Below are 57,671 nucleotides of genomic sequence, written 5' to 3'. Positions count from 1 at the left end.
CTCGGAAATTTTGCATAAGCCGTTGTCCGATATGACCGTGTCGATCCTGGATCGCGTACGCCACCGGGAGATGATTGCCGCCTTGCGCGAAGCGGGAGTCCGGATCAAGCTCCTCGGACATGGCGATGTCATGGGAGCGATCGAGGCCGCGGTGGAGAGCGAGGTGGATATGTACGTCGGCTCCGGCGGCGCGCCGGAAGGCGTCCTTGCCGCAGCCGCGCTGAAATGCCTCGGCGGAGAAATGCAAGGACGTTTAATGCCTGATACTTCCGAGGATTTTGACCGGTGCAGACGGATGGGTATGGAAGACCCGCATAAGCTGCTTAATATGGAAGATATGGTCGGACGGGGGAATGTGCTGTTCGTCGCGACCGGCGTCACTTCCGGCGACCTGCTGAGCGGCGTCCGATACTTGCCCAACCGCAAAGCCGAGACCCATTCGGTCATCATGCATTCCTCAAACCGGACGGTCAGCTATCTGCGTACGATCCACCATTTGACCGGAACGAGGGATAACATCACCGAGGCGGCCATGTAAATAATGTGTTTTACTTGATTCATGCAAAGGCTATCGCCTATCGGTTTTCGGATGTATAATCATGGAAAGAGCCCTGACAGAAAACGCTCCAGCCTTAGATTGCTCTTATCTTAGGCTGGGGCGTTTTCTCCGTTGTTCCCTTAGGAAGGGAATGAAGGTATTTCATTTACCGTTTCATACTGTCCTCTTTATCGTACGTCGTACGTCACAGATTTATATGTTTAAAGAAGTTTGATGGAAGGAGGATAACAATGAAGAGATACAAGAACTTAAACGGACAACAATTTATAATAGAATCATATGAGGCGTTGTTAAATACTTGGGGGACGGATTACGAGGAAAAGGATATTGAGACCACCTACGGTCAGACACATATCATTACCGCCGGCAATTCGCAAAATCCGCCTTTGCTGCTCTTTCATGGTACCGCCGATAATTCGGCGATGATGTGGGTTTACAACATTAAAGCGTTGTCGGACAAGTTCTATGTCATTGCCGTTGATGCAATAGGCGGTTCGGGAAAAAGCGAGCCTAATTCGGCATATGATAAACATTTTGATCAAGTCAAGTGGATTGATGATATTTTAACCTCTCTGGAAATACATACAGCAAATATATGCGGGGTTTCATATGGTGCATATTTATCTTACTACTATACACTAAAGAGACCAAATCAAGTAAACAAGGCAATATGTCTGGCAGGCAGAATTCCCTCCAGTCAATTTGAAGTGTTATCCAAAATGATGGCGGCTTTTTTGCCTGAAGCCATGTTTCCGTCGGAAAAGAATTGCAGGAAACTTTTAAGAAAGCTGAGCGGCCCAAATTTTTCGAAATTTGAAGATAATGATCTATTGGTAAAGCATTGGTATTATTTATTGAAGTATTTTAATAACAAATCAATGATGCAGCACAAAATCGAAATGAATGGTGATGATGAATTAACGGTCTTGAAAGAAAAGGTGTTATTTTTAATTGGAGAGAACGATAGACTAAGCAATTATCCGAAGGCGATCCAGAGGTTAGAGGATAATAGGCTGAACTATAAAATTATTAAAGAAGCGGGACATGCCATAAACCATGAGCAACCGGATGTGATTCATCATGAGATAGTAAGTTTTCTATCTTAACATTTTTTGAAATCACCCCAAAAACAAGTGTGAAAGAGGAACAAACATGACAGTTATAGGGCTTATCAGACATGGAGTTACAGATTGGAATTATGAATACAGGCTGCAGGGACATGCCGATATACCATTAAACGATGAAGGACGCCGACAAGCCGAACTATTATCTAAGAGAATGAAGAACGAGGACTGGGATCTTATTTATTCAAGCGACTTATCGAGAGCGCTCGAAACGGCCGAAACGATAGGAAGAATCAAGCATATCGAAGTAAAAACCGACCAACGCCTAAGGGAAATGAACTGCGGGCTTATTGAGGGTACAACGGAACAAGATAGAGTCAACAAATGGGGATACGGCTGGTCCAGGCTGGATCTCGGCGTAGAATCAAACGAGGAAATCATGGCGAGAGGAATAGAATGTCTTACGGATATTTCGGAACGGCATCCCAATAAAAAAATATTGATAGTAAGTCACGGTGTATTAATTGGTCTCACCTTAAAGAAACTAGTCCCGTACATCGATACGGAAGAACATCTCCGCAATACATCGGTTACCATTATAAATAAAAATAAAGATCCATTTAGCTGGGATTGTAAGCTATATAACTGTGTAAAGCACTTAAATGTTGAACATGACATGCAGGAATTCATAGTAAAGTGAGGACGATTCGAAGATGTTGCAACTAAAAAATATCATCAATTGCTAAAAAATAAAGGAATTCCCGTTGATGATCTGCACACTTTAGGGGCCGGGGAAGCGAAATATTTTTACTTTAGGGATAATGAAGGAAATTTATTGGAAGCGGCCTGGTCAATCTGGGATCCCCAAGATGCAATTAAGGACGACTTTAGGGATCAGAAGAAATCGGAGTGATAATTGAATGAATTTGGATAGAATTAATGAAATCGCCTTCAAGACGATGGGTAATAGAAAGTCACATTTGTATAGGGAGAAGGGGTTTATTTACTACCATTGTCAGAGGGTGGCCAAATTGGCCATAAACTTAAGAAAAGAATTATTCTCCGAGCAAGGATCTATAGATGACATCATCTATGTCGGGGCTTTGTTTCACGATGTTGCGAAAGGGATAGAGCCCCATAATGAAACAGGAGCACAACTTGTGAAATCATTATTGCGGGATGAATTGCCCCCGGAGAATCTTGAACTAGTGTCCGACATTATTGCGCGTCACAATACTCGGGACCGCAATGAACTTCCATTTTACATTAAAATTGTCCAGGACGCCGATATACTGGATCATTTCGGAACCTTGGAAATATGGTTGAAAATAATGTACAGCGCTCATGCCGAAGAGAACGTCTTTGATGCGATTTCGCTATGGGATAGTGAAGACTATATGAAATATCTTGAAAGTTCAAGAAGCGCATTAAATTATGCAAAATCGCAGGAAATTTTTGATATGAAGATTCAATTTGAGAAACAGTTTCAAGATAGATTTAAGTTGGAATGTAAGGGAGAAATACATTATTGAAAGTAATGGAGGTTGCTATGTCCAAAAATAATTGCTTTTTATGTGAAAAAAATTGCAAGGACGTAAATCATGAAGCCTATTTGCCAGAAGCGAAAATTTTGAGGGATCGGGTTAAAGTCATCATGATCTCCGAAGCAATTCCCAAAAATTTAGAGGACTATTTTTATACACATCAAAATGCCTCATTTTTCAAGACGACTCAGCAGGTTCTAAGGGAAGCCGGTTACCAGATAAATTCTCCCGAGGAGCTTAACGAAATGGGAGTGTACTTAACAACGGCAATTAAATGCAGTAAGAAAGATTATTTAGTATCGGCAAATACTATTAAAAATTGCAGCCTGGTTTTGGAAAGCGAGATCACCCCATTTGATCAGGTTAAATCCATCATGTGCATGGGGGATTTTGCGATCAAATCCGTAAATTACATATATAAGAAAAAGCACGGAGTTAAGGTTATACCTACCGGTTCAACATATAAAATTAGAAATGGCGAGTACATTTATAACGAGATTAGATTTTACCCTTCCTACACCCAGACCGGGGACAGTTTTAATATCGAAAAAAGCAAAAGATCAATGATCGTTGAAGATATTAAGAATGCTTTTGAATATGCAGGAATTCATTTGTGAATTGAAGAATGGAGAGATGAAATGACGTTAAGTAATGATCAATTGCTATACATTCTAAGAGACCATGGAGTTTCTGACGTACTGAATATTAAGAGAACAGAACCCGATGCTCGAAGCCGGGCGACATTAACCAAAATAGATTTATGTACGAAGCACAACGGCGTTCTATCCTTATTGGAAAAATGCACGAAATCCAATGGAATTCCATATGAAAATAGGATTTACAAATACTTCTTTACAAAAGAGGTTTCTATTCCGAAGGTAATGTTCAATGAATATGATGAAGCTAAGGGTGAGGGGATATTGTTGATGGTGGATTTATCTTCCACACACAACAATATTGCAGATTGGAAAGTACCTATCGATTCTGGAAAACTGGCAAATATTATTGAAGTTATTTCACAATTCCATGCAGTCTCCTGGGGATCAGAGGAGTTATTGGTTCCTAAGCATTTGGAGAATGTCGGAGAGTATTTAAAGCATATTGATTACTTGGAGAGGGACTACCTTGAATTTAGGAGGCAACAAACTTATAACCTCGGGGAAGATCATTTCAGAATCTATGAGCAGAGCTTAATTGGTTTGCGTGAAAATGCTCAATATCATCTGGATCGCATATCCAGCTATAGAAACATTACATATATTCACGGCGATCTTAACGTATGCAATTTGTTGTACCCTACAACCGATCATGCAAAACCCGTAATCATCGATCTTGAAGCCGTGAAAGTAGGCTTATGTACCGACGACTTTGTTATGCTTTTTGTGCATGATTTATTTCATGGCGGGGAAGAGACTTTCCGTATTTTTGATCAATATTATCGTTCGCTTTGCGCCAAAATCAAGAACGAATACACCTATATGCAATTTGTAGAGGATGTAAGAATATCGATTATGGAAGGCATCTTTTTCCCGATTAAGCTATTGGTACACTATGGAATTAAGGATGAGGAATTGATATGGAAGTCGATAAATGCTTATAATGCTTTAGTTAAAAATAATATTGCGAGCATTCACAGTAAATTGGGGGGCTTTGATTGAAAAGATTAGTCATTATGACCGTAGGTAAAACGCACAGCGGCAAAACGGCAATTGGAGCAGGAACTGACAAATTCAATCCGAATTGATCAGGATAACCACGCTGAGTTCATCAATACGCATTATAAATCACTACGCCCCTTAGAAGGGCCGAATACACTTAAATATGCGATTACGGAAACAATCGCGGATTATGCTGTTCGAATGACGGAATGTAAATAGCATAGCTTAAACTTGGAGGGGAAAATGCGAAATTATGACATCCGATTTTCCATTATAGGTCTTGTGATATACGTATTGCAGCTGCTTCCCAACATACTGTGGAAATTTGCGCCTCCCGGCAATAATGTGCTCATGAATAATACCTCTCCTTACAAGTTCATGAATATTTTAGAAGGCAAACCGGAATATGAAGACCTTATCTATGATGGACTTTTAATGGACGAGTACATAAAAAAGGCCGAAAAAACACATCCTACAGCGTAAATATTGCCGTTAAAGGAGATGTGGATCATGGATGAACAGCCGAAGAAAACAACCGACACTGAAACAACAAAGCCCGATAAGAAATTGAACAGAAACAACCCGCTCGAAGCCGGGAAGAATGATTCCGAGTTTGCGGAGGAGTTTAATGGCAGCGATATTGATTCCGCGTTCAAAAATCCGGTTACCGGCGAGGAGCGCATGTATTAAATTGGCCGAGTTGGAACGTGCAAGTTTATACGATGATTTTAGCCCTTGGGATCAAGGGCTTTTTGAATGGATGGATATCGGGTGGTTGCGTTATACTCGAGTTATAGATTTGCTCACGAAGGTGAACGCAAGCGAATGAACGCAGAAATTATTAAATTAGCCGAGCAATTTGCCAAGCAACAATTGGAATCCGATACAAGCGGCCATGACTGGTGGCATATTCATCGGGTGCGCCGGCTTGCTTTAGAGTTAGCCAGGCATGAAGATGCCGATCCGTTCATTTGTGAATTGGCGGCTCTTTTACATGATGTGGCCGACGAAAAATTAAACGAATCCAAGGAAGCGGGATTATGGAAGGTTCGCCATTGGTTGGAGGGACAGGGGGTTGAGCTTAAAACCATAGAAGAAGTAATGACAATCATCGCTACAATGTCCTTCAACGGCGGAAAAAATCCTCCAATGGAGACCATTGAAGGAAAAGTGGTTCAGGATGCCGACCGTTTGGATGCATTAGGGGCCATCGGAATTGCCAGAACATTTCTTTACTCAGGATTCAAGGGGCATTTGCTGCATTATCCGGAAGCGGATTTTGAAACTTTTGAAAAGCTTGATTATAGATCAGACAAGAAAACGGCAATCTATCATTTTTACGAGAAATTATTAAAACTTAAAGATTTGCTCAATACGCAACACGCCAAGAAAATAGCGGCAAAGAGACATCAATTTATGCTGGATTTTTTGACTCAATTTTGTGAAGAATGGGAAATGAAAGATTACAAAGATATTTAAGCACCCATCTTATTAGTTACTTTCTGCCATTGCTTTAAATGCCGGGTAGTTGTGGATGGCCACGCCGCTGAACCCGCTATGGTTCGAATAGTAACTCGTTACCGCGTCTAATTGCTGATTCATATAATCCAAGCCTTTGTTATAGTAGGTAATTTCACTCGGGATGGTGTCGCCGTTGGGAGCATTGGTCTCCGCGCCGATGTAAATCTTCTTACCTATATTGGCCGCATAATCGATTTCCGCTTGTGTTGCGCGAATTTGTCTCTCGGCCGTATCACGATATGCCATGATCGTAACGGTGTCCACAATGTCCAATACAAAATAGCTCAGTGGTTTTTTCTCTCCGCCGGTTTCAACAATGACCGGGTTTTCTCCCGTTGCAAGCCAGAACGGAATTGCCGCATTAAACTCCAGATTATCGCCACTCAAGGCGATTTCATTCGCTATTTTCTTCAATACCTGTATATATTGATAACAAACGGAGCCTCTTTTGGTTTTGTATTCAGGGAGTGTGTGCGGTTCAATATCATATTGGATTCCGTCAAATTTGCTGGACGGGTGAGACGTATTAAAAGAAAGCACCTGGCGAACTTCCTCCAATGCTTCGCGATGATGGCCCTCCAGTGCCCAGTTGGCTCTGCCGACCAGCGCAAATACGCGTATCCCGTGTTCATGCGCTCTTCGGATCAGTTCTTCATAAGTTGCGGGTTGATCCGGCAGGGTTTTCCTTGTCCCGATAAACAACAGATTGATATCCTGTTCATTTAAAAACTGCAGTAATTCCGTAATCTTGTCCGAATTGGCTGCCGCTTCATAGAAATCCCAAACCCATAACGCTTTTGTATGCCCATTGGCCGCCGCATGAGCGGGGGCAGGGACCGCGTTCATTAACGTTAAACAAATCGCCAGAAATAAGATGCTTACTTTGCTTTTCACTGGGTTCTCTACTCCAATCCTCAGGATTAAACTATCAAGAACCACATTATCATAAAGATAATGCCTGCCGAATGATCTGTTCGGACTAAAGCGAAGGTTCATTTTTTTGGTTCATAAGATGTAGCTGCTTCTATCCAAATTATGAATTAGTGAGTGCTATCAGTGTTCCATGATATGGGAATTGTTGGAGCTCTTTTTGTATGTATTCATCCCAATAAAACGGATTCATTTCCTGCTATGGAAGAAATAAACTCGACCGAGTCATTATCGTGAAATTTTGATTGACAGATGTACTGTCCTAGCTCATAATCTTACCATACTAAAAAGATAGGGTTTATCGGATAGGAGGGGCAATTATGTTAAAGCACAAAGCATCTTTTAAGAAATCGCTTGGATTGGGTTTGTCTGCAATTCTATTAATGGTATTGGTTGCCGGATGCTCGGGAGGTAATGCTGGTAATCAAAATAAAGAAGCCCAGCAAAACACCAACCAAAGCGCGAATCAAAATGCTGACACGAACGAGCCGGCGGTCGGAGGAACTTTCGTATATGGCCGGCCCGCTTCGGTGAACTCGTTTGATCTGCACAATCAGATTACGGCCAACAATGCTTTTGCGATTGATAAGGTATTTGAATCCCTGATTACATTTGATAGCAACGGGGAAATCATCGATTGGCTTGCCGAATCTCACAGCATCAGCGATGACGGGTTGACTTATACGTTTGTGCTGCGCGACGGCCTGAAATTCTCCAATGGCACCGATGTTACGGCGGAGGATGCCGTATTCTCGATTCAGCGGCATTTGGAGGTCGGCGGCCCGCTGGCGATCGCGGCTAAGGTAAAGGAAGTCAAAGCGCAGGATGACCGCACGCTGGTGATTACGCTCGAAGAGCCGTACACCCCTTTCATTTCCGAACTCTCCAACTTCTCTAACGGGATTATTCCGAACAATTTCGGCGGAGCTTCCGAAGAAGAGTTCTTCAAGAATCCGGTCGGTACCGGACCGTTCGTTGTGGAAAGCTGGGATCCGGCGGGCGACGTGACCTTTGTCAAGAACGAAAACTACTGGCAGGAAGGTAAGCCGTACATTGATAAACTTGTCTATAAGCTGATTCAAGACGACAGTCAGGCCATCAACCAGCTTAAGGCCGGAGAAGTCGATGCAATCGAGTCCCTGGCTCTGCAAAATGCCAATGAAATCAAGCAGGGGCCGGACACCGCCGTATTGACGAACGGGAGCTGGGTAACGGAGCAGCTGTTCTTTAATACGCTGGACGAGCATTTCTCCGATGTACATGTTCGCCGCGCTCTGGCTTTGGCCATCGACCGGGAAGGTTTGACCAACGCGCTTACCTTCGGTTATGCCCAAACCGCGAATTCGCTTTTGCCGACGGCGATTCCTTATAACGCCAACGATACGATCAAGCCGCTGAATTTCGATGTGGCCGCCGCCAAGGAGGAGCTTGCCAAATCGGCCTTCCCTAACGGGTTCACCACCAAGTTGCTTGTGGCGTCCGGCAACAGCACAAGAGCGCAGGAAGCGCAAATCATTCAGGCCGCAGGCAAGGAAATCGGGATCAACATTGAAATCGAATCGATTGAATTGGCTACGTTCCGCGAGCGGTTCTTCGCTTATGATTATTCCATCATGCTGAACAGCGGTCAGGCCGATTCACCTGATGCGAACTCGATCATTGCGTTCCAAACCGACCCGGAAGGCTTCAGCAAATCGTACTGGACGCATTATACGAATGACGAAGTAACCAAACTTCTGCATGAAGGGCAAAAAACGCTGGACGGAGAGGACCGTGCCGCTGTTTACTCCAGCCTGCTGCAAATCCTGGCGGATGAAGCGCCATACATTCCGCTGTATTATCCGGATATTCTGAAAGGTGTTCGTTCTTCCGTGGAAGGCCTCGTTGTGTTGCCTAACGGCAGCCTTCGCTTCGAAGAAGTTCGTATCCATAAATGATGAAATTGCTAAATAAGTCGATAGCAAACAAAACATCGTACAACTGGCTTATAACGGCTATCGTTAGGGCGATAGTCGTCATCCTCTGTGTAATGACAGCCGTCTTTTTCCTCATCCGAATCGTACCGGGAGACCCGGCAAAAATGATTCTGGGCGAGTACAGCACGCCTGAGGCGATCGAGAGTATACATCATACTCTCGGTCTGGACCTCACGCTAGGGGAGCAGTTCGTCCGATTCGTAAAGACCGTGTTTACGCAAGGAGACACCGGGAATTCCATCATTTCCGGGACCTCGACTAGAGCGCTGATTGCCGAACGGGCCCCAGTTACTCTGCTTCTTATTGGGATGGCCTGTGTCATAGCGATTGTGATCGCTCTGTTGCTTGCTACGCTGGCGGCCACGCAGAAGGACAAGCTGCTGGATCACTTGATACGTGTTTTTCCGACTGTAACCTTAGGTATGCCAATCTTCTGGGTTGGCTTACTTTTAATTTTGGCGTTCAGCGTTCGTCTGGGCTGGTTCCCTGTCGGAGGAGTGCGCGAGGGCTGGATCGGCACACTGCATAGCCTGATGCTGCCGGCGATTACCGTCGCCTTTTCGCAGATTCCCACCCTTGTGCGCTCGTTAAGAGTGCAGATGCTTGAAGTGCTGGAATCCGACTTCGTGGTCACCTTGAAGGCTGCGGGAATCCCAAGCCGTATGATTATGTTCAAGCATGTGGTACGTAACGCGGCCCTTCCGACGCTCATGCTGCTCGGTGTAAATATTTCGTATCTGATCGGCGGCACCCTGGTCGTTGAGCAGGTGTTCGGCATCAAGGGGATCGGCAGCCTGCTGTTTACTTCCATCTCCAACCGGGACTTTCCGGTCATTCAAGGAATAGCGCTTTATTGCGCGATAGGCGTAGTGATCATCAGCCTCCTGGTTGAGATTATATCCTGGTGGCTTGATCCCAGAACGAAAGGAAAACCATGAAACCGATAACCATAAACACTCAATTGCATGAGGACAGCAAAAAGAGAGGCCTTAGCCGAATATGGCGGATTCCTACACTTTTGGCGGGCGGTATTATGCTTGCCGTGCTTGTTCTGCTGGCTGTATTTATTCCGTTTATCAGTCCGTATGATCCTTCTGGGCAAAATTTGAGCGCTTTTTTGCAGCCTCCCTCCGCTGAGCATTGGCTGGGGACGGATCAACTGGGACGCGATTTATTCACCAGACTGATTTACGCGGCGCGGACGGATTTGACCATTATGGTTCTGGCCGAAATCATTCCGTTTTGCACCGGTATATTCCTGGGCATGCTGGCGGGGTACTACGGCAAATGGGTCGATACGGTCATTTCGCTGGTCACCGATACGTTTATCGCTTTTCCGTTCTATTTGATCGTAATCATCGTGGCTTTTGCCAGCGGAGCGGGACAGCGCGGCATTTATATTACCTTCATACTGGTGGGCTGGATTGTTTTTGCCCGCGTAACCCGAGGTTTGACCGCCTCGTTTCGCCGGCAGGAATGGGTAGCGTCCGCCCAAACCTTGGGCCTGCCCGGGATCAGAATCATGCTGCGCCATATTCTGCCCAATGTGCTGCCGCAAGCGATCGTCGTCCTGATGACGGATATGGTCGGACTGCTCGTAGCCATCGTCACGCTGGGGTATCTCGGCATCGGCATTGCGCCGCCGACCCCGGACTGGGGAACGATGATTTCCGACGGGCAGCCTTTTATCACCACCGCATGGTGGCTCTCGGCGGTTCCGGGACTCGCGGTAGTGTATACGGGCATTGCGTTGTCTCTTGTGGGCGACGGACTGGCGGACCTATGGAGGAAAAAATGATGACAACAAGTACAAGTCCGATTCTCGAAATAGAATCGCTGTCCCTGGCGGCCAAACCGAACAAAATATTGGTCGACAATGTCGGCTTTTCGTTAGGCAAAGGAGAAACCTTTGGGTTGGTAGGAGAATCCGGCTCCGGAAAATCGCTTACGCTGCGGGCGATTCTGGGACTCTTGCCGCGCGGCATTGAGAAGGTCGGAGGAGTCATTAAGAAAGAGGCGACCGGCGCCATGGTCTTTCAGGACCCGCGAGGGGCGCTTGACCCGCTCTGTCCTGTTGTAAAGCAGCTTACGGAGGTCGTCTACTACCGGCAGCAATTGAGCCGCAAGGCTTCCCGGAAAGCTGCGCTGGAACTGCTCGAAATGCTCGGACTGCCGGCTTCCTTGAAGGATGCCGACCGATACCCGAGCCAGTTGTCGGGCGGACAATGTCAACGCGTCGTCATCGCCATGGCCCTGGCTTGCAAGCCGGGGATTCTCCTTTGTGACGAGCCGACCACGGCGCTCGACGTCACCGTGCAGCGGCAAATTATCGAGACGATTTCGGCCTTGCAGCGGGAGCTTGGCTTTGCGATGGTGTTTGTGACGCATAATCTCGCCATTGCGGCGGCGATGTGCTCCAAGCTTTGCGTGATGAAAGAGGGGAAGATCGTCGAGCAGGGAGATACTTATACCCTTCTGCAAAACCCGCAACATCCATATACTCAAATGCTGATGAACTCGGTGCTGCCCGTGCCTGAGCTTGAAGGGAGCGACTGAAGATGGAATTAGCCCTGCAAGTTAATAATATTACGGTGCAATACGGCGCATTCACCGCACTGGATGGAGTCGATCTGAATTTGCCGAAACATACGACGCTGGGGCTTGTCGGAGAGTCCGGCTCGGGAAAATCCACACTGGCGCGAGTCATTGCCGGTTTGGTTGTACCCCATGAGGGGGAGGTTATACTGGATTCGGAACCCTTGAAGAGGAAGCGAAGCCGACAGCAGTATAAAAAGATCCAGATGATCTTCCAAAACCCGGATGCGATGCTGAATCCCAAGCTGTCGATCAGACAGATTCTTTCCGAGGCGCTGCTGTTCCATCGCATTGTGAACCGCACCCAGGTCGCGGAACGGTGCAAAGAGCTGCTGGCCCGCGTGCACTTGGACGAAAGCGCTTTGGACAAATTCCCTCATGAATTCTCCGGCGGTCAGCGCCAGCGGATCGCGATTGCGCGCGCATTAAGCGTGGAGCCGAGCGTATTGATCGCGGATGAGCCGACGAGCGCTTTGGATGTTTCCGTGCAGCGGAGCGTGCTGGAATTGTTCAACTCACTGAAGGCGGAGCTTCATCTTACGATGCTGTTCATTTCCCATGACCTAGGGGTTATTCATGATATTAGCGATACCGTAGCCGTGATGAAGCAGGGGAAACTTGTGGAGATCAATGCCAAGGATCAATTTTTTGCCCGGCCCGAAACGGCATATAGCCGCGAGCTGTTATCCGCTGTTCCGCGAATGCCGAAACTAAATACAGCAGGAGGTTTGCTTGAGCATGAACCGAGAACATAAAGGATATGTACCGCTTACGGGGTCCGATTTCGATACACTGACCCGTCAGCTTTCCAAGCTGCTTGCCACCCAGCATCCACCGGTGATCATCCCCGGGGAAGCGATCCTGGGCATTGAGGCGATGGCGGCCGGGATATCCGCACCAGGCCGAACGATTTTGAACGTTGTAACAGGCCCTTACGGAAGCTTGTTTGGCAAGTGGCTGGAGCGCGGCGGCGCCACGGTCGTCCAAGTGGAGGTCCCTTTCGATCAGGTCGTTTCCGCGAATGAAATCCAAGCGGCGGTTGAAAAGCATAAGCCATGTGCGCTTTCTTTTGTTCAAGCTGAAGTGGTGACGGGCGGATCCAACCCGGCCGAAGAAATATTAAAGATTGCGCGCGACTTCAATCTCATTACGGTGATGGATTCCGTTTCGGCGGTAGGGGGAGAGGCGCTGTTGGTGGATGATTGGGGAGCCGATTTTGTGGCCGTGGGTGCGCAAAAAGCTTTGGCCGGCCCTAACGGCGTCAGCGCCGTAAGCATCTCGCCGCGCGGCTGGGAATTCCTTGAGTCGAACCCGAATGCGCCTCGCAACTCGATTTTGTCCTTGCTGGATTTGAAGCCGGACGAGTCGGGAAGCGCTCCGGTCCGGGTGCCGCCCAATATTCCCGCCTTGGAGGCGAGAGCTTTGATCGCCGCTCTGTCGCGGGTGGAAGAGGAAGGATTGCCGCAAGTGATCCGCCGGCATGAATTGGCCGCGTCCGCTGCGATTGCGGGCATTAAAGCGCTGGGGCTTGAGCCTTGGCAGAAGGATGGCCGATTCTATTCCACACTGACAACGACAGTCCGGATTTCCGGAACGCCGGGCCTGCGGATTGATCAGCCGATAGGCATCGTCGCACCCGGAGACGGGGAGTTGTTCGGACAATTGCTCAGAATCAATCATTTTGGCGTCAATGCAAGCCGGGAAAGTGTTGAAGAAGCCATCCGCACTCTCGCCAAATTGTTGCATCAAGAACCGGAACAGGCCATAAAGGCGGTTTCGCAGGTTTGGGGGTATGGCCGATGATCAATAAAGCATCTGATGCGCGGACCCTTCATCAAATTCACATCGTGGGTATTGCGGGAAAACGTTTCGACATTTCGATTCGTGATGGCCGCTTCGCCTCGATCGTCGAAGCTGACCCGCTCCGTGCCGAAACGGATCAACCGGGCCGGGATTTATGGATCGGTCCGGGGTTCATTGATTTGCATACCCATTTGGCTTGGACGGATTTTGATCATGCCGATCAATTGAGACGCGACCCTCATGAGATCGAAGTGATGCAGGCGCAGGCTTTTGAAGCGACCCTTCGAACCGGCGTGACGACGGCGAGGGATGCGGGCGGAATTCGGCCCGCTACGGTCCGGCATATCGTACAGCACTACGGGCACCCCTTAAAGGTGCAGACCTGCAGCGATATGCTGGGAGCCGCGGATGCGCGAGGCCTCGAGCATCTCGAAGAGCGGCTGACGGAGATTTTCGGCACGGGCGCGGGCTGGGTCAAAATCATGGCCACAGGCGGCCTTGGAGCACCTACCGAAAAGGTGCTTGAGCCGAATTTTTCCGAAGAAGAGTTCCGATTCATCGTCAGCTTCGCACATGAGAATCACAAAAAGGTGCTGGTTCATACGTGGGGCGGAGTGACCATCGACTGGTCCATCGATACCGGAGTGGAATCGATCGAGCACGGCATGTTTATGACGGAGGATCAGGCCGGCAGACTTGCCGAAGCCGGCGTCGCCTTTGTGCCCACGACATCGATTTATCGCATTGCGGCCGATCCCAAAGGCGTGTTGGCTCTGAATCAGTTGATTTGCGAACGTGCTTCCCGCGCCGCCGAAGCTCATCCTAAAGCCATCGAATATGCCCGGAGGGCGGGCGTCCGCATCGGATTCGGAACGGATTACGCCACGCCCGGACTGCACGGACACAACCTTCAAGAGCTGGACACCTTGGCGGAATACGGTCTGTCATGGGCCGACGCGCTGCGCGCGGCCACGTCGACCGCCGCCGAAATTCTCGGCAGCGGAGGCGAGTTGGGGCAGATTGCGGAAGGTTACCTTGCGGATGCGGTTATTTTTGATGCCGACCCTTATCAAGCTCGTAATGCGGCGCAACTGCAACAAAGCATCGTTTCCGTCATCGCCGGAGCGAAATAAATTCGATATGCCCGGGATTTGAGGCTACCGCCTCTTGAATGCAAGATGTATAATCATGGAAGAACGACCCAGCCTGAGATCATAGCTATCTAAGGCTGGGTCGTTTTTTTGCGAGAACTGTACTTTATTACGGAGGAGTGTACCTCATGAAGACGGGAGCATCGGGATTAGGCGGACTGTTGGTTTTAGTACAAATAGGTATGTAACTATTATTACAGTAATCAAAGATTTGATAATGTATTTCATTCCGACTTTTAGCGATAATTGGGAGTTATTCCATCCTCTTTGGAAGTCCTTGGTTATATTCGAAACGATATACAATATCTCTTTGATCCTTTTTTGTTTTTATATCCTTATTTCGTTTTATAGAAAAAAATCAATAGTTCCGCTCTTAATGATTATTTTCTATTCCGCCAGTCTAGTGGTAACTATAATCGACTATATATTTGTATATTTTGCTTTTCCCGGTCAAGCAGGAAGTTTAATAAGAGATCTAGTTAGACCCGTTATTACATGTTTAATTTGGATTCCATATTTTCTGCAATCGGAACGAGTAAAGAATACGTTTATAAGATAAACGAACATTTATACATATATCAAACGGCTTAAAGACCAAAATGTCTAGGGAGAAAAAAGTGATGACAAAGAAAAGAAATAAAATATTGATGATAGTCATTCCATTCGTTCTAATTATTGCTTTAGCTATTGTTTATTACGTGATGACACCTCAACCGGTGAATGCGATGCTGGTGGGCTTCTCGAATATGTTAAAGTACGACGATCATATTTACATGGAGCAGAGTATTTCCAAGGAGACAAAAGACAGACTATATCAGGATCTTGAGCAATCAAAGACGAGATTACTGGACTATTTTGACGAAATCCAGTCAACACCTACCGTCATCTTTGTTCAATCGAGGGAAGCCTTGGAACGTTATGCACAACATTCAACCGGTCAAACCTACTATATGTACTGGGGAAATTATATTGTAATTGGACCAAGCGGTTTTAATCAGGATGTCATCGCGCATGAGTTAATGCATGCTGAACTAAGGAAAAGGGTCAAGAACAAAGGTCGATTTCCCGTATGGTTTGATGAAGGATTAGCGACGTTAGTCGATCAAAGAATTGTCGGCGGCGAAGAACATGCAAAGAATAGGAATGATCTTGACGTTTTGAAGGATCGAAGTGCCTTTTATGATGCGAAAAAATCCGGAGAAAATTATAAAAGCGCCAATTATGAAGTAAATAGATGGTATACCATTGTCGGGAAAACAGGATTGAACGATCTGATTGATGGTTTAAATGAGCAAGGAGATTTTAAAGACCTTTACGAAAAGATTGAAAACAGTAATAAATAAGCTTTCGAGGAGGTTGTGATGGGCACATGGAAGGCAAAAGATTTGATTTCGATGCAACCATAGGTGAACGTTCCACTTTTCAATATAAAAAAATGGATGAATAAGATCTGGAACTGCTGCGAAAATATGATATTAAAACATGGGACAATAAAGAGTTCGCGATGAATCCATATTGAAGCATGATCATTGGGTTATCAACAAAAACAGGGATAAACTGCTGAAGGGTATTGGAGGGGGAGCATTTGAAATTCCCGAAGAAAATGGGAGGTAGAAGACAATACATACTATTAAGCCGAAGATCATTACTATTGCTGCGGTTTCCGGAGGAGGCAAACCACGACAGCTCCATCGCAGGCTGGCTGTACCTATGGTTCGGGGAGAAAAGAATTATAATCGAAGATGACATATGCTCCTTTAATTTCCGGATGTATAATTCATGGAAGAGGCTTGGAAATATGATGCCAAGGAGGCTAGTCATATTGCTCCGAAATAAAGGGTTTTGGATATCCGTATTAATTAGCTTTATATTGGTTGGTTGTACAAATACCGGCACTACAAAAGTAAATTCGGAAAAGGAAGAGAATTCGGATTTGGCGGTTATTCAAACTGCTGGGATATTAGAAGAAAAGGCTGAACTCGAAGAACAAGTAAAGAGACTTCAAAGAGTACCCAGCGAAACATTTATGATGGACCTTAGAGAGACGATGAATCTATCCTTCAAGATTATGCAAGCGATGGAAAGCCATGATTATGCTTACTTGGAATCCGTTGCGGCGCCAGGAGTAATCATTGATAAGGAAAAAAATCAGGTCGTTTATACTTATGGCGGAGAAGAAGTTAGATGGGATTTTCTTAAAGGAATTCATTTAGGTAACCTGGAATATTGGGGTGCCGGGTATGGTGAAAGCGAAGTAAAGTTCCAAACTATATTTGCTCATTTTTTCAATGATACTCATGGGACAATCTATATTGATTTTGTTAAAAAGGATAATAAGTGGCTATTTAATGGTCTTACCACTAACGCTTAGGGGGAAGCCCAGTCAGGAAATCCACTAGCCTGGGCCTCGCAATTATTAATCCCAAATTAACGGGCGATCAATCCCCATGGTTCTCATATAGTCCAATAATTGGCCGGTATGAACAGACTCGTGGTAACCGATACGCATTAGCATGTCTCCAAGTGTTCTGACATAACCAACGTCGGAGCGGTCTATTTTTATATTTTCAAAGTCGTTAATATTTATGGACTTAATATAGTTCAAGAATTCATCCCGATAAGGCTGGGCAAATTTAAGTTCTTCATCGACGGTTGTGAATTCTTTTGCATCGAAGGGGTTTGGTACATCGCTTAGTCCTTTACTGCCTCTTCTCAAAAGGATTTGGTGATAAAGATACTCAGCCTCCAATAGATGTCTGATCATTTCAGCGCAAGTCATAGCTTCTTCATCCGGCTTCCAATTTAACAAGTGTTGGGGGATCGCTTTCCACACTTTTATACTTCTGCGTCTGATTTCTTCAAAGTTCATGATTATGAGCTCATTTGCATTCATCAAGATTTCCTCCACACTTTATATTTTCAGGTCAATTATACCTCAAAAAAGATTTATAACAGTAATGCAGCGAAAAAATAGAAGTCAGCTATAAACAGTATACATGAGAAACCGTTTGGGTGATGTATGTCAATTTAAAAAAATGAGACTTTCCCGTATAATGTAAGAAAATAGGTAGATACCGCATGGCCCGACCTCAGATTAATACGATCTAAGGCCGGGTCATTTTTAATATTCCCCATGAGGGGTAAATAAAGAAATAACAAGGAGACCAAAGATGGGGAAGATCCTTTGTTTTATATCTGAAGATTTTGCCGATTTTGAAATTACGCTGGCTTTGCACAAAATTAAAAATGTCGGCAAAAAAGAAGTGTTATCCGCAGGGTATGATTGTGGAGTTGTAATCAGCGAATCGGGCCTGCATTACAAACCTGATTTAACCCTCGATGAAGCAATTGGGCTTGATGATATTGAAGGACTTATTATCCCTGGCGGCCCGATTCGAAACCAACGGAAAGCATTAACCGAACTCCTGATCAAGCTTGATCGAGAGGGGAAAATGCTGGCTGCGATCTGCAATGGCCCGCAATATTTGGGAAGAGCCGGCCTCCTGTATACTTGCCGCTATACTACTTCTTGCTCCATGGAACGAATCATTCAATTAGGCGTAGATGATCCGTTTCCGCGAGAAAATCACATCGATAAACGAGTGGTTAGAGATGGTCATATCATTACTGCCAAGGGTCGTGCATTTATCGACTTCTCCTTTGAAATTTTCGATTATCTGGGAATTTATCGCGGAAAGAACGAGGAGAAGGCGAGGTTATTCAATGATATTATGGATAGATAAATAATTTACAGACAGGATGGAGATGTCATGTACAGTTGTGAGAATAACAGATTCCCCAAAATCAAATTAATATTAATTATTTCGGCAGCAGTCTTTCTGTCTTCTTGTTCAAACGAGAATACCGCAAAGCCGGTAAATAACTCAACAACAGCCGCTAATTCAGACATTTCACAAGAAGCAGCGTCATCGGAAGAAACGGAAGCCGACGGTGATCGATTAATCGGTTATGGATTTTACGATTTATCGGGTGAATTTTCGGAGGCGATCAACTCCAATCCGATTGATGAAGATTATAAGAAAGAATTTGATACATTTAATAATTCCGATGAATTTTCAACGACGGGCTGGATTCAACTTGAGCAGAGATACATTGATATCTGGGACAAAGAATTGAATGGCGTCTATAACAAACTGTTGTCCAAATTAGATCAGGAGCAAAAGGACCTTTTGATTGAATCCCAGAAAGGCTGGTTGGAGCATCACTTAAAAGAAACGGAATTTGTAGCGGCAACCTTTCTTGGGGATTCCGATAATAATATCGGCTCTCAAGGCCAAGTCAATCTGGCCATATCCATCAAGCTCAGAATTAGGGACAGAACCATTCAGCTGCTTGAATATGATTCCATGCTGGGCGGTACCGTCGAATTTTTATATAAGAGTAAATAGTTTAGTTTAGACCGTTCATATAGGAGGCCCTATGAATCAGTTAGAAATAGTTCCGATTGAACTCTACGAAATCGTCCAGAGCATCATCGGTCCATTCCAAATAGTCGCCAACTATCGCCTCAGGAATATCCGCACCGGAGTTTGGAAGCTTTATTCGAGCAACGCCGATAATTATTATTACTTAAAGACCTACACTCGAAAACAGAGATGGCACCCCGAGGTTTATGCTTATCGTAACTGGATCCCGCATTTGAAGCCTTATGTACCGAAGCTTATTCAGGCTTTTGAGGGGGACGGGTGGCAAGCCATTCTAATCACCGCTCTGGACGGCACGGTCATGAGAGAAACAAAGTTGGATGCCGCAGCGGTAGAAGCCGCTTATCGTAGAGCCGGTGAACTGACCAGATCCATACATCGTTCGCGAACCGGTGAATGGTTCGGCCGTCCCGATAAAGACGGGAACCCCATTGAGCTGTATCACCATAGTGACCCCGTTGAATATGTAAGTAATGCCATAAGCGATCTTGCAATTAAATGCGCGCAAAACGGATTATTGGCACCTCCGGAAGCCGAGCTTGCGGAATGGGCTTCGCAGCATGCTTCCGCATTTGAGCACAGCAAACCTGTACCGGTCAGTTGGGATTCAACTCCCGGAAATTGGCTGGTGAACGATGCCGGCCTTTTTACGGGGATGATTGATTTTGAGAATATGTTATGGGGGATTGACGTGGATTCTTTCTCGATTCTATTTGAGAGATATTTCGCGGAAGACGAATCCGCCATGAAGGCTTTTTTCGCCGGCTATGGACCGGAGATTCTGCAGGAGAAGAATACGCAAATCAAAATATGCTGCATTAAGATGGCTATCGGCGATATTTACTGGGGGACTCAGAATAATTCGCCGAGGGTATGCGAGTATGGTAGAGGTCTTCTGAATCGAATAAATAATAATAAACTATTTGATTGAGAATTGAGAGGAGATATTCATGAATTTGAACGCGGTTGTAAGCTATTACGAAGACTACGACGAATCGTCAAGACTCACGACAGACAACTCCAGGAGACTCGAATTTATTACGACTACATACGCGCTGGACAAATACATATCGAATGGCCGTGATATTCTTGAACTTGGGGCGGGAATGGGAATCTATTCTTTTTATTATGCGGAAAAGGGAAATACCGTAACGTCGACCGACATTACGCCGAAGCTTGTTCAATATATTCAAGAGAAGATTGATCGGTCAGCACTTGAAAATATTAGAGCCCGTGAATTGGATGCGAGGGATCTTTCCGCTTTTGCCGCCGGGAGCTTTGATGCCGTGTTATGCTTGGGGCCGATGTATCATCTCGTCGAACCGGCCGATCAACGGAAATGTATAAATGAATGCTTGAGAGTGCTGAAACCGAATGGCGTTCTGGCCGTAGCTTATGTGAATCGTTTTTTATACTGCCTCATCTGGTAATGAATGATCTCAAGTTTCTCGATGAGAAATGGATGGACAGAATTATCGATCAAGGCAGGATTGATGCGCGGGATGAGGATTGCTTTTGGACGGACGCTTATTTTCATTCCCCGGGTGAAATCGAGTCATTATTTGAAGGTCATCAAGTTACCAAGCTCGAGCATGTTGCAACTGACGGAATTGGCATACTTATGAGAAATAGAATTAACAACCTAAACGAAGAGGAATTTAATCAATGGGTCGCCTATCATTTGAGAACATGTTCCGAACCATCCATATTGGGAATGAGCAATCACGGACTTTATATTTGCCGTAAAAATTAGCGAGAGTCAGGTGAAGAGAACCTTTTTATTTGCGGCCATTTTATTTTCATCAGGAGGATTTTAAAGCTGTGGACAAAAAAAGAACATTTAGCGGCTCCCCCTGGGAGCCGGTCGTGGGCTATTGCAGAGCCATTCGAGTCGGCAACATCGTAGAAGTTGCGGGTACTACCGCCATGAAAGACGGAGCAATCATCGGGATCGGCGATGCGTATCAGCAGACGATCCAAGCGCTGCAGACGATTGAGCAAGCATTGGCCGAAGTAGGGGCAGCCATGGAGCACGTAGTCAGAACAAGAATGTTTGTCACCGACATCTCCAAGTGGGAAGAAATCGGGAAGGCGCATGGAGAGTATTTCAAAGACATCAAGCCCGTTGCGACCATGGTCGAAGTTAAAGCATTGATTGAACCCGAATTACTGGTGGAAATTGAAGTTCAGGCTATAATTCCGTAAAGGCAGGAAATTGGAAGGGATAAGCAACTCAACGGTCGATAGGGGGAAGCTGTATGAAGAAACAGAAATTAATTAAAATTTTCGATAATCAAGCAGCCCAATACGCCAAAAGAATTGGAGATCCCAAAGAAAAAAAGTTTCGCCAACAGCTAATCGGCCATGCCCGGGGGAAGGTGCTCGAACTGGCCGTAGGAGCAGGCGCCAATTTCCCTTTTTACCCTTCGGAAGTAGAAGTGACCGCCGTGGATTTTAGTCATGCCATGCTGGAGAAAGCACGGCAGAGCGCAAATCAGTATCGTATTCATGCCGAGTTTATTTGCGACGATATGGAGAAGCTGGACTTCGATGAAGGATCATTCGATACCGTGATTTCGACCTTATCCCTGTGCAGTTACGATAATCCGCATCTGCTCCTGCGGAAAATGAACCGGTGGTGCAAGCCGGATGGCCGTATTCTGCTAATGGAGCACGGAATTAGTTCAAATCCGGTTATTTCCGTCCTTCAAAGGACGTTCAATCCCTTATTGTATCGTGTTTACGGCTGCCACCAAACCAGAGATGTACAAGGACTCCTCCGGGAATCGGGGATGAACATTGATTCAATGGAAAGCCATTGGCTGAACATGGTTCACCTGGTCCGGGCCAGGCCGCAGCTTTAAGGAGTGGGGGGAAAAGGGCTTGCAATTCTTATATCCCATGGTATTATATATCCAAATGAGTCCGGTTCCTTTAATGGAGGCCGGGCTCATATTTTTTTTGAGGAGATGGTTCGTATGAAACCAACTGTTATAGCTGTTAGCGGGTATTCAGGTTCAGGCAAAAGTACAGTGGTTACACAGTTGTCGAGAAAATTGAAATGCGCGGCTCTTTATTTTGACGATTATGCATCAAGAAAGGATTTCCCGGAAGATCTAAATGCTTGGTTAAGGGAGGGGGGAGACCCGAATGTCATAAAGACTCCATTACTCCAACATCATCTGATGCAGTTGTTAAACGGAGAGCCGGTTGAATTAAGAAAGGGAAACGGTTGGGCAGAAGAATATGGAATTGCTCATGACAAAAGCAAGGCAGAGATGATTATGCCGAGTTCATTCATTATAGTGGAGGAACCGTTCGGAAAAGAGCGAAAGGAAATCATGAATTTTGTGGATTTTGTGGTTTACCTCGATGTTGAGCCAGAAGTTGCACTGGCAAGAAGAGTTCATAATCTCATCCATTGTCTTAGAAATGATCCGGAAGCGCTAATTGGCTTTCTGGATCATTTTTTATTCGACTACATGTATCGGGGAGTAAAAGAGATGTATCGGGAGGTCGGAAACAAGGTCAAAGCGAATGCGGATTTGATTGTACATGCAAATGAAAGTATAGATGAAATCGTCGTAAACATATCGGATTTTATCGAAAATCAACGGCAGCTTTAGTGGTATAATCAGGAAGATAACATCAAGTCAGGCGCCTAAGATAGAAGCTTTGTTATAAACTCTAACGGGAGTGGTTACCGAATGAAGCTGGGAATGCCTACTTTAATCGAATACCGCAATATTCAAGACAATATTCAATTATGCAAGGAATTGGAGCTAGAGTTTGTGGAACTCAACATGAACCTGCCTATATTTCTCCCCGAGACCCTGCCCGCACAAGATATCTTAAAGCTAAAGAAACATCATGGCATTGACTTCACAATCCATTTACCGGAGGAGCTTGACCTATCCTCATTCCATCAACCTATTAGAAAGGGGCATATCGAGCGCTGCAAAGAAACGATTAAATGGGCCCAAGCGGCCGAAATCAAAACCGTCAATATGCACATCAATAACGGAATTTATTTCACATTGCCGCATACAAGGGTTTGGATTAACGAGCAATACGAAGAACGTTTCCTTGCATTGTTGTTAGACTCTTGTTCGGAATTATATGAATTATGTGAACAAACATCCGTACAGCTATGCATTGAGAATACGTCCAATTTTCATATCCCGTTTATTCGGCGCGCTCTGGAGAAATTGAGCGATATTTATGATCATTTCTGCATCACCTGGGATGTTGGGCATGACGCCATAGGAGGTTACGGGGATCAAGCATTTATTTTGGCGCATTCAGAGAAGGTAAGACACATGCATATACATGATTATAACGGGAAATCGGATCATCAGCCGTTATTCAGCGGGCAGGTGCCGCTGGGAGATCGTTTGCAATTTGCAAAGGATCGCAATTTATCGGTAGTTGTGGAAGTAAAGACTAGCTCTGCGTTAAAGGACTCCATTTCCAAATTACCATTTTATACAAGGGAAATAATATGATGGAAGGACTGATACTCCTTGTCAATGCACTTATCAATGCAATCTTTAAGTTAGCTTTGTTATCGGTAATACCCATAATCGTTTATTTGGCTTTTCACAGAAAAAGACAAGGACTTAGCGAGTATTTAGGTATAAAAAAGCCTCCTGCCGGAAGCTATGTTAATGCTATTAAACTTTCTTCAATAGCATACGTATTTTCGATAATTGTAATAGTTTTCTGGTTTCAGCAATCGAATGGATTGACAATGAATCCGTTAAAGGAAGCAAAGGATACAGGTTCAGTATTTATTTTGGTTGCATCTTCAGTGTTGTTCGGGCTTCAAGCGGGAATTAGTGAAGAAGTTTTCTTTCGTGGTTTTTTGGGAAAATTGCTGATTCGCAGATTCGGTTTTACAAAAGGCAATGTTATACAAACTATTATTTTCATAGCACCCCATTACTTTACATTTATCAATACAAATACGCCTTTAAGCGTGTTCGTTTTATTGATGCTAAATGCAGGCTTAATGGGCTATGTATTCGGTTATATAACGGAGAAAAAGAGTAACGGAAGCATTCTCCCGGCAATCTTAGTACATACCCTAATAGATATAGCTTCTGGATTTATTATGTTAGCATTAGCCAAATAAAATAGCACTTATAATCCCGTTTATGTGGACAAGTTTATGGAGGAAAGCCAATGCTTGATATGGACAAACTTTTACTGATTACCGATCATTCCGGTTATACGCCGCAAATTAGCAGGCTGCTTTCGATGATGAATTACGCCAGATTTACGACCCTCGAAGCGGTTTCCGATTTATCTGTAGAGCAACTGGATTTCTTGCTTGTTGCACAGAGCAATTCCATCGGCGCCCTGCTGCTGCATTTTGCGGCGGTGGAGTATGCCTACCAGATTGCTACATTTGAGCAAAGAGATCTGAACGATGAAGAAATGGCGGTATGGGGGCCGGCTTTAATGCTTGGCGAAGAAGGGCGCGAGAAGATAAAAGGGAATCCGCTCGATTACTATCTGGAGAAGTTGGAGACTGTAAGAAACCGCACGTTTGAGTTGTTTAAAACCGTTAATGACGAGTGGCTGTACCGGGAGGAGGAGTTCTGGTACAACAAACAGGCCAATTACTATTTTATGTGGTTTCATGTATTTGAAGATGAAATCAATCATCGGGGTCAGATTAGAATGATAAGCAAGAGAATGAAATCAACTTAACGGACTCTAATCGGAGTGCTATTCGTTTCAGACGTCAAGCACTCCTTTTCGTAGTTTAATTGCAATACACCAAAAAGGAGACAAACTCATGGAAATATTTAAACAAATTCCCCTGTACAGATATTTATCGATATGCAATGAAAGCGGTATGCAGAAAACCGTACTTGATTGCGGGGCCGGCGGAGATACTCCGCCGCTTAGCTTATTCTACAGCAATGGATATACGACGTACGGCATTGAATTCGCCGCCGATCAAATCGATAAAGCCAATACCTTCGCCAAAAGCAAAGGCCAGGATTTAAATATTAAACAGGGGGATATGCGGCGGCTGCCTTTTGAGAACGAATCGATCAGCTTTGTGTACTCCTACAATTCCATATTTCATATGAATAAGAATGATGTCAGAACATCGCTTGAAGAGATGAAGCGCGTTCTGAAGCCGGGCGGCATCATGTTCGTAAACTTTTTGACGGTTCATGATTTTCGGGTTGGCGAAGGCATTGATCTTGGGAATAACCAATACGAACAGATTGAAGATGGATTTCCGGTTATCCATTCGTATTATGAGCCCAATGAAGCCGATGGCTTGTTGGATGATATGGAATTCATCTATAAGGAAGATCGGGTGCTGGAACGTATCTTTGAAGGAGAGCGGATCCGGCAAGGGTTCGTCGATTATATTTGCCGTAAAAATAAGCTTTAGCTCAAGGCGCAGCAGACAACCTACATTATAATTAAACTCGGTCTTGCTGCCTTTTGGAATATGTTTAATACTTAATGAAAGTCATATAACCTATTGAAAATCGCTCTCTTATAAAAAGGAGATGATTAGTTATGAGCATAGTTCCCAATATTGGTATTTTCATCATCTTATTCTATTTGGTAATGGCCGGCTTGAGCATTTATTGCCTCATCCTGTTCATTAAACTGGCGAATCGCGGCATTCAGGCACTGGACATTTACATTGCGGAAAAACGGAATAAAGGCTTATAAATTTTGAATAGGAGCTGAAGCCTTGTTTGAATCCAAAAGACATATTCGCATAGATGCGGAGGAATGGGTGGAAGATCCGGAAGACGGACAAGTGGATGTGGTCGTCACGTTTCCCGATGCAACAAAGTGGATATCAAATTTTTATACTCCGAAATGCATTGAATCGATGAGACGCGATTATGCTTTGAAGGGTCATTGCCTGAACGGTGCCTATTGGTGCGCTTCCTCCCCGGTAATTATCGTGGATCGTATCACCCGCGGCAGAATCGAGCAGGTTATCGATGAATTGATTGCAAAGGGAGAGTTCAGATACGTATTTGAATATTTCGGTTCCGTGGATGATCGAGATTTTCAGCGCTCGGATTACCCGGAAGACTTCTTTGACAGTACCTCCCAAATAGATCCCTCCTTCGTTACTTATCACGCCAATCTACTGATGCAAATGCTGGATCAGTCCGGTGAAGATGTTCGTGAATCGGTATTGCAAGATATTTTGGATTACTATCAACGGAAAAACAATCTCGGAGGCGTTAAATGAAGACATTCTTTCAATATAACTGGATCGTCAGAGAACAATGGTACCAATGGTGTGAAGATGTGCCCGAGGAAGAGCTGCTCCGAGCTAGGACAGGCGGCGTGGGGAGCATTTTGAAAACCTTGTTTCATATCGTCGATGTGGAATGGAGCTGGATTCGAGTTCTGCAAGGCAAACCGGATTTCCAAGAAGATTTTGAAGCATATAGTACTTTGGACAAAGTAAGAGAATTGGATCATAAATTTCGCCCGGAGGTCGAGGCTTTCGTCAACTCCTGGGATGAGACGATGGAGACGCGCGCATTGATCAGTCATGAGGCTAACGGGAAAGTCGATGTGGATGCCTGGGGAGAAGTCATGCGTCATGTAATCGCCCATCATATCCATCACTGCGGCCAATTGTCCGTCTGGTCGAGGAAGATCGGCAAGAAGCCCGTGTCCGCCAACCTCATCGGTAAAGGATTGATTGAACCGGATATGGAAGGGGACCAATGAACGAATGGACTCGTATTGGAATGTTCGTTACCATGAAGAAGGGCTTATTTGGGGGCAAAATCCGAGCAGCACGGCTTTCCATGCCCGAGACATTTTTAAGCAAAATAATGTTACAACAGTATTGGTACCAGGTTCCGGTTACGGGAGAAATACGAAAGCCCTGTCAGCCGATTTTACAGTAGAAGGCATCGAGTTATCCGGCCATGCGGTGAAATTGGCTAGGCAATGGGATCCGCAAAGCCACTTTATGGAAGGATCGGTCCTGGATTCTCCCACGGGCGGCAAGAAATACGATGCGGTTTATTGCTTTGATTTGCTGCATCTTTTTTTGTTAAAAGACAGAAGGAAGCTGATTGATCATTGCATCAAACAGTTAAATGACTCCGGAATCATGTATTTCACTTGCTTTTCGGATGAAGATACACATAACGGGGCCGGTAAAAGAGTGGAAGAAGGAACTTTTGAATATATGGAAGGCAAATGCGCCCATTTTTTCACAGAGGAAGACCTCATTAATCATTTTGGCGGGCTGAACTTAATGGAAGTCGGATCGGTCACAGAGAAGCTAACTTACCAAGATGAACGTACTAAAGAGTATTTGTTAAGATATATTGTCGTTAAAAAAGATTAATTACAAGGAGCTACAATGAATCTCTATTGGATCAGGATAGGGATTTGAAGAGCCCGGTTTTAGGAGAGATAATGCATATTTTGAAGGGGATATGACCAAGTTTAAGCACAAATTACCAACAAAATCAATGAAAGTTCGACAATAGGGGCCCAAAGGGGGCCCTTCTTTTTTGGTCGATTTTGTGAATAGGGGTTTTTAAGGGATCATCAGGGATTTCCCTTATGGGAAGAGGTCGATTTCACTTTCATAATGTTAGTTAGAAGAATGAATACAGATGGATTCCCCTATCGATCGAATTCATTCGAGGATGAAGGAGTGATCACTTCACAATGAAAAGAAAAGGTCTTACTTTTTTTAAACCAACGGAAAGCTATTCGGGAAATTGGTCGATTCTTGAGGAAAAAAGCAGAGAATGGGAGAACATGTACCGCGGCCGCTGGTCTCACGATAAAGTGGTGCGCACGACCCATGGTGTGAATTGCACCGGTTCCTGCAGTTGGAAGGTATTCGTCAAGAACGGGATTATTACTTGGGAAAATCAACAAATCGATTATCCTTCCTGCGGAGCGGATATGCCGGAGTTTGAACCGCGCGGTTGTCCGCGGGGGGCGTCGTTCTCCTGGTACGAATACAGCCCGCTGCGGGTGAAATACCCTTATATCCGCGGACGGCTGCTGCGGCTGTGGAAAGAAGCGCTGGCCCGCCACGACAATCCCGTCGACGCTTGGGCGAGCATTGTCGAGAATCCGGAAACCGCAAAGTCTTATAAACAAGCCCGCGGAAAGGGCGGTCATGTCCGGGTAACCTGGGACATCGCGACCGAAATGATCTCCGCGCAATTGATATATACGATCAAAAAATACGGCCCCGACCGGATCGCCGGCTTTACGCCGATTCCCGCGATGTCCATGATCAGCTACGCCTCGGGCGCGCGGTTCATCTCACTGCTCGGCGGCGAGATGCTCAGCTTCTACGACTGGTATGCCGACTTGCCGCCGGCTTCGCCGCAAATTTGGGGCGAGCAAACCGACGTGCCGGAGTCTTCCGACTGGTACAACGCCGGCTACCTGATGATGTGGGGCTCCAATGTTCCGTTGACCCGGACCCCGGATGCGCACTTCATGACGGAAGTGCGGTACAAAGGGACGAAAGTCGTTTCCGTCGCACCGGACCACGCAGAAAACGTCAAATTCGCGGACAACTGGCTTGCCCCGAATCCGGGCACGGACGCCGCGCTGGCGCAAGCGATGACGCATGTCATCCTGGACGAATTCTATGTGCGTCGCCAGGAGCCGATGTTCCTGAATTATGCCAAACAATACACCGACATGCCGTTTCTGATTTTGCTGGAGCCGCATGAAGGCAAATATAAAGCTGGCCGCTTCCTGCGCTCAAGCGATCTGGGATACGAAGCCGAGCTTGGGGAATGGAAGCCGGTTATCATCGACGAAGCCGCCGGCGGTGAAATCATCGTGCCGAACGGAACGATGGGCCAGCGCTGGGAGAAAGACGTGAAATGGAATCTGATCCTCGAACGCGAAGACGGAACCAAGATCGAACCGGCGCTTTCGGTCGAGCCGCATGATGCCGAATGGACCGAAATCGTCTTTCCGTTCTTTGACCAAAGCGGCAACGGGACATTTAACCGGACTATCCCTGTGAAAAAAGTAACTTTGGCGGATGGAAGCGTTCGTCTGGCGGCCACTGTATTCGATCTGATGCTGAGTCAATACGGGGTGAAACGCCCTGGCTCCGATAGCGAATACGCAGCCAAAGATTATGACGACGCAAGCTCCCATTATACGCCGGCTTGGCAGGAGAAGATCACGGGCGTTAAACCATCGCTCGTCGTTCAAATCGCCCGCGAGTTCGCCCAAAATTCGCTCGACACCGGCGGCCGCTCGATGATCATCATGGGCGCGGGCATCAATCACTGGTTCAACAGCGATACGATCTACCGCTCCATCTTGAACCTGGTTATTTTGACGGCGTCGCAAGGCGTCAACGGCGGCGGCTGGGCCCACTATGTCGGCCAGGAGAAATGCCGTCCGATCGAGGGCTGGTCGTCGATCGCCTTCGCCAAAGACTGGCAGGCCGCGCCGCGTCAGCAGAATGCGACCTCGTTCTTCTATTTCGCCACGGACCAGTGGAAATATGAAGAAATGAACAATGAAAGCTTGAAGTCGCCGACGGCCGGACCGATCAAATACAGCCACCCGGCGGATTATAACGTGCTCGCCGCCCGGCTCGGCTGGCTGCCGTCCTACCCGCAGTTCAACAAGAACAGCCTTTCCTTTGCGGAGGAAGCGGCGGCGAAGGGGCAAACGAGCAACGCGGAAATCATCCGGCACGCATACGAGCAAATCGTCTCGGGCGAAACGAAATTCGCGGTGGAAGACCCGGACGCGCCAGAGAACTTCCCGCGTACCTTGTTCGTCTGGCGTTCGAATCTGATCTCCAGCTCGGCCAAAGGCCAGGAGTTCTTCATGAAGCATTTGCTCGGCACGCATAACGGCCTTCTGTCCACGCCGAATGAAGAGCAGAAGCCGGAGGAAATCGTCTGGCGCGATGAAGTGGAAGGCAAGCTGGACCTGCTTGTCGCCCTCGATTTCCGCATGACCGCCACGCCGATGTACGCAGATATCGTGCTCCCGGCGGCAACCTGGTACGAGAAGACGGATCTGTCCTCGACGGATATGCATCCGTTCGTGCATCCGTTCAACCCGGCGATCGATCCGCTCTGGGAATCCAAGTCCGACTGGGACATTTACCGGACACTGGCGCAAACCTTCTCGGAAATGGCGAAGGATCATTTGCCGGGCGTGTACAAGGACATCGTGTCCTCTCCGCTGGGCCACGACTCCATGGCCGAAATCTCGCAGCCGTTCGGGGAAGTCAAGGACTGGAAGCGCGGCGAAATCGAGCCGGTGCTCGGCAAAACGATGCCCGGATTTACTGTGGTCGAGCGCGATTACACGCAAATATACGATAAATACGTGACCCTCGGCCCGAATCTCGAGACGGGCAAGGTAGGGGCGCACGGCGTGTCGTTCTCCGTGAAGGAAGAATACGAAGAACTGAAGAAGATCAACGGCGCCTATTACGACGAAGGCATCCGCAACGGCCGTCCGAAGCTGCGCTCGGCCCGACATGCAGCGAACGCCGTATTGCATATATCTTCGGCGACGAACGGAAGAGTGTCCCAGCGCGCCTGGGAATCCGCGGAGCAGGATACCGGCGTGGAGCTGAAGGATATTTCGGCCGACCGGGCCGCGGAGAAAATCACGTTCGCCAATATTACGGCTCAGCCGCGCGAAGTCATTCCGACGCCGGTATTCAGCGGCTCCAACAAAATGGGCCGGAGATATTCGCCGTTTACGACCAATATCGAACGGCTCGTACCGTTCAGAACCTTGACGGGACGGCAGCATTTTTATCTGGATCATGAAATATTCCTGCAATACGGCGAGGCTCTGCCGGTATATAAACCGACGCTGCCGCCGATGGTATTCGGCCCTCATGACAAGCAGGTAAGCGGCGTCGATAAAGATACGCTCGTGCTCCGTTATTTGACGCCGCACGGCAAATGGAATACGCACAGCATGTATCAGGATAATCTGCACATGCTGACCTTGTTCCGCGGCGGACCGACCGTTTGGATGAGCGATGAAGACGCGGCAGCTCACGGGATTAACGATAACGACTGGGTGGAAGTGTTCAACCGGAACGGTGTCGTTGCGGCCCGGGCCGTCGTCAGCCACAGAATGCCGAAAGGCACGATGTTCATGTACCATGCGCAGGATAAACACATCAACGTTCCGGGCTCGGAAATCACCAAGGAGCGGGGCGGCAGCCACAATGCTCCGACGCGCATCCATTTGAAGCCGACGCAACTGGTCGGCGGATATGCCCAACTGAGCTACGGCTTCAATTATTACGGCCCGATCGGCAACCAACGGGACGTTTACGTGGCCGTCCGCAAAATGAAGGAGGTCGACTGGCTTGAAGATTAAGGCACAGATCGCAATGGTAATGAACCTGGACAAGTGCATCGGCTGTCACACGTGCAGCGTCACTTGCAAGAATACCTGGACGAACCGCGAAGGCGCGGAATATATGTGGTTCAACAACGTGGAGACGAAGCCGGGGATCGGCTATCCGAAACGTTGGGAAGACCAGGAGCAATATAAAGGCGGCTGGACGCTGCGCAAAGGCAAGCTGGAACTGAAAGCCGGCACCAAGCTGTCCAAAATCGCCCTCGGTAAAATTTTCTACAACCCGGATATGCCTGAGATGAAGGACTACTATGAGCCTTGGACTTACGACTATGAGAAGCTGACGACTTCCGGCGAGAAGAAACACCAACCGGTCGCCCGTCCGAAATCGGTAGTCAGCGGCAAGAATATGGACCTTGAATGGGGCCCGAACTGGGAGGACGATCTCGCCGGCGGTCATGTTACCGGACCGAAGGACCCGAATATCGAGAAGATCGAAGAGGAGATCAAATTCAATTTCGAGCAATCGTTCATGATGTATCTGCCTCGTCTGTGCGAGCACTGCCTGAACCCGAGCTGCGTGGCCTCCTGCCCGTCGGGCGCCATGTACAAACGCGACGAGGACGGCATCGTGCTCGTCGACCAGGAAGCTTGCCGCGGCTGGCGCTATTGCATGACCGGCTGCCCGTACAAGAAGGTCTACTTCAACTGGAAAACGAACAAAGCGGAAAAATGCACCTTCTGCTTCCCGAGAATCGAAGCCGGGCTGCCGACGGTTTGCTCCGAGACCTGTACCGGACGGATTCGCTATCTGGGCGTGCTCCTGTACGATGCGGATCGCGTCAAGGAAGCGGCTTCGACACCTGACCTCCAGGATCTTTACAAAGCGCAATGCGATCTGTTCCTGAATCCGAATGACCCGGAGGTTATCGCACAAGCGCGCAAGGACGGACTATCCGACGAATGGATCGAAGCGGCTCAGAACTCGCCGGTCTACAAACTGGCGATCGAATACAAGCTGGCCTTCCCTTTGCATCCGGAATACCGCACCCTGCCGATGGTCTGGTACGTACCGCCGCTTAGCCCGATCATGAGCCATATCGAAGGCAAGGATTCGCTGCAAAACCCGGATATGATCTTCCCGGCCATCGAGGAGATGAGAACGCCGATTCAATATCTGGCCAACATGCTGACGGCAGGCGATACACAAACCGTTAAAGAAGCTTTGCAGCGCATGGCCATGATGCGTTCCTTCAAGCGGGCCCAAACCGCGAAACAGCCGTTCGACGAAAAACGGCTCGCCCGCGTCGGCTTGACCGCCCGCCAAACGGAGGAAATGTACCGTCTCTTGGCGATCGCGAAATACGAAGACCGCTTCGTCATTCCGACCTCGCACAAAGAAGACTATCTGGATCCGTACCGCGCTCAAGGCACGGAAGGCTTCGGAATGGATTGCGGCGGCTGCGCTGCGGTTCCGTCTTACGAGAAAGGCAAGAGCGGCAAACAGCTGTACGAAGAGAACTTCTATGGGGGGATCTGGCGTGATTGATCTGGTCAAACTGAACGGCGTAAAGGAAGCTTTCGGTTTTTTTGCCCGGCAGCTGGCCTATCCCGATAAGCTAAGTCTGTCGCAGATGACAATGGATGGGGCAATCGCCCCTTCCATTGCTTCATTCATCGATACCTACCGCGATAAAATGCAGCAGCTTAGCATGGACGAAATCGAAGAGCTGTATGTCGACACTTTCGATTTCCAGAAATCGTCGACTTTGTATATGACTTATTTTAAATATGAAGACAACAAAGAACGGGGCAACATGCTGAGCACCCTCAAAGCGATTTACGACATGTACGGCCTTGAAATCGCGGACAATGAATTGCCGGACTATTTGCCGCTCATGTGCGAATTTATCTATGCGGCCAATCTGCAAGACGATGAGTGGTCCAACGCCAGCATCAATACGCTGTTATCCATCCTGGAGGACGGGACTTACCATCTGATGAAAGCATTGGAGAAGTGCGACAGCCCTTATTTTTATCTCGTTAAAGCTTTAAGAGAAACGTTCAAACTGTGTCTTCGGAAGGAGGCTATGACCTCATGAATTTACTTGATCAATTCTTATGGGTGATATTCCCTTATTTGAGCGTTGTGGTGTTCGTGGTGGGCCATATTTTCAGATACCGGTACGATCAATTCAATTGGACGGCCAAATCCAGTGAATTCATCGAGAAGAAGCGGTTGATGATCGGCAGCCTGCTGTTTCATATCGGGATTATTCCGGTGATCTTCGGCCACGTTGGCGGCCTTCTTATCCCGAAATCCTGGACGGAGGCGTTCGGCATCAGCAACCATATGTATCATACCGTAGCGCTGTACATCGGCGGAATCTTCGGGGTGATTACCTTCGCCGGGATGCTGATTCTGACGGCGCGGCGGTTTACGATGAGTACGATCCGCAAGCTGAGCTCCGCTTCCGACCTCATCGTCAACGCCTTGCTGCTCTTCATCATTTTTATGGGGATGTATTCGACTCTGGTCACGAACCATGTTCAACCGGAATTCGATTATCGCGAATCGATTTCCATCTGGTTTAGAGATTTGTTCGTATTTTCCCCGGATGCTTCGCTGATGGCCGCTGTTCCGGTAAGTTTCAAAATTCACATGATCAGCGGATTTCTCATTTTCGCCTTGTGGCCGTTTACGCGTCTCGTCCATGTCTGGAGCGTGCCCTTGAATTATGCCCGCAGAAGCTATATTCTTTATAGGAAGAATCGTGGTCAATCAGTGCATCATTAAGGAATATGGTAGGGAGATATGATTATGAACGAACCCTCAGGTCAATATCAGAGGGATATTGATCAATTGAGAGAAAGACTGGGGTATGATTTCGTGTCGCTTGCCTTCGCGCAATCCGCGCAAGACGGCTTTGTGCTGACCTGGCAGTATGCATCGGGCAATTTGAACGACCGCTATAAACGGATTGTACTCCAATCGGGCAAAGGGATTGCCGGCATTGTCTTCAAGACGGGCAAGCCGATGCTGGTGGCCGACGTGAAGGCGGAGCTCGATCCCAATGACATGTTTAATTACCCGATTTTGGTTTCGGAACGGCTGAGTAGTCTTGTGGGCATTCCTCTGTACCAATTGGATAGGGTGGAGGGAGTGCTGCTTGCGGGCTACCGTGGAGGCAACGCTGTCCATAATGAAGATTTCCGGCGGATATACGAATCGTCGAATGGACAAATAGGCGACTTTGGTATAAAGGAGATGTCATTTCCATGATCCGGCAGGCTCATCAGGTTTCTCCCGAGATCATTATGAATATGTACCGCAACACGACGGATGCGATTTTCTTTTTCGGCAGGGACAATTCGATAGTCGCGATGAACGAAGCGGCCGAGAATATCATCGACCCGCAATTGTTCAATACAACCGAGACCGGCAAGAGCAATTCGTTCTGTTTTACCTGCCGCGGATATACGAGCGATGACGAGCAGATGTCTTGTCTAAACTGCTATTTATCCGATTCGTCTAAGGATTTCTCCTCATTTCAGGTGTATCTCGACACTAAGAACAAAGGGGTTATTCCCTATTCCGCCAGTTTTCAATGCATTGACGAAGTCGCCGGAATCCGCGTGTTGATGCTTCGCGATTTGACGAATCATCTGATGACTCAGGAGAGCTTGAAACTCAAACACGATGACGAAGAGCATTATTAAAGGTCAAGAAGACGAGCGCAAGCGGATCTCCAGGGAATTGCACGATAGCGTGGCGCAAGAGCTGATCAGTTCGCTGGTGGATTTGCGCGTGCTGAAGTATTTGAATGTCCAGGATGACGCGCTGCAGAAAATTCAGCAAACGGAAGCCTCGCTGACGCGCCTCCTGGACCAGATTCGCAATCTGTCCGTCGAACTCCGGCCGGCATCGCTGGACGATCTCGGCTTGGAGGCGGCCTTCCGCTCCCATTTTAAATGGGTGGAGAAGAACTATGGCGTTATTGTACATTTTACCTCGGAAATCAACGGGGCCCGCTATAACAGCGAAATTGAAACCGTGGTATATCGGGTATGTCAGGAATCCCTGTTAAATGCGACGAAATATGCGGGCATCGACGAAATCGCCGTACGTCTTTTTGAATCGGAGAATTACCTGGAGCTGGCCGTCATCGACCAAGGGAGCGGTTTTAATGTCAATAGCCGCGATCCCAAGGGCACCGGGCTAGGGTTATACGGCATGAAAGAACGGGCCGAATTGGTGAGCGGGGAACTTACGATTAACTCCGAAATTGGCAAAGGGACTACCGTACATCTGCAAATTCCGGTCGGAACCGGCTCCGCCTCGGAGCGTAACCATCCATGAAGTCAACTCATAGGGGGGAAAGGGTATGAAAATCGTAATTGCGGATGATCATGCGGTCGTGAGAAGCGGGTTTGCCATGATCCTGAATTTCCAGGATGACATGGAGGTCGTCGCCACCGCGGCGGACGGAATAGAAGCTTTTAACATGGTCGCCAAGCATCGGCCGGACATCCTGCTGATGGATCTGAGCATGCCTCCCGGAGAAAGCGGTCTGATCGCCACCGCCAAAATCAACGAGGAATTCCCCGACACCAAAATCGTGATCCTGACGATGTATGATGACGAGGAATATCTGTTCCATGTACTGAAGAGCGGGGCCCGGGGGTATGTGCTGAAGAATTCGCCGGACGAACAGCTCGTTTCGGCCATTCGTATGGTGTATCAAGGCGGGGTTTATATCCATCCCAAGATCGCCACTTCGCTAGTACGGGAGTTTATTAAGAAGGATAACCAGCCTGACGAGAACAACCCGTATCAGATTCTGTCCACGCGGGAAATCGAAATTTTGCCTCTGGTCGCCAAAGGGTACGGAAACAAGGAAATCGCGGAGATGCTGCATATTTCCGTAAAGACGGTAGAAGCGCATAAGGCCAAGCTGATGGATAAGCTGAATTTGAAAACGAGACCCGAGCTTGTCGAATACGCCTTGAAAAAAAAGCTGCTTGATTTCTGACGAAAGAGGTATTATACACCATGGTGAATGACAAATTTATCAGCGCCGTGCCGGCGATGCGCATTCTTGAGAACGAGCACCGCTATTTGTCGCATTTAATGAACGAATGGCATTCCATCGTCCTGAATATTCAAAACAACGCTTACCCGCTGGATCTGGCCAGAGCGGAATTTGCCAGACTCCGCAGCCTGCTGATCGAATTTAAGGAGCCCTTGGCAAAGCACACCAAGAAGGAGGAAACCTTCTTTTTTCCGTTATTGGGACAATATATCGGGTATGAGCAGGGACCGATCATGACGATCGAGCAGGAGCATGAAGAAGTCGCAGCCTATATCGATCATTTCCTTCATTATTCCGACGGGGAATTTGCCATGGAGGAGATGCAGGCGATGGCGCGCGACGCGGGCGAAGCGTTTGAGATCTTGACGGTACACTTTGTGAAGGAAGAGACGGTACTGTTTCCGATGACGGCACAGGTCATGAGAAAAGGGGATACCGACCGCCTGTTTGAAGATATGCACACCTTGATCGTATAAAATGGATAAGCCTAGGGAAAAAGCCTGAAATCATCAAGGGGATCCCCCGGAATGACGATGTGATGATTTTAGGCTTTTTTGTGACCATAGGGAATTCACGGACCCCATCGGGGGAGTTCCCTATCCTGATGATAACAATGGCTGCGATACAATACGGATGGGGAATCTGAAATTGTATCATTCATAATTTAAGAAAAGGTGATGCTGTTTGATTAAGAAAATTCAACTACCACTGCAAACTTTGAATCTTATTGTCGGCTTTATGGTGTGGGTCATTATATCCTCGCTGCTACCCTATATGCGCGATGATATCAGCATTCCGGCCAGCCAAACCGCGATCATTACGGCGATCCCCGTCATCTTGGGATCCGTGCTGCGCATCCCGATGGGGTATTTCGCCAATGTGATCGGCGCGCGCTGGGTTTTCTTCATCAGCTTTGTTCTGCTGCTGTTTCCTGTGTATTATATTAGTGTAGCGGATACGGCGATAGACTTGATGATCGGCGGGCTGTTCCTTGGCATCGGCGGATCGGTTTTCTCCGTCGGCGTTACTTCATTACCGAAATATTACGCCAAGGAACGCCACGGTTTTGTCAACGGGATTTACGGTCTGGGGAATATCGGGACCGCGGTAACCACCTTTGCCGCTCCGGTGATCGCCGACCAGTTCGGCTGGACGACGACGGTCAAATTTTATCTCGTCCTGCTGCTCGTATTTGCGGCTTTCAACTTCCTATGGGGCGACCGCAAGGAACAAAAGATGAAAGTTCCGATTACAAAGCAAATCAAAGAGGTATATAAGAATGAAAAGCTGTGGCTTTTCTCGCTGTTTTATTTCATTACGTTCGGTTCATTCGTCGCGTTTACGGTGTATCTGCCGAACTTCCTGGTAACGAATTTTGAGCTTACGAAAGTCGATTCAGGGCTTCGTACCGCCGGCTTTATCGCGCTGGCCACGTTCTTGCGGCCTGTCGGCGGCTGGCTGGCCGACCGCTTTAACTCGTATAAGCTGCTCATCGGTGTATTTTCCTTGTATACCGTAGCCGCGATCATTCTGGCCTTCTCTCCGAATATCGGTTTGTATACCGTGGGCTGCTTGGCGATCGCCGTCAGCGCGGGGATCGGCAACGGGGTAATTTTTAAACTCGTGCCGCAGTATTTCAGCAAACAAGCGGGGACCGTCAACGGGATCGTCTCGATGATGGGCGGGCTTGGCGGCTTCTTTCCGCCGCTGATGCTGTCCTCGATTCATTCGATAACCGGGCAATATTCGATCGGATTCATGCTGCTCTCGCAAGTTGCCTTGGCCAGCTTGATTCTGGTGGTTTGGATGATGTATCAGAACAAACTGAGCATCACTTCCGAGGTATTCAACTACACATCGCAAGGGATTCTGGTCACCGACCCGAAAGGCACCATCACTTCGATCAACCCGGCCTTTACGGAATTGACCGGCTTTACGGAAGAAGAAGCGCTCGGCAAAAAGCCTAATATTTTGCGGTCGAACAAACAATCGGCGGATTTCTATGTGAAGATGTGGAAAGGCTTGAAGGAAACCGGAATGTGGCAGGGCGAAATTTGGAACCGCCGCAAGAACGGGGAAATCTACTTGCAGTGGTTGAACATCAGTGCGATTACGGATGAAACGGGCGAACATGTCCGCTATGTCGGGGCATTTTCGGATATCACCCATACTCAAAGAAAAAGCAGTTAAATCGCCCCGGCGTTGGGATTAGGGTTTCCCCTTTTGCCAAGGCCGGGGACTAAAGCCATGAACCGTTGCGGCGGCTGTAGCAGAGCGGAGGAATACATCATGACAACCCCGGTACAAGACAAACTCAATAGACCCTTGCACGATTTGCGGATTTCCGTGACGGACCGCTGCAATTTTCGCTGCACCTATTGCATGCCGAAGGAGATCTTTGGCGATGACTATGCTTTTTTGCCGCGGGATCAACTGTTGTCTTTCGAAGAAATCGGGCGGCTGGCGGAGCTGTTTATTTCCCTGGGGGTCAGAAAAATCAGAATAACCGGCGGGGAGCCGCTGCTGCGACGCGATCTTGCCAAGCTGGTCGAGCGGATTGCCGCGACGCCCGGAGTCGAAGATATCGCCATGACGACAAACGGCCTGCTGCTGCACCGGCATGCGGAGGAGCTCTTTGCCGCGGGATTGAGACGGCTTAATATTAGTCTCGACGCGCTTGATCCGGAAATATTCGGGAAGATGAACGGCAGAGGAATCCAGCCCGAGCGGATTCTGGAGAACATTGACCTCGCCTGCAGGATCGGATACGAAGTTAAGGTGAATATGGTCGTCCAGAAAGGGATGAACGATTCACAGATCATTCCGATGGCCGAATATTTCAAGGATCGCAATATTACACTGCGCATGATCGAATTCATGGATGCCGGCACCGGTAACGGCTGGAGCTACGAGAAAGTGACGACGAAAGCCGAAATGCTGACTCTCCTTGGGCAAAGATATGAGCTTCAACCGGTGCGGCCCGCTTATTACGGCGAAGTGGCCAAATATTATCGTTACGACAATAGCTCGGCCAAGCTCGGCTTTATCACTTCGGTGTCCGAATCGTTCTGCTCCGCCTGTACGCGGGCCAGACTTTCTTCGGAAGGCAAGCTGTACACCTGTCTTTTCGCCACTGCCGGATACGATCTGCGGGATATGCTGCGCTCGGGAGCGTCGGACGAACAATTGCTGGATGCCATCCGCACCGTATGGACCGGCCGGACCGACCGTTATTCCGACGAGCGGACGGAGTATACGGCCAAGCACCGGAGCAAGATCGGGATGTCGTACATCGGCGGCTAGCCCGGAAGCCGGGGCTAGCTTGTTTTTATAACAAACCGGGAAACGAATCCCGAGCCATAGAAGGTTCCTTATCCGTGCACTTCGCTGCGGACTGGAACCTTCTTTTTATTATCCCATAATTATAATGGTTGTGAATAATTGACATTTACCAAAAATGAAATAATATATAAAAATATAACAATCATTCTATGAATAAAGGAGTGGATGCTATGCTTTTATTTTGTATACCGTATGCCGGGAGTTCGAGCGCTCTCTATCATAACTGGAAAAACTATATCGATGATGAAAGAATTCAATTGTGCAATATTGAATTGAAGGGTAAAGGAGGAAGGTATAACGAAGAAAAATATATCGATTTCAAAGATGCGGTAGAGGATATTTATAATACATATATTGAGCAAGCTATTTTTGATCAGGAATATGCAATTTTCGGACATAGTATGGGAGCCGTATTGGCATATGAGCTATATTATAAAATCAAAGAGAATAATATGCCATTGCCGAAACATATTTTCTTCTCAAGTATGAGATTACCCTTTCAAAGGATAGAACCAATACATGAGTTACCCAAAGATAAGTTTTTGGATTATATGTTGAAGCTGGGAGGTTTTGATAAAGATATATTGGAAAATGAGGAATTGTTGGATTTTTGCTTAGAAATTTTGCGGAATGATTATCGGATTATGAACACTTATACATACCAAGAAAATAGAGAAGCTCTGGATTGTAAAATATCTGTATTATACGGAAATGATGAAATATTACCTCAGAATTATAGTCGGGATTTACGGACAATTTTAGGAAAGCAGTGTGAATTTTATAAATTTGAAGGAGGGCATTTCTTCATTAATAACAATTTCCAGCAAGTAATTGGCTTAATAAATGACACGCTTCTTAATGTTTCTGAAGAGTTTAAATATTACAAATTACTCAAGCAGCAAACAAGAATTTGGTATGTCGATCAAATCAATAAAGACTCAGCGATTAATAACATCGGCGGAAGAGTAAAAATTCATGGCCATGTTGATTATGGCACTTTGGATCAGGCCTATAATCTGCTATTGAAAAATACAGACTTGCTTCGTTTAAGAATCGGCGAAAAAGACCAGAAACCCTATCAGTATATTGATAAATATAGTAAGGAAACACTTGATTTTATGGATTTTAGTAAGGAGAAGGAACCTTTACAAAGTTGTTTGGATTGGATAAATCGTATTATATCTATCGGAATTCCGCTTGAAGGGAAGAAGCTGTACTATCTTTCCTTATACAAGTTAAGTCAATTTGAATATGGAATTCTCTTTGTAGGTCATCATATAGCGTTTGACGGGTGGTCAATCGGCATCTTGCAGAGAAGTATTTTACAAATGTACGGAAATTTGCTTAATCATGACACGATCCGTTTGGACCCGATGGTTTCTCTGGATCAAAGGCTGGCAAATGAAGAGAAGTATGAGTTAAGCCGTTTACATAAAGATGAACAATATTGGCTGGAGAAGGTTAAGGAAATAAGTGAAGAAAATTATTATAATACTTTCTCTGAGTTAAAAGGTGCGCGGAAAGAGTTCGTCATCCCTGTTAATGTACATAATAAATTAATGGATTTTGTCGCCCAATCCAAAATCTCCATAAACACTTTTTTCGTAACTTTAATGTACTTATTTATGTATAAAACTACGAATAGTGAATCATTGGCCATTGGCCTGCCTATATATAACCGTAACGGGAAACAGCAAAAAAATACGATTGGCATGTTTACAAATACTGTGGTTTGCGCGATAAAAGTAGATTCTACAGCCAGCTTTAGCAATTTAATTGCCCAAGTAGAATCGGAAATTAAGAAATGTTTATATCACCAGCAATATCCTTATGATTTATTGGTAAAACAAAGTGGGATAGAACAATATGGCTATAACAGTCTGTATAAAAATAGTGTCAACTTTTATAACTTTGATTTTATAACAAGTAATAATGAGTTATCGATGGAGATTGATGAATTATATTGCGGGGAACAGACATATTCGTTGCAAATGATTGTTAAGCAATTTAAACAGGAATATCTTCAATTATGTTATGATTATAAACTTAGTGAATACGATGAGCATGAAATTGAAATTATGTATGGCAGCATGCTGAATATGTTGAATCAGGTAATAAGCAATCCAGCGGTCTCCATCCGTGATATTCAATTGATAGATGAAGAGGAAAGATATTATAAACAGATTCAATTTAATAATACAAAAAGCAACTACCCTCGCGAAAAGACAACTATTCAATTATTTGAGGAGCAAGTTCAAAAGACTCCGGATGCAGCTGCCGTTGAAAGTGGTAAAGAAAGGATTACGTTCAGAGAATTGGACGAACTTTCCAATCAAATAGCAAACTTTCTTAATGAAAAGAATGTTACGAAGAATTCCGTAGTAGGCATAATGATATCGCCATCGATTTACCTGATCGCATGTATATTGGCGGTGCTAAAAAAAGGAGCAATATATCTTCCGATTGATGCGGAATATCCGGAAGAAAGAGTAAGATATGAACTTGACGATTCAAACTGTGTTTTGTTGCTTACGGACGAATTGAATATTTCAAATAAATCTTGTGACACTCAAATTGTTAATATAACAGAAATTGCAACTGACAAATATTCAAAAGAGTTTCAGACGGTTAAATGTAACTCTAATGATATTGTGTATATCATTTATACTTCAGGTTCCACAGGAAAGCCTAAAGGTGTGTTGATCAAGCAAGGCGGTTTGGTAAATTATTTGTGGTGGGCCGCTAAAAATTATCTTAAAGACGCAGAAGAAAGCATGCCTCTATTTACCTCCATTGCATTTGATTTGACTATTACCACTATCTTTGCCCCAATAATATCAGGCAATAAAATCATCTGTTATCCTCATAAAAACGGGGAGCCCATACTGAAAAAGATTATTGAGGATAATCGTTGTACGGTCATGAAGCTTACCCCATCACATTTGAAATTACTTGAATCCGATAATAATACAGAAACAAAACTGAAGAGATTAATCGTCGGGGGAGAAGAACTTAAGGTTCGCACAGCCAAAAATGTTACAGAAGCATTCGGCGGTAAAATTGAGATCTATAATGAGTACGGGCCGACAGAGACGGTAGTGGGCTGTATGATTCATAAATATGATGTGGTTTGTGACCATAAATACTCTGTTCCGATCGGTTATCCGGCCGATAATGTACAGATTTATATTCTGAATAAAGATCTAAATATTGTCCCTGACGGTATTCCGGGTGAAATGTATATTGGTGGCGATGGTGTCTCCAAAGGATATTTAAATCAGGAAGACACAACGAATAGAAGCTTTATTCCGAATCCGTTTGTGACCGGCGAGTTAATGTATCGGACCTTTGATACAGCCAAATATGTGAGCAATGGCGGGATAGAATATCTGGGCAGAAATGATAACCAGATGAAGATGCATGGATATCGAATCGAGTTGGGTGAAATTGAAAATTGTTTACAAGAATATGAATGCATTGATGATGCTGTTGTTATTTGTAATACTGATAATTCAGGCAAACAGTCATTAGACGCATATTTAGTTAGTGAAAAAAATCCCGAAGTTGTAGATATTAGAAATTGGTTATTAACATATCTTCCTCACTATATGATCCCAGGCAGATACTTTTTTATGGATAAGATCCCACTAACCACAAACGGTAAAGTTGATCATAGATTATTGCCGAAACAGCAAATAAATGAAATCCCTTTTGCGGAAGCATCCACTCCACATCAAAAGGTATTGGTCGATATTATGAAAGAAGTATTGGAAGCGGAATCTATCAGCATGAATGATTATTTCTATAATCTTGGGGGGGATTCCATTAGCGCCATTCTGATATCGTCGAAACTCAAAGAAGAACATTACGAGATTTCCGTTAAGGATATTATAATGAGTGCCACAATCCATGAGATTGCTGACAAGATGCAGTATATATCCCGGAAGTCGCCGACAGACGATATTTGTGAGGGATTTATAAGAAAAACACCAATAATGAGATGGTTTTTTGCTCAGGAACTAAATAATCCTAATTGGTATAACCACCACTTGTTTATTGAGATGAGTATGGATTTTAATTATGATTTGGTAAATAAATCCATTCATTCGCTAATTTCCTATGAAGATACGCTTAGACTAAAATATGATACGAAGTCAGGCGAATTTTATTATGAAAATGTAAATACTTATGATAAACCAATAGAAGAATATGACTTATCCGATTATGCTATTCATGAACAGAAAGAGATGGTAAACAGAATCGGAATGAAATTATCAAAAGAAATTGATATGAGTAATTCCATGTTTCAAAAATGCGTCATACATACAGATACAAATACCTGGGGACTTCTTTTTGTGGCGCACCACTTAATTATAGACGGTATTTCATGGAGAATTCTTGTAGAGGATTTTCTGTATGCCATGCAAAATCAAGGCGTGATTGACAAGAAAATCCACCGTACATCCTATCAACATTGGGCAAATGAATTAATCGAATACAGTGAGAAGAAGGATTTGTCATATGAAATAGATTATTGGAATGCTATTGAAGATACGAATATGGGGTATCACCCGGATTCAATATCTGATCAAGCAACCTATTCAACTGTTGAATGTGAATGTATTCACCTGGACGCAATGGAAATAACTGACCTTGCTAAAGAAGCCAAGGAAAAATTAAATGTGGACTTAAATGAAATATTACTGATTGGACTTGTACTTTCTGTTTATGAAATTTATCGGTCGGAGGATATCGTCATTGAAAATGAAGGACACGGAAGGGAGGAAATTGGGGAAGAGCTTGATATTTCAAGAACGATCGGCTGGTTTACTACCATTTACCCCATTCATTTTAAAGTGAATTCGGCTGATCTGGATTCAAATCTTCGGTATTTAAAGGAACAGATAAAAGCAGTTCCCAATAAGGGATTTAATTACCAAGTTCTAAGGTACTTAAATCAAAAAATAAAACATAACAGCAGAAAATATATCCGATTTAACTTCTTAGGTAATTATAATTCCATGTTAAGACCGGATGAAATCATAGATTTAGACATGAGCTTGGTTAGCGACCCTCTCAATAAGTTGAGTTCGCTTATCGACATAAATAGTTATATCAAAGACAACAGTTTAATAATAAGAATTGAATTCAGTAAGGAGATGTATCGGCAGGAAACCATCCACAGATTAGCTGACACGTACACTGCTCAACTGATGAGCCTTATGAATTATTTTAAATATGAAACAAGTAAACAGTTTACTCCGTCAGATTTTGATACGATTAACCTTAGCTTTGAGGATTTGGATAAACTTTTTAATTAAAATGCTATACAAATTATAGAGACTTTTGCTGAAGTAGCTGAAAGCTATGGAGCGGAAGTCTCTTTTTGTTGGACTAAATGAGCTAATATATTGGGATTATTTTGAGTGATAAATTGTACATTAGGGCGAAAGCAAATATGAGATAATATTCCATGGAAAATAAAGGTGTTCGAAGAAATGTAAGGAACCAGGTATTTGTATGAGATAATATTAAAAAGGAGATTTTTTATGGTAATAAACAATAAGAATGCAATGAAGCAAACTTACAAATTGGCAGGGTATAGTTATTCGACGGAAGAATCGCTGGAAGCTAGAAATAATGGAAAGCTGTTATGCCTGAGATTAGACACCAACTATAACTGCAACTTACGCTGTGCTTATTGCTACTCATACTCAGATAGTAAGGTAAAGATGGAACCGATGTCTTTAGAAGATGTTAAAGGAATTATAGATCAAGCATGCGAATTGGGTCTAAAGTCAATCGTCTACTTGGGCGGCGGAGAACCTACGATGTATCCCGATTTTATTCCTTTAGTAGAATATATGCATTCCAAAAATGTTATCCCGGTCATTTTCACCAATGGTTTGCTAATGACAGAGAGCCTGGCGAAGAAATTATACGATTTAAATGCCAGTGTCATCGTTAAATTTGATGGTTTTGAAGAAACCCAAAATATATTAACGGGGAAGGGAACATTTACTAAAATAAGATCGGCATTAGAGATATTAATGAATACGGGCTTTAATAAACGCACTGAAAATAATGTTACTAGATTAGGAGCTGCTCCTTGTATCTGTACTACGAATTATCATGAAATTCCTGAAATTTGGAGATATTTAAGAGATAATTTTATATTCCCTGATTTTGAGAGAGCAACCGTAGTCGGGAATGCTACAGATAGTCTTGCAATCAGTGAAGAACAGGTTTATCAATTGCTCAACAATCTAATGAAGATAGACAGCGATGAATTCAATATTAAATGGGACTCCCCATACACATCAATTCCTGGTCACAGCTGCAATATTTTTCAATCCGGCTGCCACATCACCGCAACACAAGAAGTTTCATTATGTCCCGAAATTCCTCCAGTAGCCAGTCTTAAGGATAAATCTTTAAAAGAAATTCTTAATGCTCCCCCTTTTAAGGAAACCAGATACCTAGAGAAATATATAACAGAGCCATGTGCTAGTTGTGAATACATGAAAGAATGTTTTGGTGGTTGCAGATCCAAGGCTTATTATTGTAAAGGTTCACTTTTTGCGGAAGATCCATATTGTATTATTGCAAATTCAAAATTGGACGAAGAAATGAAGAAATTGTACGGAGTAAAAGAAACAGTGAAATAAAGTTTAAATTCCGAAGAAGGAAAATGAAAACAAACAATAGAGAAGGTTGAAAGTATGGGTTGGTTCTATGAGAATCGATAAGAATAATGTTGAAGACATTTTTGCGTTGAGTCCTTTGCAAGAAGGTATGGTTTTTCAATTTATCAATGAGACAAGTGAACATACAAATATAATACAGTTCTCCGTAACGATTCATGGGGCTTTGGATGTTAATAAATTTCACGAAGCATGGAAACATGTTTTTAATAATAATGAAGTGTTGCGGACTATATTTAGATGGGAAGGAATTCAAAAACCGGTCCAAATCGTTCTAAAACATACGGAAATGGATTTTGAGTATACTAATGTTTCCGATGAAGAAGCTGTTAACAGACAAATACTTATAGAGCAAATTAAAACAAGAGCTAAAAATGCAATTGATATCAGGTTTAAACCTATAGTGATTCGACTATGCAAAACGTCCATGGATAAATATGAAATGATCATAACAAACCATCATATATTATACGATGGGTGGAGCAACAGCATTATACTTAATGAATTTATCGATTCTTATTGCCAGCTTTACCACGGCCAGCCTCTGACAACGACTCATAAGAACAAGTATAAGTCTTTTATTAAACAAATTGAGCAGTGTGATAAAGAAAAGTCGGATAAATATTGGGAACAATATTTTAACGGTTTTTCGGAAAAGACCTCTTTGCCCAAAATTAAAGGTACAGCCAATTCATCGATTTCAGTAAATCATGTGAAATACACCTTTACCGAAGAAGAGACCAACCTAATCCATGCGTATTTAAAAACTCACAAAATATCTTTAGCTACTTTATTTTTTAGCGCTTGGGGAATTTTATTGCAAAAATACAATGATACGGATGATGTTGTTTTTGGTACAACCGTTTCCGGGAGAAATGTTGCTCTTAAAGGAATTGATAATATGGTTGGTTTATTTATTAATACTATTCCTTTAAGAATAATGGCCAAAGACGATGATACAATAGAAAATCTATTTCAAAATGTTAGCAATATGTTATTGGAAAGAGAACAGTATGAACATACACCTTTAGTAAAAATTAAGCATCACTCCCGCATGACGGACAATCTGTTCGACTCCATTGTTGTGGTGGAAAATTATCCGTTAGATATAAATAAATTGCAAAATAATATTTTGACGGCAGAGTCTTTTCGAATCGATGAAAATAACGGCTTCGATTTAACACTAATGGTAACGCTAATTCATTCTATTGAAATTACGTTAATGTATCGAGGAGAAGTATTTGAACGCGAAATTGTAAATGCATTGATGAATCATTTGGTAAATATTATCAAACAGATGCTAGAAAATTCATTAACGAGAATATCATCCATAGATCTATTGTCCAACGATGAAAAGAATAAAATACTATTCACATTTAACGATACAAAAGCAGAATTATCTAATGACGAAACACTACATAAATTATTTGAAAAACAAGTCCAAACAACGCCAAATAAAGTTGCCGTATTATATAATGACGCAAAATTAACCTATAACGAGTTGAATAATAAAGCGAATCAATTGGCAAGAAGGCTGAGACAACTGGGAATAAAAGAAGGCAGCGTTGTATGCATCATGACGGACAGATCATTCGAGATGATGATTGGTCTTATGGCTATTTTAAAATCAGGTGGAGCATATTTACCATTAAGTAAAGATTACCCCGCTGAAAGAATTGATTACATACTTAAGGACAGCGGAGCCCAAGTTCTGTTGGCGGACATCGGAACTCCATATTTTGATCATAGCGGAATAGATTTCATGGATCTATCAGACGAGGCAAATTATTTGGGCGATGCGAGTAATCTGGAGACAGATTCCAACGGAAATAGTTTAGCTTATATTTTATATACTTCGGGTTCTACAGGTAAACCTAAGGGCGTGATGGTAGAACACTACACGGTCATTAATTATATTAAATTTAGACAGAGAAAATGTCCTATCGGTGAACGGGACGTCATATTGCAAAAAACAACTTATACATTCGATGTATCTGTCTGGGAACTTTTTTGGTGGTCCTTTTACGGGGCGAGTGTTTGTATGCTTAAACCCGAAGCCGAAAAGGAACCCAAAGAGATTATTGAGGCCGTTTATAAATATCGAGTGACCATGATGCATTTTGTACCCTCAATGTTGGGTACTTTCTTGGAATATGTAAGACATGATCTAGATGGTGAGAAAGTAAAAAGTTTAAGGTATGTGTTTTCCAGTGGCGAAGCATTACTCATGCAGCATGTGAATCTATTTAATGAACTCCTATATAAGAAATATGATATTAAACTAGTCAATTTATACGGCCCTACAGAGGCGACGATTGATGTAACCTATTATGAATGCTTCTCTGATCATGATCTGGATAAAGTCCCGATTGGTAAGCCAATTGATAATGTTAAGTTACTTGTACTGGATAAACATCTTAATCTTGTACCTGTAGGTGTTAAAGGTGAATTATTTATATCCGGACATTGTTTGGCAAGAGGATATTTCAATAATCCTGGATTAACGTCGGAAAAGTTTATAGAGAATCCTTACCTGCCCGGATATAAAATGTATAAAAGCGGAGACTTGGTTCGCTGGCTGCCGGATGGGAATATTGAATATTTTGGCCGCAAAGATAATCAGGTGAAAATCCGTGGTTTTAGAATTGAATTAGAAGAAATTCGTACACATATTTTACAAATTGAAGGCATACGGGAAGCCGTAGTCCTTGTAAGAGAGAAGGACAGTGGAGATAACTATCTGTGTGCATATTATGCAACTGATGCTGATATAGACTTGTTGCATATCAAAAAGCAATTAAAAAATGTACTGCCTGGGTATATGATCCCTTCATATTTCGTGAAAATGGAAAAATTACCGATAGGCTTAAATGGAAAGATGAATACCAAAGCGCTTCCGGAACCCGATAATGCATTTCCTGCAGCTCATAAGTATATTGAACCCAGAAACGAAATCGAAGAGAAGCTTTGTTTAGCCTTTCAGGAAATTCTGGGGATTAATAAAGTTGGGATCAGAGATGATTTTTTTGATCTTGGAGGAGATTCCATTAAAGCTATTCAAATAGCTTCGTGGCTAAATAATCATCAATTGTCGGTGCAAGTCAAGGATATATTACGGCATCCTGCGATAGAAGATTTATACGATTTTATCGTAGTAAAAGACAATACTGAACCAGCGCAAATGATTTCAGGAGAATTTCAATTATCGCCAATACAAAAGTGGTTTTTTGAAAAAGATTTTGAAAATATGAATCATTGGAATCAGTTTGTGATCCTAAACAGTAAAACAAAGCTGGAGAAAGAGACAATCATTAAAGTTTTCAATAAAATTATCGAACATCATGATACTTTAAGAATTAAATTTTCAAGAAGAAACGGTAAATATATTCAGGCATATGGAGAAGTAGGAACAGAATATTACAATTTTAAAGTCATAGATCTAACACAGTCGTCTGACCTTGAGGATGCAATGAAAAAAGAGACGGATAAAATACAAGGCATGGTTGATATCGAAAAGGGGCCGGCTATTCAACTTGGATTATTTAAAACCGCTTATGGCGATAGACTGTTAATCGTTATTCATCATCTATTAGTGGACGGCATATCTTGGCGCATTATTATAGAAGATTTTATTAACGGTTATCAAAAAGTCTCCAGTAATACACCTTTTTATTTGGACAGTAAAACCGACTCTTACAAGAAGTGGGTTGAAACAATCAATGATAATAATGTAAGAAAAAGTTGTATGAAAGATTTGAGTTATTGGCAAAAAATTGAGTCCGTCGAAACTAATCGATTACCAATGGATCGTTCTAATAAGGATAATAAATCCTATAATTCGGATACAATAGAGGTGGAATTATCTGAAAAAGATACATTTGATTTTGTAAAAAATGCGAATAAAGCGTATCGCACCAATTCTGAAGACCTATTATTAGCGGCGCTTGGAATTGCACTGGCAAAATGGATAAATTCAGATGGAAAATTCAAAATTAATATGGAGGGACATGGTAGGGAAGAGGTATCCGATCATGTAAATGTGACAAGAACTATTGGATGGTTTACTTCAATCTATCCTGTTTTACTAGATATAAATATGAATAAGCATCTGTCCTATATTATCAAAAGTGTAAAAGAAAATTTAAGAAATGTACCTAATCACGGATTTTCTTATAATGTATTGAAATATTCGGGCGATTCGGAAAACGGAGAAAGAGAAATTATTACCGTGAGCAACACGGATACGATTTCTTTTAACTATTTAGGAGAATTTACTCTTACTGCTCCTTGCGACTGGTTAGATACATCAAATATAAATGCTGGACTGTCTGTAAGTCCTGCATCAGAGCGTGTATACGATTTAGAGATTTACGGAATGATTATTGATAAAAAATTAACCTTTACCTTTAGCTACAATAAGGAAGCGATTGATCCAATCCAGTTGAAAAAGTTAATTGATTATTTTATTGGCAGCTTAGAAGAAATAAAACAACACTGTATAAATAAAAAGCATATGGAATTAACCGCTTATGATTTGGGATGCACTGGTTTAGATATTGATGAATTTGATACATTAATCGGAAATTTCAAAGATAATGTTTCAAAGATTTACAGTTTATCTCCAATGCAAGAAGGAATCATGTATCATACGATGCTTAGCAATAGAAAAGATATTTACTGTGAGCAAATCACTTTTGATTTGGTCGGGGATGTGGATCTCGCTTTACTCGAAATGAGTCTTAATAAAATTACTGAAAGACATGAAAGCTTAAGGACTCGTTTTGTATATGAGGGATTGAGCGCCCCCCAGCAAGTCGTTCTTACGCAATCTAAAAGTCATATCCACAAAGAAAGACTCCTTAGCTTACACGAGCATGAGCAAATCAATTACATTGAAGAATTCATAAAGAATGACAGAGAACGAGGCTTTGATTTATCTAAAGACCAGTTGTTCAGAATATCGATTCTGCAGACCGCTCCAAGCGTTTGTAAAATCGTATTTTGCTATCATCATATAATTATGGATGGATGGAGCTGCGGAATTGTACTTAATGAATTATATCAAACATATGAATCTCTAAAAAATCAAAAGCAATTAAATCTCCCCTCAGCTCCGTCTTATGGCAACTACATTAAGTGGCTGGATAATCGGAACAAAGTGGAGGCTAATTCGTTCTGGAAGGAATATCTGGATAAATATGAGTATGAAAATATATTGTCCAGATTCGGGAAATCAAAGGGGCAAAACAGGTATAAAGAAAGTCATTACTCAGGATATATAAATAGCAATTTAACGGAAAAATTAAACTCATTTGCAGCAAGTAACAAAATAACGCTTAACACAATTTTAAATACGACATGGGGAATAATGCTGCAAAGATACAATAATACTGAGGATGTGACTTTTGGAACCGTAGTATCGGGTAGATTTCCAGAGGTGCCAAGCGTGAATAATATGGTAGGTCTATTCATAAATACGGTACCCGTGAGAGTTACGTGTAACAGTAATGAACAGTTTGTTCAAGTATTAACTCAGATTCAAAACGATACTATAAATAGAGATGAATTCAGTTATTATCCTTTAACTGAAATTCAAAACAGTTCTAAATTGAAGCAGAATTTAATAGACCACATTGTTGTGTTGGAAAATTATCCTTTTGACAATCATATCTTTCTTAAAGGGGAAGCGGGAATTAAGTTTACAAATATTACATCGTTGGGACTTACAAGTTATGACCTAAATGTTGTGTTTATTCCTAACGATAATCGACTTCAGGTGAGATACGAATACAATGAATTCGTGTATGATCGCGCTTTTGTAAATGATTTGCACAATCATTACATTTGTATAATTGAGCAGATCATAGATCATCCAGAGGTCAAAGTTAATGAATTAAAATTGGATTCTTTTATGAAAAATGAATCAGTTGCGGATGATCTTGAAACGGCAGATTTTGATTTTTAAGTTTAACAGTATGATATGACGGAGGCACAAAATGAGTGAACATACAATAGATTGTTTATTTATTGGCCATAATGAAATGAAATTTGAAGAATATCTGAATAAAGTTGAGAAGATGGGGAAGGATTCGGGGGCTTACAGGGATTTGAATTTGAGCTTTGTCAAGTATAAAGATAGGATGTATACCGCTCCAGATCTTTATAATAAGTTCTATTCTAAAGTGAATCCAAATGATAGAGTAAGTAAGCCTTTAGCAATAGGAAATACATTCAGTTTAACGATTGCATATTTAGGAACCTACTTATATCGTAGAGGATTCAGTATTGATTATGTAAATTCATTTCAGAATGATAAGCAAAAACTAGCGGATAAATTGAAAAATAACAATATTTTAACTATAGCGATTCCTACTACTTTGTACACCTCGATGTTTCCAATATTGGAAATCATCAATTTTGTTAAGAGATATAATACTACGGCAAAGATTATAATTGGTGGCCCCTTTATCGCAACCCAAATGAAAACACAAGATGAAACGATCGTGCAAGATTTATTTAAAACGATTGGTGCAGATTATTACATTAATAATTCTGAGGGGGAAGGCGCCTTGGTTGAATTATTAAGGGCAATGAAAAGCGGCGCTCCTGTTCATGATATAAAAAGCTTATCATTCAAAGACACTAATGGTTTTAGAACAAATGAATCCGTATTTGAAAATAATTCGTTAGATGAGAATTCTGTCGAATGGAAATTGTTTTCGGATGACATTGGCAAATTTGTAGCAGTGCGGACGTCAATTTCTTGTCCGTTTTCATGTTCGTTCTGCGGATTCCCTCAACATGCGGGGAAATATAGAACATGCAGTATTGAGAGTATTGAAAGGGAATTGAATCGAATTAATGAGCTCGGACAAATACAAAGTGTTTCATTTATTGATGATACTTTTAATGTACCTAAGGAAAGATTTAAAGAAATCCTGCGCATGATGATCAGAAACAAATATAAATTTAAATGGAATTCGCATTACCGTTGCCAGTTTGCCGATAGAGAGACTATAGAATTAATGAAGGAAAGCGGATGTGAAGGCGTATTTCTCGGAATTGAATCCGGAAATCAAACGATCTTACAAAACATGAATAAACATGCCAAGCTGGACGATTACAGGAAGGGAATCGCGCTATTAAATGAATATGATATAACAACGCATGCTTCTTTTATTATCGGGTTTCCTGGTGAAGATGAAGAAACGGTAAAGGACACGATCGCTTTTATTGAAGAAACAAAACCAACCTTTTTTAGAGCCCAACTCTGGTATTGTGATCCATTTACCCCGATCTGGCAAGAACGTAAAAAATACGGAATAACCGGCTCACAATTTGAGTGGAAGCACAAATCCATGGATTCTCGTAGAGCTTGCGATATTATTGACAGTATTTTTCTTACCGTAAAAAACTCAATTTGGTTGCCACAAAATAACTTTGAATTTGAAGGTGTATTTCAATTACTCCATCGTAATATGGAACTTGGGCAGATTAAAAAATTTGTAAATGCGTTTAATCAAGGAATTAAAAACAAATTAACTAAGGAATATCTTAATGAAATCAATGAAGACGCCATAATTGACATAAAACAGTCCATTTATAGTGAAAAATTTCACGAAAATAATGATAGTAAATTACTAATATCAAGCGATGAGGATTTGTTTATGATGGAAGCCGGGTTTGATCTGGAATAAGGAGGGAAGAATTATGAATGAGCTTGAACGAAATTTAATGCTATCAAGTAGCGAGTATATAAATCAAAAAGAATATTGGTTAGCTTTAATGTCAGATCATTACGCAAAAACAACCTTTTTTATAGATTCCAATCTCCAGAATGAGGGGAAACCGACGATAGAAAACGCAGAATTTATTATGTCTCAGGCATTAGCTGCGAGTATTCTAAGGCTGTGCAAAAACTCGGATCTCTCATTATATATTATGCTTTTGGCAGCATTAAAAACACTTATTTATCGTTACACGGGAAATAAGGATATTTTAGTAGGCTCGCCGGTTTACAATAAGATAAAAACTGAGAGAACCTTAAATGATTTGGTTGTCCTAAGGGATGATATAAATGGTGAGAGTTCATTTAAGGAATTTTTGCTGAACGTAAGAAAAACGACATTAGACGCATATAAGAATCAAGATTACCCTTTATATAAAATTGAAGATCTGGGGATTTCCGAAGAGGATGGGTATACCGGTTTCTTTGATGTGATATGTTCTTTAAGTAATATACATGGGGATCTGCATGAAAATGATCTGTTCAATGTGTTTGCCTTTGAACGGGAAGGAGAAAATATCCAAGTTCATATCAGATATAATGCCGATTCTTTTATAAAGCGTACCATGAAACAAATATGGCAGGACTATACAAGTCTGTTAATGGCCATTGTTGCCGATATTAATACCCCACTGTGCCGGATTAACTTTTTATCAGATACGGAAGAGAATCTTTTAAACTCCTTTAATGATACCTATGCAGAATTTGATAAAACCAAAACACTCAGTGAGATTTTCGAAGAGCAAGCAGAGCAATATGCTAATCATATAGCGGTAGTATACGAAGAGGAAGCTATCACCTATAAAGAATTGAATGAAAGGGCAAATCAATTAGCACGGATATTGAGAAAATGGGGAGTACAACAAGAAACTATTGTTGCCATCAGGGTAGATCAGTCGATTCATATGATAATTAGCATTTTGGCCGTTCTTAAAGCCGGTGGAGCATACTTGCCAATCGATGCAAGCTATCCTAAAGATTTGGTTGAGTATATGCTGTCTGATAGCGGAGCATCTATCTTACTAACAAAGAAACAAATGGAGAACAGCGTTAAATTTATTGGAACAACAGTAATGCTTGATGACTCAAATATTTATATAGATGATGACGTTACTAATCTGAATGTAATCAATAACCTTCATAACACGGCTTATATTATTTATACATCAGGAACTACCGGAAGACCAAAAGGGGTGGTGGTCGAACAAGGGAATGTTCTTACCTATATTAATGCTTTTTATAATGAGTTTAATGTAAGTGAAAAGGATACGATTCTAGTTCATGCTTCTTACTCATTTGATCACTTTGTTGAAGAGGTCTATCCGGTTTTATTAAAAGGCGGGAAATTGGTTATCGTTAAGAAAAGCGATATCTTAGATATTGATGTATTCGCTAATATTGTCCAGAGGAACCAAATAAATATCGTAAGTGTATCTCCGCATGTATTAAATGAGTTGAATAAACTGACTGAGGACAAACTTAGCGGTATCAGGCTATTTCTCAGTGGCGGAGATGCTCTCAAAAAAGAGTATATATCCGAATTAATTAAATATGGACTTGTATACAATACGTATGGACCTTCTGAAGCTACAGTATGCGCTTCTTATTATAAATGCTCAGATACTCTCCATGAAAATGTCTTGATTGGTAAACCAATAAGTAACTATACTATTCATATTTTGGACCAAAACTTAAATCAATTACCGATTGGTGTACCGGGCGAAATCTTTATATCCGGTGAAGCTGTAACAAGATGTTATTTAAATAAGCCTGACATTACTATCGATAAATATCTGAACAATCCATATTCGGGCAGTCGAATGTACAAAACGGGGGATATGGGTAGATGGTTATGGGATGGCAATATTGAATTCATGGGTAGAAAGGATAATCAGATCAAAATTAGAGGATATCGTATAGAACTTCAGCAAATTGAAAGTGCAATACTTAGATTTGATAATGTCAAAGAAGCCTTTGTTATGGACAGAGAGGATAAATATGGAGTCAAGTATTTATGTGCTTATATGACTTCCGATCATAAGTTGGACATTTTCGCATTAAAACAATATTTATTGGCCGAATTACCAGCCTATATGGTTCCGGCTTATTTGATTCAGCTTGATTTGATGCCCATGACACTTAATGGATTTAAAGTAGAAAAAAGCGAATTGCCTGATCCCCATGAAGGATTTAGCGCAGGCATAGACTATGTGGCACCTAAGAATGAAATACAGAGAAGAATCAGCAATATATGGAGGGAAGTATTAGGAATTACTCATAGTGAAATAGGAATATATAACAATTTCTTTGATTTGGGTGGACATTCACTAAACGCTATGAAAGTAGTGTCGAGTATAAATAAAGAATTTAAATTGAATTTACCGTTATCTATTATTTTTGATTTTATGACAATAGATGAATTATCCCATAAGATCAGTGAGTTTAGTGCAAACAAATATTCAATATTAGAAAGGCAGCCAATTCGAGAGTATTATCCGGTATCCACTGCACAGAGAAGAATTTATCTCTCACAGCAATTTGACGAGAGAGGGACTAGCTATAATATTCCCATGGCTCTATTGATCAATGGGGAATTAAATAAAACTGACATTACCAATATTTTACAAAATATGACGGATAGGCATGAGTCTTTTAGAACGTCTTTTGAAATAGTAAATGATGAACTTATGCAAAAAGTCAATCCCAATGTCCAATTTAAAATGCATTATTTAGAGAATGCAAATGAAAATATCGATGAATTGATTGAGGAACTAATACAACCTTTTGATCTTAGCATAGCCCCCTTGGTTCGAGGTTATCTTATCCAAATTGGAACAAATAAACATTTATTATTTATGGATATGCATCATATTATTTCGGACGGCATATCGATGGATATTATCGCTGAAGAGTTTCGAAAACTATATATGGGCGAGAATCTGGAACCTTTGAAAATTCAGTATAAAGATTTCGCCATGTGGCAAAATAATCTAATTCATAATGATTTGATTGTTGATCAAAGAGATTACTGGAAAGATCAATTAAAGGGAGAGCTTCCTATAATCGATTTGCCTTTGGATTATCCAAGGCCTGATCATCATCAATTTAACGGAGCTAAAATTTATTTTGACATTGGA

Annotated in this window: 50 protein-coding genes and 2 pseudogenes (2 of these 52 running past the window's edge); 50 read left to right on the top strand and 2 right to left on the bottom strand. The window is 43.5% G+C overall.

Annotated features, from left to right (window positions below; all coding sequences use genetic code 11):
* The 9 genes and pseudogenes from glpX to V3851_RS08320 all read left to right on the top strand — a co-directional run.
* Nucleotides 1–538, top strand: partial view of a class II fructose-bisphosphatase gene (glpX, locus tag V3851_RS08360; protein WP_331846068.1) — the 3' portion only. Its footprint begins 437 nt before the window's first position; only the last 538 of its 975 coding nucleotides appear in the window; the start codon falls outside the window, past its left edge; its stop codon occupies nucleotides 536–538.
* Nucleotides 539–789: 251 nt separating this feature from the next.
* Nucleotides 790–1,665 carry an alpha/beta fold hydrolase gene (locus tag V3851_RS08355; RefSeq protein WP_331846067.1) on the top strand — a complete coding sequence of 292 codons (876 nt, stop codon included), beginning with the start codon at nucleotides 790–792 and terminating at the stop codon, nucleotides 1,663–1,665.
* A gap of 46 nt (nucleotides 1,666–1,711) precedes the next feature.
* A complete protein-coding gene (locus tag V3851_RS08350) occupies nucleotides 1,712–2,323 on the top strand; it encodes a histidine phosphatase family protein (RefSeq protein ID WP_331846066.1) in 612 nt (203 codons plus the stop codon).
* Nucleotides 2,324–2,543: 220 nt separating this feature from the next.
* Nucleotides 2,544–3,155, top strand: a complete 612-nt coding sequence (locus V3851_RS08345) for an HD domain-containing protein (protein ID WP_331846065.1) — start codon at nucleotides 2,544–2,546, stop codon at nucleotides 3,153–3,155.
* Nucleotides 3,152–3,784 (top strand): uracil-DNA glycosylase family protein, encoded by a 633-nt coding sequence (locus tag V3851_RS08340; RefSeq protein ID WP_331846064.1) that lies wholly within the window; start codon nucleotides 3,152–3,154, stop codon nucleotides 3,782–3,784. Before V3851_RS08345 ends, V3851_RS08340 begins: the two co-directional genes overlap by 4 nt.
* Nucleotides 3,785–3,805: 21 nt before the next feature.
* On the top strand, nucleotides 3,806–4,825 hold the full coding sequence (locus V3851_RS08335) for a hypothetical protein (RefSeq protein WP_331846063.1): 1,020 nt from the start codon (nucleotides 3,806–3,808) through the stop codon (nucleotides 4,823–4,825).
* Nucleotides 4,822–5,023: pseudogene (locus tag V3851_RS08330) on the top strand (ATP-binding protein); the annotation flags it as partial. The gene V3851_RS08335 and the pseudogene V3851_RS08330, both read left to right, overlap by 4 nt.
* 312 nt (nucleotides 5,024–5,335) lie before the next feature.
* Nucleotides 5,336–5,515, top strand: a complete 180-nt coding sequence (locus V3851_RS08325) for a hypothetical protein (RefSeq protein WP_331846062.1) — start codon at nucleotides 5,336–5,338, stop codon at nucleotides 5,513–5,515.
* A gap of 135 nt (nucleotides 5,516–5,650) precedes the next feature.
* Nucleotides 5,651–6,304 (top strand): HD domain-containing protein, encoded by a 654-nt coding sequence (locus V3851_RS08320; protein WP_331846061.1) that lies wholly within the window; start codon nucleotides 5,651–5,653, stop codon nucleotides 6,302–6,304.
* Nucleotides 6,305–6,316: 12 nt separating this feature from the next.
* On the opposite strand, the gene V3851_RS08315 is transcribed toward V3851_RS08320, so the two are convergent.
* Nucleotides 6,317–7,342 carry a TraB/GumN family protein gene (locus V3851_RS08315; RefSeq protein WP_331846060.1) on the bottom strand — a complete coding sequence of 342 codons (1,026 nt, stop codon included), beginning with the start codon at nucleotides 7,340–7,342 and terminating at the stop codon, nucleotides 6,317–6,319.
* A 254-nt stretch (nucleotides 7,343–7,596) separates the two neighbouring features.
* Between V3851_RS08315 and V3851_RS08310 the strand changes: the two genes are divergently transcribed.
* The 10 genes from V3851_RS08310 to V3851_RS08270 all read left to right on the top strand — a co-directional run bounded on the left by V3851_RS08310 (nucleotide 7,597) and on the right by V3851_RS08270 (nucleotide 17,172).
* On the top strand, nucleotides 7,597–9,213 hold the full coding sequence (locus V3851_RS08310; RefSeq protein ID WP_331846059.1) for an ABC transporter substrate-binding protein: 1,617 nt from the start codon (nucleotides 7,597–7,599) through the stop codon (nucleotides 9,211–9,213).
* Nucleotides 9,210–10,190, top strand: a complete 981-nt coding sequence (locus V3851_RS08305) for an ABC transporter permease (RefSeq protein ID WP_331846058.1) — start codon at nucleotides 9,210–9,212, stop codon at nucleotides 10,188–10,190. Before V3851_RS08310 ends, V3851_RS08305 begins: the two co-directional genes overlap by 4 nt.
* Nucleotides 10,187–11,050 carry an ABC transporter permease gene (locus tag V3851_RS08300; RefSeq protein WP_331846057.1) on the top strand — a complete coding sequence of 288 codons (864 nt, stop codon included), beginning with the start codon at nucleotides 10,187–10,189 and terminating at the stop codon, nucleotides 11,048–11,050. Before V3851_RS08305 ends, V3851_RS08300 begins: the two co-directional genes overlap by 4 nt.
* The gene (locus V3851_RS08295) at nucleotides 11,050–11,808 is read left to right on the top strand and encodes an ABC transporter ATP-binding protein (protein ID WP_331846056.1); all 759 of its coding nucleotides are present in this window, start codon (nucleotides 11,050–11,052) and stop codon (nucleotides 11,806–11,808) included. The genes V3851_RS08300 and V3851_RS08295 overlap by 1 nt, the downstream gene beginning before the upstream one ends.
* A 2-nt stretch (nucleotides 11,809–11,810) precedes the next feature.
* Nucleotides 11,811–12,602 carry an ABC transporter ATP-binding protein gene (locus V3851_RS08290; protein ID WP_331846055.1) on the top strand — a complete coding sequence of 264 codons (792 nt, stop codon included), beginning with the start codon at nucleotides 11,811–11,813 and terminating at the stop codon, nucleotides 12,600–12,602.
* Nucleotides 12,586–13,650: a pyridoxal-phosphate-dependent aminotransferase family protein gene (locus V3851_RS08285; RefSeq protein ID WP_331846054.1), complete on the top strand. Its 1,065-nt coding sequence runs from the start codon at nucleotides 12,586–12,588 to the stop codon at nucleotides 13,648–13,650. Before V3851_RS08290 ends, V3851_RS08285 begins: the two co-directional genes overlap by 17 nt.
* Nucleotides 13,647–14,783, top strand: coding sequence for an amidohydrolase family protein (locus V3851_RS08280; RefSeq protein WP_331846053.1), 1,137 nt, complete (start codon nucleotides 13,647–13,649; stop codon nucleotides 14,781–14,783). Before V3851_RS08285 ends, V3851_RS08280 begins: the two co-directional genes overlap by 4 nt.
* Nucleotides 14,784–14,943: 160 nt before the next feature.
* On the top strand, nucleotides 14,944–15,360 hold the full coding sequence (locus V3851_RS26950) for a DUF2569 domain-containing protein (RefSeq protein ID WP_414859286.1): 417 nt from the start codon (nucleotides 14,944–14,946) through the stop codon (nucleotides 15,358–15,360).
* 61 nt (nucleotides 15,361–15,421) lie between these two features.
* A complete protein-coding gene (locus V3851_RS08275) occupies nucleotides 15,422–16,144 on the top strand; it encodes a hypothetical protein (protein WP_331846052.1) in 723 nt (240 codons plus the stop codon).
* Between the two features lie 242 nt (nucleotides 16,145–16,386).
* Complete coding sequence (locus tag V3851_RS08270) at nucleotides 16,387–17,172, top strand: hypothetical protein (protein WP_331846051.1); 786 nt, start codon at nucleotides 16,387–16,389, stop codon at nucleotides 17,170–17,172.
* Between the two features lie 45 nt (nucleotides 17,173–17,217).
* On the opposite strand, the gene V3851_RS08265 is transcribed toward V3851_RS08270, so the two are convergent.
* Entirely contained in the window at nucleotides 17,218–17,694 is a 477-nt protein-coding gene (locus V3851_RS08265; RefSeq protein ID WP_331846050.1) for a DinB family protein, read from the bottom strand.
* Between the two features lie 277 nt (nucleotides 17,695–17,971).
* Here V3851_RS08265 and V3851_RS08260 point away from each other — a divergent pair, with 277 nt between their 5' ends.
* From V3851_RS08260 to V3851_RS08110, 31 genes and pseudogenes are all read left to right on the top strand, one after another.
* The gene (locus tag V3851_RS08260) at nucleotides 17,972–18,544 is read left to right on the top strand and encodes a DJ-1/PfpI family protein (RefSeq protein WP_331846049.1); all 573 of its coding nucleotides are present in this window, start codon (nucleotides 17,972–17,974) and stop codon (nucleotides 18,542–18,544) included.
* 27 nt (nucleotides 18,545–18,571) lie between these two features.
* Complete coding sequence (locus V3851_RS08255; RefSeq protein ID WP_331846048.1) at nucleotides 18,572–19,210, top strand: lysozyme inhibitor LprI family protein; 639 nt, start codon at nucleotides 18,572–18,574, stop codon at nucleotides 19,208–19,210.
* Between the two features lie 31 nt (nucleotides 19,211–19,241).
* Nucleotides 19,242–20,177 (top strand): aminoglycoside phosphotransferase family protein, encoded by a 936-nt coding sequence (locus V3851_RS08250; protein WP_331846047.1) that lies wholly within the window; start codon nucleotides 19,242–19,244, stop codon nucleotides 20,175–20,177.
* A 19-nt stretch (nucleotides 20,178–20,196) separates the two neighbouring features.
* Nucleotides 20,197–20,676: a class I SAM-dependent methyltransferase gene (locus V3851_RS08245; protein WP_331846046.1), complete on the top strand. Its 480-nt coding sequence runs from the start codon at nucleotides 20,197–20,199 to the stop codon at nucleotides 20,674–20,676.
* Nucleotides 20,677–20,708: 32 nt separating this feature from the next.
* A complete protein-coding gene (locus tag V3851_RS08240; RefSeq protein ID WP_331846045.1) occupies nucleotides 20,709–20,999 on the top strand; it encodes a hypothetical protein in 291 nt (96 codons plus the stop codon).
* Between the two features lie 68 nt (nucleotides 21,000–21,067).
* Nucleotides 21,068–21,451 carry a RidA family protein gene (locus V3851_RS08235; RefSeq protein WP_331846044.1) on the top strand — a complete coding sequence of 128 codons (384 nt, stop codon included), beginning with the start codon at nucleotides 21,068–21,070 and terminating at the stop codon, nucleotides 21,449–21,451.
* A gap of 53 nt (nucleotides 21,452–21,504) precedes the next feature.
* On the top strand, nucleotides 21,505–22,110 hold the full coding sequence (locus V3851_RS08230; RefSeq protein ID WP_331846043.1) for a class I SAM-dependent methyltransferase: 606 nt from the start codon (nucleotides 21,505–21,507) through the stop codon (nucleotides 22,108–22,110).
* Between the two features lie 114 nt (nucleotides 22,111–22,224).
* Entirely contained in the window at nucleotides 22,225–22,872 is a 648-nt protein-coding gene (locus V3851_RS08225) for a nucleoside/nucleotide kinase family protein (protein WP_331846042.1), read from the top strand.
* A gap of 81 nt (nucleotides 22,873–22,953) precedes the next feature.
* On the top strand, nucleotides 22,954–23,751 hold the full coding sequence (locus V3851_RS08220) for a sugar phosphate isomerase/epimerase family protein (RefSeq protein WP_331846041.1): 798 nt from the start codon (nucleotides 22,954–22,956) through the stop codon (nucleotides 23,749–23,751).
* Nucleotides 23,748–24,380, top strand: coding sequence for a CPBP family intramembrane glutamic endopeptidase (locus tag V3851_RS08215; RefSeq protein WP_331846040.1), 633 nt, complete (start codon nucleotides 23,748–23,750; stop codon nucleotides 24,378–24,380). The genes V3851_RS08220 and V3851_RS08215 overlap by 4 nt, the downstream gene beginning before the upstream one ends.
* A gap of 50 nt (nucleotides 24,381–24,430) precedes the next feature.
* Complete coding sequence (locus V3851_RS08210; protein WP_331846039.1) at nucleotides 24,431–24,961, top strand: DinB family protein; 531 nt, start codon at nucleotides 24,431–24,433, stop codon at nucleotides 24,959–24,961.
* 88 nt (nucleotides 24,962–25,049) lie between these two features.
* Nucleotides 25,050–25,664, top strand: a complete 615-nt coding sequence (locus V3851_RS08205) for a class I SAM-dependent methyltransferase (protein ID WP_331846038.1) — start codon at nucleotides 25,050–25,052, stop codon at nucleotides 25,662–25,664.
* A 131-nt stretch (nucleotides 25,665–25,795) separates the two neighbouring features.
* A complete protein-coding gene (locus V3851_RS08200; RefSeq protein ID WP_331846037.1) occupies nucleotides 25,796–25,954 on the top strand; it encodes a hypothetical protein in 159 nt (52 codons plus the stop codon).
* Nucleotides 25,955–25,976: 22 nt separating this feature from the next.
* A complete protein-coding gene (locus V3851_RS08195) occupies nucleotides 25,977–26,492 on the top strand; it encodes a hypothetical protein (RefSeq protein ID WP_331846036.1) in 516 nt (171 codons plus the stop codon).
* Nucleotides 26,489–26,983, top strand: a complete 495-nt coding sequence (locus V3851_RS08190) for a DinB family protein (protein WP_331846035.1) — start codon at nucleotides 26,489–26,491, stop codon at nucleotides 26,981–26,983. The genes V3851_RS08195 and V3851_RS08190 overlap by 4 nt, the downstream gene beginning before the upstream one ends.
* A gap of 4 nt (nucleotides 26,984–26,987) precedes the next feature.
* Nucleotides 26,988–27,614 (top strand): class I SAM-dependent methyltransferase, encoded by a 627-nt coding sequence (locus tag V3851_RS08185; RefSeq protein WP_331846034.1) that lies wholly within the window; start codon nucleotides 26,988–26,990, stop codon nucleotides 27,612–27,614.
* A gap of 329 nt (nucleotides 27,615–27,943) precedes the next feature.
* Nucleotides 27,944–31,627, top strand: a complete 3,684-nt coding sequence (locus V3851_RS08180) for a nitrate reductase subunit alpha (protein ID WP_331846033.1) — start codon at nucleotides 27,944–27,946, stop codon at nucleotides 31,625–31,627.
* A complete protein-coding gene (gene narH, locus V3851_RS08175) occupies nucleotides 31,617–33,158 on the top strand; it encodes a nitrate reductase subunit beta (RefSeq protein ID WP_331846032.1) in 1,542 nt (513 codons plus the stop codon). The genes V3851_RS08180 and narH overlap by 11 nt, the downstream gene beginning before the upstream one ends.
* Nucleotides 33,151–33,711 carry a nitrate reductase molybdenum cofactor assembly chaperone gene (gene narJ / locus V3851_RS08170; RefSeq protein ID WP_331846031.1) on the top strand — a complete coding sequence of 187 codons (561 nt, stop codon included), beginning with the start codon at nucleotides 33,151–33,153 and terminating at the stop codon, nucleotides 33,709–33,711. Before narH ends, narJ begins: the two co-directional genes overlap by 8 nt.
* Entirely contained in the window at nucleotides 33,708–34,406 is a 699-nt protein-coding gene (gene narI / locus V3851_RS08165; RefSeq protein ID WP_331846030.1) for a respiratory nitrate reductase subunit gamma, read from the top strand. The genes narJ and narI overlap by 4 nt, the downstream gene beginning before the upstream one ends.
* A 24-nt stretch (nucleotides 34,407–34,430) precedes the next feature.
* Complete coding sequence (locus V3851_RS08160; protein WP_331846029.1) at nucleotides 34,431–34,892, top strand: GAF domain-containing protein; 462 nt, start codon at nucleotides 34,431–34,433, stop codon at nucleotides 34,890–34,892.
* Nucleotides 34,889–35,969 (top strand): annotated as a pseudogene (locus V3851_RS08155) (sensor histidine kinase). The gene V3851_RS08160 and the pseudogene V3851_RS08155 overlap by 4 nt, the downstream one beginning before the upstream one ends.
* A 25-nt stretch (nucleotides 35,970–35,994) precedes the next feature.
* Nucleotides 35,995–36,642 (top strand): response regulator transcription factor, encoded by a 648-nt coding sequence (locus V3851_RS08150; protein ID WP_331846028.1) that lies wholly within the window; start codon nucleotides 35,995–35,997, stop codon nucleotides 36,640–36,642.
* A 20-nt stretch (nucleotides 36,643–36,662) separates the two neighbouring features.
* Nucleotides 36,663–37,178 (top strand): hemerythrin domain-containing protein, encoded by a 516-nt coding sequence (locus V3851_RS08145; RefSeq protein ID WP_331846027.1) that lies wholly within the window; start codon nucleotides 36,663–36,665, stop codon nucleotides 37,176–37,178.
* Nucleotides 37,179–37,386: 208 nt separating this feature from the next.
* A complete protein-coding gene (locus V3851_RS08140; RefSeq protein ID WP_331846026.1) occupies nucleotides 37,387–38,892 on the top strand; it encodes a nitrate/nitrite transporter in 1,506 nt (501 codons plus the stop codon).
* A gap of 99 nt (nucleotides 38,893–38,991) precedes the next feature.
* Nucleotides 38,992–40,005 carry a GTP 3',8-cyclase MoaA gene (gene moaA, locus V3851_RS08135; RefSeq protein WP_414859282.1) on the top strand — a complete coding sequence of 338 codons (1,014 nt, stop codon included), beginning with the start codon at nucleotides 38,992–38,994 and terminating at the stop codon, nucleotides 40,003–40,005.
* A 209-nt stretch (nucleotides 40,006–40,214) separates the two neighbouring features.
* Nucleotides 40,215–45,365, top strand: coding sequence for an amino acid adenylation domain-containing protein (locus V3851_RS08130; protein WP_331846025.1), 5,151 nt, complete (start codon nucleotides 40,215–40,217; stop codon nucleotides 45,363–45,365).
* A 228-nt stretch (nucleotides 45,366–45,593) separates the two neighbouring features.
* Complete coding sequence (locus V3851_RS08125) at nucleotides 45,594–46,712, top strand: radical SAM/SPASM domain-containing protein (protein WP_331846024.1); 1,119 nt, start codon at nucleotides 45,594–45,596, stop codon at nucleotides 46,710–46,712.
* A gap of 67 nt (nucleotides 46,713–46,779) precedes the next feature.
* Nucleotides 46,780–52,713 carry an amino acid adenylation domain-containing protein gene (locus tag V3851_RS08120; RefSeq protein ID WP_331846023.1) on the top strand — a complete coding sequence of 1,978 codons (5,934 nt, stop codon included), beginning with the start codon at nucleotides 46,780–46,782 and terminating at the stop codon, nucleotides 52,711–52,713.
* Between the two features lie 31 nt (nucleotides 52,714–52,744).
* Nucleotides 52,745–54,445, top strand: a complete 1,701-nt coding sequence (locus V3851_RS08115; RefSeq protein WP_331846022.1) for a PhpK family radical SAM P-methyltransferase — start codon at nucleotides 52,745–52,747, stop codon at nucleotides 54,443–54,445.
* A 13-nt stretch (nucleotides 54,446–54,458) separates the two neighbouring features.
* Nucleotides 54,459–57,671, top strand: partial view of an amino acid adenylation domain-containing protein gene (locus tag V3851_RS08110; protein WP_331846021.1) — the 5' portion only. 696 nt of this gene lie beyond the right edge of the window; only the first 3,213 of its 3,909 coding nucleotides appear in the window; the start codon lies at nucleotides 54,459–54,461; its stop codon lies off the right edge, out of view.

Source organism: Paenibacillus haidiansis (genome assembly GCF_036553665.1).
Lineage (GTDB): Bacteria > Bacillota > Bacilli > Paenibacillales > Paenibacillaceae > Fontibacillus > Fontibacillus haidiansis.
This window is presented reverse-complemented; position numbering and strand designations above follow the sequence as displayed.

What these genes read in the sequence shown, in the direction of transcription:
- V3851_RS08295 (WP_331846056.1), top strand. Translation starts at nt 11,050, where the DNA reads ATGACAACAAGTACAAGTCCGATTCTCGAAATAGAATCGCTGTCCCTG.
- V3851_RS08355 (WP_331846067.1), top strand. Translation starts at nt 790, where the DNA reads ATGAAGAGATACAAGAACTTAAACGGACAACAATTTATAATAGAATCA.
- V3851_RS08320 (WP_331846061.1), top strand. Translation starts at nt 5,651, where the DNA reads ATGAACGCAGAAATTATTAAATTAGCCGAGCAATTTGCCAAGCAACAA.
- V3851_RS08305 (WP_331846058.1), top strand. Translation starts at nt 9,210, where the DNA reads ATGATGAAATTGCTAAATAAGTCGATAGCAAACAAAACATCGTACAAC.
- V3851_RS08160 (WP_331846029.1), top strand. Translation starts at nt 34,431, where the DNA reads ATGAACGAACCCTCAGGTCAATATCAGAGGGATATTGATCAATTGAGA.
- V3851_RS08345 (WP_331846065.1), top strand. Translation starts at nt 2,544, where the DNA reads ATGAATTTGGATAGAATTAATGAAATCGCCTTCAAGACGATGGGTAAT.
- V3851_RS08290 (WP_331846055.1), top strand. Translation starts at nt 11,811, where the DNA reads ATGGAATTAGCCCTGCAAGTTAATAATATTACGGTGCAATACGGCGCA.
- V3851_RS08115 (WP_331846022.1), top strand. Translation starts at nt 52,745, where the DNA reads ATGAGTGAACATACAATAGATTGTTTATTTATTGGCCATAATGAAATG.
- V3851_RS08335 (WP_331846063.1), top strand. Translation starts at nt 3,806, where the DNA reads ATGACGTTAAGTAATGATCAATTGCTATACATTCTAAGAGACCATGGA.
- V3851_RS08145 (WP_331846027.1), top strand. Translation starts at nt 36,663, where the DNA reads ATGGTGAATGACAAATTTATCAGCGCCGTGCCGGCGATGCGCATTCTT.
- V3851_RS08120 (WP_331846023.1), top strand. Translation starts at nt 46,780, where the DNA reads ATGAGAATCGATAAGAATAATGTTGAAGACATTTTTGCGTTGAGTCCT.
- V3851_RS08315 (WP_331846060.1), bottom strand. Translation starts at nt 7,342, where the DNA reads ATGAACCTTCGCTTTAGTCCGAACAGATCATTCGGCAGGCATTATCTT.
- V3851_RS08240 (WP_331846045.1), top strand. Translation starts at nt 20,709, where the DNA reads ATGGACAGAATTATCGATCAAGGCAGGATTGATGCGCGGGATGAGGAT.
- V3851_RS08300 (WP_331846057.1), top strand. Translation starts at nt 10,187, where the DNA reads ATGAAACCGATAACCATAAACACTCAATTGCATGAGGACAGCAAAAAG.
- V3851_RS08325 (WP_331846062.1), top strand. Translation starts at nt 5,336, where the DNA reads ATGGATGAACAGCCGAAGAAAACAACCGACACTGAAACAACAAAGCCC.
- narI (WP_331846030.1), top strand. Translation starts at nt 33,708, where the DNA reads ATGAATTTACTTGATCAATTCTTATGGGTGATATTCCCTTATTTGAGC.
- V3851_RS08230 (WP_331846043.1), top strand. Translation starts at nt 21,505, where the DNA reads ATGAAGAAACAGAAATTAATTAAAATTTTCGATAATCAAGCAGCCCAA.
- V3851_RS08260 (WP_331846049.1), top strand. Translation starts at nt 17,972, where the DNA reads ATGGGGAAGATCCTTTGTTTTATATCTGAAGATTTTGCCGATTTTGAA.
- V3851_RS08265 (WP_331846050.1), bottom strand. Translation starts at nt 17,694, where the DNA reads ATGAATGCAAATGAGCTCATAATCATGAACTTTGAAGAAATCAGACGC.
- V3851_RS08310 (WP_331846059.1), top strand. Translation starts at nt 7,597, where the DNA reads ATGTTAAAGCACAAAGCATCTTTTAAGAAATCGCTTGGATTGGGTTTG.
- V3851_RS08225 (WP_331846042.1), top strand. Translation starts at nt 22,225, where the DNA reads ATGAAACCAACTGTTATAGCTGTTAGCGGGTATTCAGGTTCAGGCAAA.
- V3851_RS08250 (WP_331846047.1), top strand. Translation starts at nt 19,242, where the DNA reads ATGAATCAGTTAGAAATAGTTCCGATTGAACTCTACGAAATCGTCCAG.
- V3851_RS08210 (WP_331846039.1), top strand. Translation starts at nt 24,431, where the DNA reads ATGCTTGATATGGACAAACTTTTACTGATTACCGATCATTCCGGTTAT.
- V3851_RS08215 (WP_331846040.1), top strand. Translation starts at nt 23,748, where the DNA reads ATGATGGAAGGACTGATACTCCTTGTCAATGCACTTATCAATGCAATC.
- V3851_RS08190 (WP_331846035.1), top strand. Translation starts at nt 26,489, where the DNA reads ATGAAGACATTCTTTCAATATAACTGGATCGTCAGAGAACAATGGTAC.
- V3851_RS08285 (WP_331846054.1), top strand. Translation starts at nt 12,586, where the DNA reads ATGAACCGAGAACATAAAGGATATGTACCGCTTACGGGGTCCGATTTC.
- V3851_RS08255 (WP_331846048.1), top strand. Translation starts at nt 18,572, where the DNA reads ATGTACAGTTGTGAGAATAACAGATTCCCCAAAATCAAATTAATATTA.
- V3851_RS08185 (WP_331846034.1), top strand. Translation starts at nt 26,988, where the DNA reads ATGGACTCGTATTGGAATGTTCGTTACCATGAAGAAGGGCTTATTTGG.
- V3851_RS08280 (WP_331846053.1), top strand. Translation starts at nt 13,647, where the DNA reads ATGATCAATAAAGCATCTGATGCGCGGACCCTTCATCAAATTCACATC.
- V3851_RS08200 (WP_331846037.1), top strand. Translation starts at nt 25,796, where the DNA reads ATGAGCATAGTTCCCAATATTGGTATTTTCATCATCTTATTCTATTTG.
- V3851_RS08205 (WP_331846038.1), top strand. Translation starts at nt 25,050, where the DNA reads ATGGAAATATTTAAACAAATTCCCCTGTACAGATATTTATCGATATGC.
- V3851_RS08180 (WP_331846033.1), top strand. Translation starts at nt 27,944, where the DNA reads ATGAAAAGAAAAGGTCTTACTTTTTTTAAACCAACGGAAAGCTATTCG.
- V3851_RS08220 (WP_331846041.1), top strand. Translation starts at nt 22,954, where the DNA reads ATGAAGCTGGGAATGCCTACTTTAATCGAATACCGCAATATTCAAGAC.
- V3851_RS08125 (WP_331846024.1), top strand. Translation starts at nt 45,594, where the DNA reads ATGGTAATAAACAATAAGAATGCAATGAAGCAAACTTACAAATTGGCA.
- V3851_RS08275 (WP_331846052.1), top strand. Translation starts at nt 15,422, where the DNA reads ATGACAAAGAAAAGAAATAAAATATTGATGATAGTCATTCCATTCGTT.
- V3851_RS08130 (WP_331846025.1), top strand. Translation starts at nt 40,215, where the DNA reads ATGCTTTTATTTTGTATACCGTATGCCGGGAGTTCGAGCGCTCTCTAT.
- V3851_RS08350 (WP_331846066.1), top strand. Translation starts at nt 1,712, where the DNA reads ATGACAGTTATAGGGCTTATCAGACATGGAGTTACAGATTGGAATTAT.
- V3851_RS08245 (WP_331846046.1), top strand. Translation starts at nt 20,197, where the DNA reads ATGAATTTGAACGCGGTTGTAAGCTATTACGAAGACTACGACGAATCG.
- V3851_RS08150 (WP_331846028.1), top strand. Translation starts at nt 35,995, where the DNA reads ATGAAAATCGTAATTGCGGATGATCATGCGGTCGTGAGAAGCGGGTTT.
- moaA (WP_414859282.1), top strand. Translation starts at nt 38,992, where the DNA reads ATGACAACCCCGGTACAAGACAAACTCAATAGACCCTTGCACGATTTG.